Source organism: Jannaschia sp. S6380 (assembly GCF_023015695.1).
Classification (GTDB): domain Bacteria; phylum Pseudomonadota; class Alphaproteobacteria; order Rhodobacterales; family Rhodobacteraceae; genus Jannaschia.
In genome coordinates this window covers 392,501-448,329 of the sequence record NZ_JALKAS010000002.1, presented here as the reverse complement: position 1 = coordinate 448,329, position 55,829 = coordinate 392,501, and the positions used below count along the sequence as shown (strand labels likewise).

Annotated in this window: 54 protein-coding genes, 1 tRNA gene and 2 rRNA genes (2 of these 57 running past the window's edge); 26 read left to right on the top strand and 31 right to left on the bottom strand. The window is 67.8% G+C overall.

Annotated features, from left to right (window positions below; genetic code table 11):
- A protein-coding gene (locus tag MWU52_RS15235; protein ID WP_246953751.1) for an ABC transporter ATP-binding protein crosses the window boundary here: on the top strand, positions 1–830 show its 3' portion. It extends 19 nt beyond the left edge of the window; the window shows 830 of its 849 coding nt (coding positions 20–849); its start codon lies beyond the left edge, outside the window; its stop codon occupies positions 828–830.
- Here MWU52_RS15235 and MWU52_RS15230 read toward each other — a convergent pair.
- The gene (locus MWU52_RS15230; RefSeq protein ID WP_246953749.1) at positions 800–1,324 is read right to left on the bottom strand and encodes a GrpB family protein; all 525 of its coding nucleotides are present in this window, start codon (positions 1,322–1,324) and stop codon (positions 800–802) included. The two genes, MWU52_RS15235 and MWU52_RS15230, sit on opposite strands and share 31 nt — an antisense overlap.
- Positions 1,325–1,371: 47 nt before the next feature.
- On the opposite strand from MWU52_RS15230, the gene thpR reads away from it, so the two are divergent.
- The 3 genes from thpR to MWU52_RS15215 are packed head-to-tail and all read left to right on the top strand — an operon-like array spanning position 1,372 to position 4,159.
- A complete protein-coding gene (thpR, locus tag MWU52_RS15225; RefSeq protein WP_246954620.1) occupies positions 1,372–1,917 on the top strand; it encodes an RNA 2',3'-cyclic phosphodiesterase in 546 nt (181 codons plus the stop codon).
- A gap of 56 nt (positions 1,918–1,973) precedes the next feature.
- Positions 1,974–2,975, top strand: coding sequence for a phosphatase domain-containing protein (locus tag MWU52_RS15220; protein ID WP_246953747.1), 1,002 nt, complete (start codon positions 1,974–1,976; stop codon positions 2,973–2,975).
- On the top strand, positions 2,972–4,159 hold the full coding sequence (locus tag MWU52_RS15215; protein ID WP_246953745.1) for an AMP-binding protein: 1,188 nt from the start codon (positions 2,972–2,974) through the stop codon (positions 4,157–4,159). Before MWU52_RS15220 ends, MWU52_RS15215 begins: the two co-directional genes overlap by 4 nt.
- 16 nt (positions 4,160–4,175) lie before the next feature.
- On the opposite strand, the gene pheT is transcribed toward MWU52_RS15215, so the two are convergent.
- Genes pheT through MWU52_RS15190 form a run of 5 tightly spaced genes read right to left on the bottom strand, consistent with a single transcriptional unit; the run spans position 4,176 to position 9,254 of the window.
- Positions 4,176–6,569 (bottom strand): phenylalanine--tRNA ligase subunit beta, encoded by a 2,394-nt coding sequence (gene pheT / locus MWU52_RS15210; protein ID WP_246953743.1) that lies wholly within the window; start codon positions 6,567–6,569, stop codon positions 4,176–4,178.
- 33 nt (positions 6,570–6,602) lie between these two features.
- Positions 6,603–7,103, bottom strand: coding sequence for a GNAT family N-acetyltransferase (locus MWU52_RS15205; protein WP_246953741.1), 501 nt, complete (start codon positions 7,101–7,103; stop codon positions 6,603–6,605).
- On the bottom strand, positions 7,100–7,570 hold the full coding sequence (locus MWU52_RS15200; RefSeq protein ID WP_246953739.1) for an MOSC domain-containing protein: 471 nt from the start codon (positions 7,568–7,570) through the stop codon (positions 7,100–7,102). Before MWU52_RS15200 ends, MWU52_RS15205 begins: the two co-directional genes overlap by 4 nt.
- Positions 7,567–8,025, bottom strand: a complete 459-nt coding sequence (locus tag MWU52_RS15195; protein WP_246953736.1) for a GAF domain-containing protein — start codon at positions 8,023–8,025, stop codon at positions 7,567–7,569. The genes MWU52_RS15200 and MWU52_RS15195 overlap by 4 nt, the downstream gene beginning before the upstream one ends.
- A 50-nt stretch (positions 8,026–8,075) precedes the next feature.
- The gene (locus tag MWU52_RS15190) at positions 8,076–9,254 is read right to left on the bottom strand and encodes an acetyl-CoA C-acyltransferase (RefSeq protein WP_246954618.1); all 1,179 of its coding nucleotides are present in this window, start codon (positions 9,252–9,254) and stop codon (positions 8,076–8,078) included.
- A gap of 93 nt (positions 9,255–9,347) precedes the next feature.
- Between MWU52_RS15190 and MWU52_RS15185 the strand changes: the two genes are divergently transcribed.
- From MWU52_RS15185 to MWU52_RS15175, 3 genes are all read left to right on the top strand, one after another.
- Positions 9,348–9,686, top strand: coding sequence for an STAS domain-containing protein (locus tag MWU52_RS15185; protein ID WP_246953734.1), 339 nt, complete (start codon positions 9,348–9,350; stop codon positions 9,684–9,686).
- Positions 9,686–10,138, top strand: coding sequence for an ATP-binding protein (locus tag MWU52_RS15180; protein WP_246953732.1), 453 nt, complete (start codon positions 9,686–9,688; stop codon positions 10,136–10,138). Before MWU52_RS15185 ends, MWU52_RS15180 begins: the two co-directional genes overlap by 1 nt.
- A 125-nt stretch (positions 10,139–10,263) precedes the next feature.
- Positions 10,264–11,841 carry a gamma-glutamyltransferase family protein gene (locus tag MWU52_RS15175; RefSeq protein WP_246953730.1) on the top strand — a complete coding sequence of 526 codons (1,578 nt, stop codon included), beginning with the start codon at positions 10,264–10,266 and terminating at the stop codon, positions 11,839–11,841.
- 4 nt (positions 11,842–11,845) lie between these two features.
- On the opposite strand, the gene MWU52_RS15170 is transcribed toward MWU52_RS15175, so the two are convergent.
- From MWU52_RS15170 to MWU52_RS15155, 4 genes are all read right to left on the bottom strand, one after another.
- A complete protein-coding gene (locus tag MWU52_RS15170) occupies positions 11,846–13,021 on the bottom strand; it encodes an acetyl-CoA C-acyltransferase family protein (RefSeq protein ID WP_246953728.1) in 1,176 nt (391 codons plus the stop codon).
- A 58-nt stretch (positions 13,022–13,079) separates the two neighbouring features.
- Positions 13,080–13,850, bottom strand: a complete 771-nt coding sequence (locus MWU52_RS15165) for a metallophosphoesterase family protein (protein ID WP_246953726.1) — start codon at positions 13,848–13,850, stop codon at positions 13,080–13,082.
- Positions 13,847–15,439, bottom strand: a complete 1,593-nt coding sequence (gene serA / locus MWU52_RS15160; RefSeq protein WP_246953724.1) for a phosphoglycerate dehydrogenase — start codon at positions 15,437–15,439, stop codon at positions 13,847–13,849. The genes MWU52_RS15165 and serA overlap by 4 nt, the downstream gene beginning before the upstream one ends.
- Before the next feature lie 68 nt (positions 15,440–15,507).
- Positions 15,508–16,641, bottom strand: a complete 1,134-nt coding sequence (locus MWU52_RS15155; RefSeq protein WP_246953722.1) for a phosphoserine transaminase — start codon at positions 16,639–16,641, stop codon at positions 15,508–15,510.
- A 148-nt stretch (positions 16,642–16,789) separates the two neighbouring features.
- Between MWU52_RS15155 and serB the strand changes: the two genes are divergently transcribed.
- Positions 16,790–17,665, top strand: a complete 876-nt coding sequence (serB, locus tag MWU52_RS15150) for a phosphoserine phosphatase SerB (RefSeq protein WP_246953720.1) — start codon at positions 16,790–16,792, stop codon at positions 17,663–17,665.
- Between the two features lie 43 nt (positions 17,666–17,708).
- Here the strand turns inward: serB and rlmN are convergent, their stop codons facing one another.
- Complete coding sequence (gene rlmN / locus MWU52_RS15145; protein ID WP_246953718.1) at positions 17,709–18,887, bottom strand: 23S rRNA (adenine(2503)-C(2))-methyltransferase RlmN; 1,179 nt, start codon at positions 18,885–18,887, stop codon at positions 17,709–17,711.
- A gap of 66 nt (positions 18,888–18,953) precedes the next feature.
- A complete protein-coding gene (locus tag MWU52_RS15140; RefSeq protein WP_246953716.1) occupies positions 18,954–19,475 on the bottom strand; it encodes an invasion associated locus B family protein in 522 nt (173 codons plus the stop codon).
- Between the two features lie 160 nt (positions 19,476–19,635).
- Between MWU52_RS15140 and MWU52_RS15135 the strand changes: the two genes are divergently transcribed.
- A complete protein-coding gene (locus MWU52_RS15135) occupies positions 19,636–20,631 on the top strand; it encodes an asparaginase (RefSeq protein ID WP_246953714.1) in 996 nt (331 codons plus the stop codon).
- Here MWU52_RS15135 and MWU52_RS15130 read toward each other — a convergent pair.
- Positions 20,600–22,687 (bottom strand): ATP-binding protein, encoded by a 2,088-nt coding sequence (locus MWU52_RS15130; protein WP_246953712.1) that lies wholly within the window; start codon positions 22,685–22,687, stop codon positions 20,600–20,602. The genes MWU52_RS15135 and MWU52_RS15130 overlap by 32 nt on opposite strands.
- 55 nt (positions 22,688–22,742) lie before the next feature.
- Entirely contained in the window at positions 22,743–23,069 is a 327-nt protein-coding gene (gene hspQ / locus MWU52_RS15125) for a heat shock protein HspQ (RefSeq protein ID WP_246953710.1), read from the bottom strand.
- Between the two features lie 85 nt (positions 23,070–23,154).
- On the opposite strand from hspQ, the gene MWU52_RS15120 reads away from it, so the two are divergent.
- The gene (locus MWU52_RS15120; RefSeq protein WP_246953708.1) at positions 23,155–24,036 is read left to right on the top strand and encodes an AEC family transporter; all 882 of its coding nucleotides are present in this window, start codon (positions 23,155–23,157) and stop codon (positions 24,034–24,036) included.
- Between the two features lie 77 nt (positions 24,037–24,113).
- Positions 24,114–24,695: a lytic transglycosylase gene (locus MWU52_RS15115; RefSeq protein ID WP_246953706.1), complete on the top strand. Its 582-nt coding sequence runs from the start codon at positions 24,114–24,116 to the stop codon at positions 24,693–24,695.
- Between the two features lie 7 nt (positions 24,696–24,702).
- Here MWU52_RS15115 and MWU52_RS15110 read toward each other — a convergent pair whose 3' ends face one another.
- A complete protein-coding gene (locus MWU52_RS15110) occupies positions 24,703–24,984 on the bottom strand; it encodes a rod-binding protein (RefSeq protein WP_246953705.1) in 282 nt (93 codons plus the stop codon).
- Positions 24,985–25,227: 243 nt separating this feature from the next.
- Here MWU52_RS15110 and MWU52_RS15105 point away from each other — a divergent pair, with 243 nt between their 5' ends.
- Entirely contained in the window at positions 25,228–26,403 is a 1,176-nt protein-coding gene (locus MWU52_RS15105; RefSeq protein ID WP_246953703.1) for a flagellar hook-length control protein FliK, read from the top strand.
- Positions 26,404–26,411: 8 nt separating this feature from the next.
- Entirely contained in the window at positions 26,412–27,077 is a 666-nt protein-coding gene (locus MWU52_RS15100; RefSeq protein ID WP_246953701.1) for a flagellar hook capping FlgD N-terminal domain-containing protein, read from the top strand.
- A gap of 11 nt (positions 27,078–27,088) precedes the next feature.
- On the opposite strand, the gene ubiB is transcribed toward MWU52_RS15100, so the two are convergent.
- Together ubiB and ubiE are read right to left on the bottom strand one after the other, a co-directional pair.
- Entirely contained in the window at positions 27,089–28,618 is a 1,530-nt protein-coding gene (gene ubiB, locus MWU52_RS15095) for a 2-polyprenylphenol 6-hydroxylase (protein ID WP_246953699.1), read from the bottom strand.
- A gap of 1 nt (position 28,619) precedes the next feature.
- On the bottom strand, positions 28,620–29,372 hold the full coding sequence (gene ubiE, locus MWU52_RS15090; protein WP_246953697.1) for a bifunctional demethylmenaquinone methyltransferase/2-methoxy-6-polyprenyl-1,4-benzoquinol methylase UbiE: 753 nt from the start codon (positions 29,370–29,372) through the stop codon (positions 28,620–28,622).
- Positions 29,373–29,442: 70 nt separating this feature from the next.
- On the opposite strand from ubiE, the gene mutM reads away from it, so the two are divergent.
- From mutM to gyrB, 8 genes are all read left to right on the top strand, one after another.
- Positions 29,443–30,291, top strand: coding sequence for a bifunctional DNA-formamidopyrimidine glycosylase/DNA-(apurinic or apyrimidinic site) lyase (gene mutM / locus MWU52_RS15085; protein WP_246953695.1), 849 nt, complete (start codon positions 29,443–29,445; stop codon positions 30,289–30,291).
- Between the two features lie 60 nt (positions 30,292–30,351).
- Positions 30,352–31,128 (top strand): enoyl-CoA hydratase-related protein, encoded by a 777-nt coding sequence (locus MWU52_RS15080; protein ID WP_246954616.1) that lies wholly within the window; start codon positions 30,352–30,354, stop codon positions 31,126–31,128.
- 180 nt (positions 31,129–31,308) lie between these two features.
- Positions 31,309–31,575: a 30S ribosomal protein S20 gene (rpsT, locus tag MWU52_RS15075; protein WP_246953693.1), complete on the top strand. Its 267-nt coding sequence runs from the start codon at positions 31,309–31,311 to the stop codon at positions 31,573–31,575.
- Between the two features lie 289 nt (positions 31,576–31,864).
- Positions 31,865–32,251 (top strand): rhodanese-like domain-containing protein, encoded by a 387-nt coding sequence (locus tag MWU52_RS15070; protein WP_246953691.1) that lies wholly within the window; start codon positions 31,865–31,867, stop codon positions 32,249–32,251.
- A gap of 34 nt (positions 32,252–32,285) precedes the next feature.
- The gene (gene dnaA, locus MWU52_RS15065) at positions 32,286–33,632 is read left to right on the top strand and encodes a chromosomal replication initiator protein DnaA (protein WP_246953688.1); all 1,347 of its coding nucleotides are present in this window, start codon (positions 32,286–32,288) and stop codon (positions 33,630–33,632) included.
- A gap of 46 nt (positions 33,633–33,678) precedes the next feature.
- Positions 33,679–34,797 (top strand): DNA polymerase III subunit beta, encoded by a 1,119-nt coding sequence (gene dnaN, locus MWU52_RS15060; RefSeq protein WP_246953687.1) that lies wholly within the window; start codon positions 33,679–33,681, stop codon positions 34,795–34,797.
- Positions 34,790–35,890, top strand: coding sequence for a DNA replication/repair protein RecF (recF, locus tag MWU52_RS15055; RefSeq protein ID WP_246953684.1), 1,101 nt, complete (start codon positions 34,790–34,792; stop codon positions 35,888–35,890). Before dnaN ends, recF begins: the two co-directional genes overlap by 8 nt.
- Before the next feature lie 143 nt (positions 35,891–36,033).
- Positions 36,034–38,448, top strand: coding sequence for a DNA topoisomerase (ATP-hydrolyzing) subunit B (gene gyrB, locus MWU52_RS15050; RefSeq protein ID WP_246953682.1), 2,415 nt, complete (start codon positions 36,034–36,036; stop codon positions 38,446–38,448).
- A gap of 33 nt (positions 38,449–38,481) precedes the next feature.
- Here the strand turns inward: gyrB and MWU52_RS18065 are convergent, their stop codons facing one another.
- The 6 genes from MWU52_RS18065 to MWU52_RS15025 all read right to left on the bottom strand — a co-directional run bounded on the left by MWU52_RS18065 (position 38,482) and on the right by MWU52_RS15025 (position 45,790).
- The gene (locus MWU52_RS18065) at positions 38,482–38,610 is read right to left on the bottom strand and encodes a hypothetical protein (protein WP_281494144.1); all 129 of its coding nucleotides are present in this window, start codon (positions 38,608–38,610) and stop codon (positions 38,482–38,484) included.
- Position 38,611: 1 nt separating this feature from the next.
- Positions 38,612–38,851: a hypothetical protein gene (locus MWU52_RS15045; RefSeq protein WP_246953680.1), complete on the bottom strand. Its 240-nt coding sequence runs from the start codon at positions 38,849–38,851 to the stop codon at positions 38,612–38,614.
- Between the two features lie 31 nt (positions 38,852–38,882).
- A complete protein-coding gene (locus MWU52_RS15040) occupies positions 38,883–42,185 on the bottom strand; it encodes an error-prone DNA polymerase (protein ID WP_246953678.1) in 3,303 nt (1,100 codons plus the stop codon).
- A 322-nt stretch (positions 42,186–42,507) separates the two neighbouring features.
- Positions 42,508–44,115, bottom strand: a complete 1,608-nt coding sequence (locus MWU52_RS15035; RefSeq protein WP_246953676.1) for a DNA polymerase Y family protein — start codon at positions 44,113–44,115, stop codon at positions 42,508–42,510.
- Positions 44,009–44,680 (bottom strand): hypothetical protein, encoded by a 672-nt coding sequence (locus MWU52_RS15030; RefSeq protein WP_246953674.1) that lies wholly within the window; start codon positions 44,678–44,680, stop codon positions 44,009–44,011. The genes MWU52_RS15035 and MWU52_RS15030 overlap by 107 nt, the downstream gene beginning before the upstream one ends.
- Before the next feature lie 81 nt (positions 44,681–44,761).
- A complete protein-coding gene (locus MWU52_RS15025) occupies positions 44,762–45,790 on the bottom strand; it encodes a zinc ABC transporter substrate-binding protein (RefSeq protein WP_246953672.1) in 1,029 nt (342 codons plus the stop codon).
- A gap of 64 nt (positions 45,791–45,854) precedes the next feature.
- Here MWU52_RS15025 and MWU52_RS15020 point away from each other — a divergent pair, with 64 nt between their 5' ends.
- From MWU52_RS15020 to MWU52_RS15010, 3 genes are read left to right on the top strand one after another with little or no spacing between them, the layout of a single operon-like run.
- Entirely contained in the window at positions 45,855–46,331 is a 477-nt protein-coding gene (locus tag MWU52_RS15020) for a transcriptional repressor (RefSeq protein WP_246953670.1), read from the top strand.
- Positions 46,328–47,053, top strand: a complete 726-nt coding sequence (locus MWU52_RS15015; RefSeq protein ID WP_246953668.1) for a metal ABC transporter ATP-binding protein — start codon at positions 46,328–46,330, stop codon at positions 47,051–47,053. The genes MWU52_RS15020 and MWU52_RS15015 overlap by 4 nt, the downstream gene beginning before the upstream one ends.
- Entirely contained in the window at positions 47,050–47,847 is a 798-nt protein-coding gene (locus MWU52_RS15010) for a metal ABC transporter permease (RefSeq protein WP_246953666.1), read from the top strand. Before MWU52_RS15015 ends, MWU52_RS15010 begins: the two co-directional genes overlap by 4 nt.
- Positions 47,848–47,905: 58 nt before the next feature.
- Here MWU52_RS15010 and MWU52_RS15005 read toward each other — a convergent pair whose 3' ends face one another.
- Genes MWU52_RS15005 through MWU52_RS14990 form a run of 4 tightly spaced genes read right to left on the bottom strand, consistent with a single transcriptional unit; the run spans position 47,906 to position 52,377 of the window.
- Complete coding sequence (locus tag MWU52_RS15005; RefSeq protein ID WP_246953664.1) at positions 47,906–49,498, bottom strand: amidohydrolase family protein; 1,593 nt, start codon at positions 49,496–49,498, stop codon at positions 47,906–47,908.
- Between the two features lie 22 nt (positions 49,499–49,520).
- Positions 49,521–50,810, bottom strand: a complete 1,290-nt coding sequence (locus tag MWU52_RS15000) for a TRAP transporter large permease (protein ID WP_246953662.1) — start codon at positions 50,808–50,810, stop codon at positions 49,521–49,523.
- Positions 50,807–51,334: a TRAP transporter small permease gene (locus MWU52_RS14995; RefSeq protein ID WP_246953660.1), complete on the bottom strand. Its 528-nt coding sequence runs from the start codon at positions 51,332–51,334 to the stop codon at positions 50,807–50,809. Before MWU52_RS14995 ends, MWU52_RS15000 begins: the two co-directional genes overlap by 4 nt.
- 59 nt (positions 51,335–51,393) lie before the next feature.
- Positions 51,394–52,377 (bottom strand): TRAP transporter substrate-binding protein, encoded by a 984-nt coding sequence (locus tag MWU52_RS14990; RefSeq protein ID WP_246953658.1) that lies wholly within the window; start codon positions 52,375–52,377, stop codon positions 51,394–51,396.
- A gap of 126 nt (positions 52,378–52,503) precedes the next feature.
- On the opposite strand from MWU52_RS14990, the gene MWU52_RS14985 reads away from it, so the two are divergent.
- Positions 52,504–53,433 carry a LysR family transcriptional regulator gene (locus MWU52_RS14985; RefSeq protein WP_246953656.1) on the top strand — a complete coding sequence of 310 codons (930 nt, stop codon included), beginning with the start codon at positions 52,504–52,506 and terminating at the stop codon, positions 53,431–53,433.
- A gap of 117 nt (positions 53,434–53,550) precedes the next feature.
- The gene (locus tag MWU52_RS14980) at positions 53,551–53,919 is read left to right on the top strand and encodes a hypothetical protein (RefSeq protein WP_246953654.1); all 369 of its coding nucleotides are present in this window, start codon (positions 53,551–53,553) and stop codon (positions 53,917–53,919) included.
- A gap of 108 nt (positions 53,920–54,027) precedes the next feature.
- Here MWU52_RS14980 and MWU52_RS14975 read toward each other — a convergent pair.
- From MWU52_RS14975 to MWU52_RS14960, 4 genes are all read right to left on the bottom strand, one after another.
- A tRNA-Met gene (locus tag MWU52_RS14975) sits at positions 54,028–54,104 on the bottom strand.
- Between the two features lie 80 nt (positions 54,105–54,184).
- The gene (locus MWU52_RS14970) at positions 54,185–54,961 is read right to left on the bottom strand and encodes a glycosyl transferase (protein ID WP_246954614.1); all 777 of its coding nucleotides are present in this window, start codon (positions 54,959–54,961) and stop codon (positions 54,185–54,187) included.
- A gap of 163 nt (positions 54,962–55,124) precedes the next feature.
- Positions 55,125–55,239 (bottom strand): 5S ribosomal RNA (gene rrf / locus MWU52_RS14965).
- Positions 55,240–55,324: 85 nt separating this feature from the next.
- Positions 55,325–55,829, bottom strand: a 23S ribosomal RNA gene (locus MWU52_RS14960); it runs 2,325 nt beyond the window's last position.

Genomic DNA, 55,829 nt, shown 5'->3' with positions numbered 1-55,829 from the left:
CAGACCCCACCGTCGAGCCGGAGGCCGAGGATGCCCTCCTCGAGGTCAACAATATCGAGGTGATCTACAACCACGTCATCCTCGTGCTGAAAGGCGTCAGCCTATCGGTCCCGAAGGGCGGGATCACCGCGCTTCTGGGCGGCAATGGCGCCGGCAAGACCACGACGCTCAAGGCGATCTCGAACCTTCTGCGGTCGGAGCGGGGCGACGTCACCAAGGGCTCCATCGTCTATCAGGGCGAGCGCATCCAGAACCTGTCGCCCGCCGACCTGGTGCAACGCGGGGTGGTGCAGGTCATGGAGGGCCGCCATTGCTTCGAGCACCTGACCATCGAGGAAAACCTGCTGACCGGCGCCTATACCCGCCGCGACGGATCGAAGGCCACCGCCGACGACCTCGAGATGGTCTACGACTATTTCCCCCGCCTGCGCGAGCGCCGGAAGTCGCAGGCCGGCTACACCTCCGGCGGGGAGCAGCAGATGTGCGCCATTGGCCGCGCGATGATGGCCCGGCCCGAGATGATCCTGCTGGATGAGCCGTCGATGGGCCTGGCCCCGCAGCTGGTGGAGCAGATCTTCGACATCGTGAAGCGCCTGAACGAGGAACAGGGCGTGACCTTCCTGCTGGCCGAGCAGAACACCAACGTCGCGCTGCGCTTCGCGCATTACGGCTACATCCTCGAATCCGGCCGCGTGGTCATGGACGGCCCCGCGGCCGAGCTGCGCGAGAACCCGGACGTGAAGGAATTCTACCTCGGCATGTCCGACGAGGGCCGGAAGTCGTTCCGCGACGTGCGCTCCTATCGTCGGCGCAAGCGGTGGCTGTCGTGAGTGGCCGCCCAATCCAGCGCCTCGGCCTCGGCTGCGCGCACGAAGGCATCCTTGTCGGCGACGTAATCCGCGCGGGTCCGTCCGGGCCGCGCCGCCAAGGCCAGTTTGTGCGCACCATAGGCCGCTGCACGGTCGGGAAAGGCGCGCAGCCAGTCGCGGAAGGCCAAATGACGGTGAATGGCAGGCGCGCCTTCGGGCCAGAGGTGCAGGTGTACCAGCCGGCGCGGCCCGTCCATCAGGCGCAGGAAGCGGCGACCGGGCAGACCGCTCTCGCCCCGGTCATCGTAGCTCAGCCGCGTCAGTGCCGGGACGGCCTCATCGACGGCCATGGCATCCGGCAGGACTCCCAGAATGTCGATCGTCGGCTTGGCCGACAATCCAGGCACGGCGGTGCTGCCGATATGGTGCAGGGTTGGTATGTGTTGGGCAAGCCGCGCAGCCTCGCGAGCGTAGGAACAGGACCAATCAGGGTCGGGCGGGACGACGAGGGACATGCGCCATCCTTGCACAGGGAGCGCCACCGCGCGACCGGCAGCAGGTGATGAGGGCCTTTGTCGGCCTCCCCTTGCCCGAGGCGTGGATCGGCCCGCTGATCCGCGCGCAAGGGCGCATTGCCGGCGGACGAAAGGTAGATGCCGACGACCTGCACCTGACGCTGGCTTTCCTCGACGAGCAGCCCGAGGCGCGGCTGGAGGCGCTGCATCAGGATCTCGAGGCGCGCGCGCTTCCGGCCGGCGATCTGCATCCCCTGACCTACGCCGCGCTCGGCTCCGGCCGGCCACGCGCCGTCGTCCTCGACCTTGCGACCGATCCGGGGCTCACCGCGCTGCGTGACGCCGTGCGTTCCGCCTGCCGCGCCGCGGGGATCGACCTGCCGCGCGAGCGGTTCCGGCCGCATGTCACCCTCGTGCGGTTCTCCTCCACCGCGCCCGGCGATGCCGACCGCCTGCCCGACACGCTCCGGCGGCTCAACCCGCCGGACCTGGGGGTGGCCCGCGCAACGGGCGCCGTCCTTTGGTCATCGCAGCTCCGCCCCGACGGCCCCATCTATGAGGCCCTGGCCAGCTACCCGGTGCGCGCGGCATGACCGGAAACCCTGTCCCGCCTCGCCCGTTGTCCCCCGGACAGTCTTCGGAGGCCCTCATGTTCAGGACCCTGGCGCTGCGCATCGCACGCGCAGTCGAACCCTTGCTGGAGCGTATCGGCGCCCGGCGCGACGCCGACCCGGTGCTGGAAGCCTATTGCGGGTATGCCACGCCGGGCGGCCTGATCCTGCGCGGGCGCGTCCTGACCCATCTGCGGCAGGCCGAACCCGACCCGCGCCAATCGAAGTGGGTGAACCTGCGGCAGATGCTGTCGCTTTTCGTGACCGACGAGGTCGCGGGCGTCGCGGTGGCGGGCGGCGGCGCGCGCACCGTCAGCGATGCCGAAGGTTACGTCACGCTGGAGGTCCCGGTCGATGCCGCCGATTTCGCTGCCGGCACGCCATGGGCCGGCGTGCCCGTCCGGATCGAGGACGACCCGGCCACCGAACTCGCCTTTCCCGTCCGCCTGGCCACCGACCGCGCGGATTGGATCGTCATCTCCGACGTCGACGACACGATGATCGAGACCGGGGCCCACAGCCTGGCGCGGAACCTGTGGACAACCTTCACAGGTTCCGCGCTGACGCGGCAGGTCCATGCCGATGCCCGCGCCCTGATGCAGCGATTGGTCGACGGCGACCGCAACCCGGTCTTCTACGTCTCGTCCAGCCCATGGAACCTGCACCGCTTCCTCGAAGGGCTGTTCGCCCGCCACGACATCCCGCGCGGCCCGATGTTCCTGCGTGATCTCGGCGTCACCGACGAAGGCGTGGGCCAGGGTCACGGCACCCACAAGGGCGCGGCCATCGACGTCATCCTGGCGGCCAACCCGGGGCTGGATGCCTGGCTTCTCGGCGACAGCGGCCAGAAGGACGCACAGGTCTATCGCGACGCGGTGCGCCGCCATCCGGGGCGCATCCGCGGCGTCGCCCTGCGCGAACCCGCACCCGGCACGGGCGCCGACGACGCCGCCGCCATCGCCGCCATCCAAGCCGAGGGCGTGCCCTGCCATCACGGACCGTCCTTCGACGGCGCCATGCGACATTGGGGACTGGAATGAGCCATTACGACGCCCTGGAGACCCGATCGGCCGACGAACGCGCCGAGGCCCAGCTCAAGGCGCTGAACGCGCAGCTGGCGCAGGTCAGCGCGACGCCCGACGGGCCATTGGCACGCGATCGGCTGGACGACCTGTCGGAGCTCTCGAACCTGCCCGTCCTGCGCAAGTCGCAGCTGGCCGAATGGCAGGCCGCGCAGCGCCCGTTCGGGGGGATCCGCGTCTCGAACGTGGCCCATATCTTCCAGAGCCCCGGCCCCATCTACGAGCCGGGCGGTATCAGCCATGACTGGTGGCGGATGGGGCGGTTCCTGCATGCCTGCGGTATCGGGACCACGGATATCGTGCAGAACTGCTTCGGCTATCACCTGACCCCCGCCGGCATGATCTTCGAGAGCGGGGCGCGCGCCGTGGGGGCGGTCGTGCTGCCGGCAGGCACCGGGCAGACCGACCTGCAGGTCCGCGCCGCCGCCGATATCGGCACGACCGCCTATGCCGGCACGCCGGACTATCTGAAGGTCATCCTCGACCGGGCCGACGAGATGGGCGAACGGCTGGGCATCGTCCGCGCCGCCGTCGGGGGCGGCGCGCTGTTCCCGTCGCTGCGCCAGGAATACGCGGACCGCGGCATCGCCTGCCTGCAATGCTACGCCACCGCCGATCTGGGCAACATCGCCTACGAATCCGACGCGCAGGAGGGGATGATCGTCGACGAAGGCGTCATCGTCGAGATCGTCCGCCCGGGCACCGGCGGCCCGGTCCCCCCGGGCGAGGTGGGGGAGGTCGTCGTCACCGCGCTGAACTCCGACTATCCGCTGATCCGCTTCGCCACGGGCGACCTGTCCGCCGTGATGGAGGGCACATCGCCCTGCGGCCGCACCAACATGCGCATCAAGGGCTGGATGGGCCGCGCCGATCAGACGGCCAAGATAAAGGGCATGTTCGTGCGCCCCGAACAGGTCGCCGACCTGGTCGCCCGCCATGACGAGATCCGCGCCGCCCGCGTGATCGTCACCCGCGAGGGCGAGATGGACGCGATGGAGGTCCAGATCGCGGCAGATGGCGGTGACGAAGCGGCATGGGCCGACAGCGTGGCGCAACTTCTCAAGCTGCGCGGCAGGGTGGCGCGGGTGGACGACCTGCCCAATGACGGCAAGGTGATCGACGACCGGCGCGACTACGGCTGACGGAACGCCGCGCGGCCTAGCCGCGCAGCTCGCCCCCCGTGGCCTTGGTAACCTTCTCGACCACCTTGGCGGCGACCGCCTCGATCTCGGCGTCGGTCAGCGTCGCCTTCGTCGGCTGCAGGCGCACAGACAGGGCCAGCGACTTGCGCCCCTCGCCCAGGGTCCCGCCGACGAACTCGTCGAAGACGCGCACGTCCGCGATCAGCGCCTTGTCAGCACCGCGCGCGGCGTTCACCACGGCCTGCGCCTCGACTTGCGCATCCACCACGAATGCGAAATCGCGCTCCACCATCTGCAGGTCCGAAAGGGCCAGCGCGCCGCGTGTGGCCCCCGCCGACTTGGCGAAGGGAACTTCGGCCGGCCAGATGGTGAAGCCCACCGCCGGCCCCTTGACGCCCATCGCACGCAAGATCCGGGGATGGATTTCGCCGAACACGGCCAGCACCTTCTTCGGCCCGAGGCAGATCTTGCCCGACCGCCCCGGATGCCACCAATCCGCCACGCCGCGCATCACCTGGGCCGAGGCCGGCGCACCGATGGCGGCCAGCACCGCCTCGGCATCCGCGCGGGCGTCGAACACGTCGACCGGTCGACGGTCGCCATGGACGGAGCGGGGCCCCGTGTGCCCCGTCAGAAGGCCGGTCAGCAGCAGATGCTGTTCGCCCGGCTCGCCGCCGTGAAAGGCGGCGCCCAGTTCGAACAGGGCCAAATCGCCCATTCCCCGCGCCTGATTGCGCGCGGCCGCCTGCAAAAGGCCCGGCAGCAACGCCGGCCGCATGTGGCTCAGATCGGAGGAAATCGGGTTCTCCAGCCGTGTCGCGTCCGTCCCGCCGCCGAACAGCGCCGCCGAGGTCGCGTCGATGAACGAATACGTCACGCATTCGTCGTAGCCCAGGGCCGCCGCCGTCCGCCGCGCCATCCGCTCGCGTTGTTGCATCGGCGTCAGGACCGGGCGCAGAACCTGCGCCGGGCGCGCCATCGGCTTGCCCTCCAGCCTGGTCAGCGACGCGATCCGCGCCACCTCCTCGACCAGGTCGGCCTCGCCCTGCACGTCCGGCCGCCAGGACGGCACATGCGCCATGTCGCCGTCCAACCGGAAGCCCAGCGCCGCCAGCGTTGCGCGCTGCTCCTCGGCCGGGATCGACATGCCCACCAGGCTCTCGACCCGGTCGGTGTCCAGGCGGTAGGCCCGCGACGTATCGGGCACCGCGCCCGCCACGACCATCGCCGACGCCTCGCCGCCCGCATGGGCCAGGATCATCGCCGTCGCATGGTCCAGCCCCTCGGGCGTGAACGCCGGGTCCACCCCCCGCTCGAACCGGTAGCGCGCGTCCGAATTGATCTTCAGCGCACGGCCTGTCATCGCGATCTGCACCGGATTCCAATAGGCCGATTCCACCAGCACGTTGACGGTGCCCGCGGTCACGCCCGAATGCGCGCCGCCCATGATGCCCGCGATGCTCTCGACCCCGGACGCATCGCTGATGACCATCGCGCCTTCGGGCAACGTGTAGTCCTTGTCGTCCAGCGCCGTGATCGTCTCGCCGCCCGCCGCGCGATGCACCCGCAGGTCGCCCTGCACCACATCCGCGTCGAACACATGCAGCGGCCGGTTCAGGTCGTAGGTGAACCAGTTCGTCACATCCACCAGGAAGCTGATCGGCCTGAGGCCAATGGCGCGCAACCGATCCTGCAGCCAATCCGGGCTCGGCCCGTTCGTCGCGCCCCGGATCATGCGCAGCGCGAAGACCGGGCAGCCGTCCCGCGTGTCGTCGTCGATGGTCACGTCCACCGGGCAATCGAACCCGCCTTCGATCACCGGACTCTCCAATGGCTTCAGCGTGCCCAACCCCCGCGCGGCCAGGTCCCGCGCAATCCCCCGCACGCCCAGCGCATCGGGCCGGTTCGGCGTGATCGCGATCTCGATAACGGGGTCCACCTTGGCGGGATCATGCTCGGCCAGCCAGTCCGTGAACCGCTGCCCCACCTCGCCCGAGGGCAACTCGATGATGCCGTCATGCTCCTCCGACAGCTCCATCTCGCGCTCGGACGCCATCATCCCGAAGCTCTCGATCCCACGGATCTTGCCCACGCCGATGGTGGTGTCGATGCCGGGCACGTAGACGCCGGGCTTCGCCACCACGACGTTGATCCCCGCCCGCGCATTCGGCGCGCCGCAGATGATCTGCTTCACGCCCTCGTCCGTCTCCACCTGGCAGACGCGCAGCCGGTCGGCATCGGGGTGCTTCTCCGCCGACTTGACGTGACCGATGGTGAAGTCGCGCAGCTTCGCCGCCCGATCCTCGACCCCCTCGACCTCCAGCCCCAGATCGGTCAGCGCCTCGGCGATCTCCGCGACGGTCGCATCGGTGTCGAGATGGCGTTTCAGCCAGGAAAGGGTGAACTTCATGGTCGGGCGTCCCGTGATCGGTTTCCCGCCCGCCTACCCCATCCCGTCCGGGGTTTGAAGATCGAAGCCGATGCGCCGCGCCCGCACCGTGCGACCGACCATGACGTCCTCCACCGACCCCTCGTCCAAGCCACCATTCGCCAAGTAGAAAGCAAGCGCCCGCGGGTTCGACTCCAGCACCGTCAGATAGGCGCGCGCGAACCCCGCCGCGCGCAGCGCGACCCTGATCGCGGCCAGAAGTTTGGCCCCGGTTCCGCCCCCCCGCAGATCGGGGCGCACATGCAGGTTGTCGATCAGCGGCGGATCCCGGTCGCAGAGCGCGCAGACGAACCCCGTCAGTTCGTCATCCGTAAATGCCACGAGCGTAACCTCCGGCGGCGCGAATGTCCGCGCGGCCCATTTCGCGTCCATGTCGGCGGGCAGCCCGTCGCGCAGATAGGCCACGGGCAACTCGGCCGTATAGGCATCCCGCCACGACGCCAGATGCAGGTCGCGGATCGCCTGCCGGTCCGCGACCGTCGCACGGCGGATCACGGCGTCGCCTCCGGCGCCACCGCGCAGCCGAGGGCGATCTCGCCAGGCGACAGCACCTCCGCGCACCAGCCGCCGTGGTGGCGGACGGCGGAATAGCCGCCCCGGCCCAAGGTCTCCTCCATCCTCGAACAGGGCGCGCAAGGTCCAGTCAGGCGCAGCATTGCGCCGCCGATCCGCACCGCCCGGCCCTTCAACGCGGCGAGGTTGATCCCCGACACGACCAGGTTCCGCCGCAGCGCGCCTTCGGTGACGGCGCGACCGCAAAGCGCCGCGATCACCGGCAGATGTTCAGCCTGGATCAGCGTCACGGCCCGCTTGCCTGGCGCCGCGTGGTCGCCCGCAAGCGTCGGCCCGACCGCCACCCGGTCGAGCGCGACCATCTCAGCCCGTCGCGCCGGTCGCACCCCGATCCAGTCGAGCGTCCCCGCCCGTGCATGCGTCCCCATCAGCGCGCGCAGATAGCTCATCGCCCGAAGGTCGCGGCCAGCAATTTCGTCAGTTCACGCGCGTCCTCCGCGGTGAACGCGTCCGGCCGGTCGCTGTCGATATCGAAGACCGCGATCAGATCGCCGCCCGGCCCGAAGACCGGCAGCACGATCTCCGATCGCGTCGACGACGCGCAGGCGATGTGGCCGGGAAACGCGTCGACATCCGCGACCAGCTGCACCTCTCCGGTTCGCGCCGCCGCACCGCAGACGCCCCGCGCGAACGGAATCACCAGGCATCCGTGCCCGCCCTGATACGGCCCGATCTTCATCAACCCCGGCGATACCACGCGATAGAACCCGGTCCAGTCGAACCGGTCGTCGGCGTGATGCACCTCGCAGGCCACGGTCGCCATCAGCGCGATCTCGTCATCCTCCCCTTCGGTCAGGGCGGCGACCGTGCGTTGCAGGGCGGGATAGTCGATGATGGCTCTCATCTTGCCGGAAGTACCTCGAGGAGCGCGGGGGGGGGCTGGCCCGCCCGATGCTACGGGCGCTCGATCGCGATGGCCGTGCCCTCGCCCCCGCCGATGCAGATGGCCGCGATCCCGCGCTTCAGATCCCGCGCCTCCAAGGCGTGAAGCAGTGTCACCATGATCCGCGCGCCCGACGCGCCGATTGGATGGCCCAACGCACAGGCCCCGCCGTTCACATTGACGTTTTCGGGGCTCAGGCCCATCTCGTGCATGAATGCCATCGGCACGACCGCGAAGGCTTCGTTCACCTCCCACAGGTCGACATCCGTGGTCGTCCAGCCCAACGCGTCCATCAGCTTGCGCGCCGCCGGCACCGGCGCGGTCGTGAACAGCCCAGGAGCCTGCGCATGGCTCGCATGGCCAAGGATGCGCGCCCGCACCGGCAACCCTTCGGCCGCGGCCACATCCCCACCGGCCAGCACCAGCGCCGCCGCCCCGTCCGAAATCGAGGAGGAATTCGCGGCGGTCACGGTCCCGTCCTTGCGGAACGCGGGCTTCAGCGTCGGGATCTTGTCGGGCCGCGCCGTGCCCGGCTGCTCGTCCTGCCCGACCGTCACGTCGCCCTTCCGGGTCGCGACGGTATAGGCCGCGACCTCGCCGTCGAACCCGCCCGACGCGATGGCCTCCTGCGCGCGGCTCAGCGACCGCAGCGCGTATTCGTCCTGCGCCTCACGCGTGAACTGATAGGCCTCGGCGCAGTCCTCGGCGAAGGTGCCCATCAGGCGGCCCTTGTCGTAGGCATCCTCCAGCCCGTCCAGGAACATGTGGTCGACCGCCGCCCCATGCCCCAGTCGCGCGCCGCCGCGCATTCCGGGCAGCAGGTACGGCGCGTTCGACATCGATTCCATACCCCCCGCGACCATCACGCCGGTCCGGCCGAGCGCGATCTGGTCATGCGCCATCATCGCGGCCTTCATGCCCGAGCCGCACATCTTGTTGAGCGTCGTGGCGGGCACGTCCTCGGGCAGGCCGGCCTGGAACCCCGCCTGCCGCGCCGGCGCCTGGCCCTGACCGGCCGGCAGGACGCAACCCATCAGGATTTCCTCGACCTGGTCGGCACTGACGCCCGCATCCGACATCGCAGCCGCGATGGCCGCACCGCCCATTTGCGACGCCGTGGCGCCGGACAGTGCCCCTTGGAAGCCGCCCATCGGGGTCCGTTTCGCCCCCGCGATCACCACCTGCTGCATCTCGTCCCCGTTCACGTTTCGGTAAGGCCCAGCCGCTAGCCTGCCACTCTGACGCGCCGCTTTCCAGTGCGCTTGGCCAAGGTGAGGTGACCGATGAAAATCGACAGTGAAATTCGCGGGGACGTCCTGCTGCTGACCTTGGGGGACCCTCGTGTCGACGCAGCGGTGGCGATGGTCTTCAAGGAACGGGTGCGCACGCTGATTCAGGGGTTCGACGGCCGCGTGATGATCGACATGTCCCGCGTGGAATTCCTGGACAGCAGTGGCCTGGGTGCGCTCGTCGCGGTCATGAAGCTGCTCGATAACGACCGCCGGTTGGAGCTCGCGGGCTGCGGTCCGATCGTGCGCAAGGTCCTGACACTGACGCGGATGGACAGTGTCTTCGTGCTGCACGACGCCCCGCCCGCCGGATCGGACCTGGACGCGGCCTGATGGAACGCGAGGTCGGCCCCCCCCCGGCCGAGATGGTGGACACCCGTTTCCCCGCCACGCCGGAGGCGGTCGCCCGCCAGATCGACGCCGTCGCGGCCATCGTGGCCGATCATTCCGATTGCCATGGCCTTCGGTCCGACCTCGCCATCGTATTGGGCGAGGTGCTCAACAACATCGTGGAACATTCCGTCGGTGCGGGTGGCGACGGGTGCATCGGCCTGACCGTCCGCACCCGACACGCATCGCTTCTGGTCGAAACCATCGATCGCGGGCGGCCGTTGCCGCCCCGGCTGCTGACCCACGCGGCCCTGCCGGAAATGGGCGGGGGTATTCCCGATCTGCCCGAAGGCGGGTTCGGCTGGTTCATCATTCATTCGCTTGCGCGCGACATGATGTACGAACGCGACGCCGGGGCCAATCGACTCAGCTTCCGGCTCGACGCGTCGGTCTGACGCCGGGGCTGGGCCACGGGTCGTGTCATACCTCCCGACACCGTCCGATATCGTCTGGCAATCCGGCCTGCCGGCCCTAGGCTTACGGCCGGACCAAGTGGCCCGATGGGCCCGAGCGAGGCATGATGCGCGACTTTCACCGACCTGGCCGATCCCCCGTACTCGCCACGGAAGGAATGTGCGCCACGTCCCACCCGCTGGCGGCGAAGGTGGCGATCGACACATTGTCGCGCGGCGGAAACGCCGTGGATGCCGCGATCGCGGGCGCGATCCTCCTGGGTCTGTGCGAACCGCAGATGACAGGGCTGGGCGGCGATTGCTTCGTGCTGCTCAAACCCGCGGGCGCGGAGGATGTCGTCGCGCTCAACGGGTCGGGCCGTGCGCCGAAGGAGGCCTCGGCCGCACGGCTCCGCGAGATGGGCGAGACGGCGGTTCCCATCGGCTCGGCCGATGCGGTCACCGTGCCCGGTGCCGTCGATGCGTTCTGCGCGCTCTCGGAAAGGCATGGCAGCCTGGGTCTTGCCGACACGCTCGGACCGGTCATTCCCTACTTCGAGACGGGCGTGCCGGTGGCGCCGCGCGTGGCACTCGACTGGCGTGCGGCGGCCGATCGTCTGCAGGGCCACGCGCGCGAGATCTATCTGCCGGGCGGGCGCCCCGTCGAGATCGGCACCCGGTTCGCCCTGCCCGGGCAGGCCGAGGTGCTGCGCCGCATCGCCCGCGACGGGCGCGATGCCTTCTACGAGGGCGAGGTGGCCGAGGACATGGTTCGTTCGCTGACCGCGGCGGGCGGCTGCCAGACCATGGCCGATTTCGCCGCCACCGCGCATGATTGGACGACACCAATTTCCGGGACCTACGGAAATACGGAGCTGCTGGAACACCCGCCCAACGGTCACGGCGCGACGGCGATCCTGATGGCCAATATCCTCGCGCGGTTCGACGTGGCCGCAATGGACCCGTTCGGCGCCGCCCGCACCCATATCGAGGCCGAGGCCGCCAAGCTGGCCTATGACGCGCGCGACAGGTTCCTGGCCGATCCGGACCACGTGACCGACCTAGACCGCATGCTCGACCCCGATGTCGCGGAGCGGCTGGCCGCGCTGATCGATCCGCGTCGCGCCATGGCCGCCGCGGCCCCGCTGACCGAGGCGGTGCACCGTGACACGGTCTATATCACCGTCGTCGACCGCGACCGGATGGCGGTGTCGCTGATCTATTCGATCTTCCACAGCTTCGGCGCCGGTCTCGCATCGGACCGGTTCGGCATCCTGTTCCAGAACCGCGGCGCCGGATTCAACCTTACGCAGGGGCATCCGAACGAGATGGCACCCGGCAAGCGGCCGATGCACACGATCATTCCGGGCATGCTGCGCGAAGAGGGCCGCGTCACCATGCCGTTCGGCGTGATGGGCGGGGCCTATCAGCCCAATGGTCACGTGCGGTTCCTGTCGAACATGACCGATTTCGGAATGGACCCGCAGACGGCGATCGACGCACCGCGCAGCTTCGCCGATGCCGGCGCGCTGAAGCTGGAGGCGGGCTACGGCCCCGATACCCGCGCCGCGCTGGCCGAAATGGGCCATACGATCGAGGTGCCCGACCTGCCCATCGGCGGAGCCCAGGCGATCCGCATCGACGAGAGCGGCTATCTGGAAGGGGCGAGCGATCCGCGCAAGGATGGCTGTGCACTGGGTTACTGACGGATCAGATCCGCTCGATGGCGAGGGCGATGCCTTGGCCGCCGCCGATGCACATCGTGATCAATGCCCGGCGCCCGCCGATCCGCTCCAACTCGTAGAGCGCCTTGACCGTGATGATCGCGCCCGTGGCCCCGACAGGATGCCCCAGCGCGATCGCGCCGCCATTGGGGTTCACGCGCGCCGGGTCGAGACCGAGTTCGCGCGTCACCGCGAGGGCCTGCGACGCGAAGGCTTCGTTCGATTCGATCACGTCGAAATCCTCCGCGTCGAGCCCCGTGCGCGCGAAGAGCTGCCGAACGGCGGGAACCGGCCCGATGCCCATGACCTCAGGCCGCACGCCGGCATGGGCATGGCCCAGGATCCGGGCGCGCGGCGTCAGGCCCGCCCGTTCGGCCGCATCGGCGCGGGCCAGTACCAGAGCGGCCGCGCCGTCGTTGATGCCCGACGCGTTCCCCGCCGTGACGGTCCCGTCCTTCTGAAACACCGCGCGCAGGCCGGCGAGCGCTTCCGCGGTGGTGGCCTTCGGATGCTCGTCGGTGTCGAACGCGACCTCCGTCCGCTTCGCACGGACTGTGACCGGCGCGATTTGGTCGGCGAAACGGCCCGCCGCGATGGCCGCGGCGGCGCGCTCCTGACTGCTCAGGGCGAAGGCGTCCTGATCCTCGCGGGTGATCCCGTGCTCGGCGGCCACGTTCTCGGCGGTGACGCCCATATGGCCGGTGCCGAAGGGGCAGTTCAGCGCCCCCAGCATCATGTCGAGGCCCCGCGCGTCGCCCATCTTCGCGCCCCAGCGGGCATCGGGCAGGATGTAGGGCGCACGCGACATGCACTCCGCCCCGCCGACCAGCGCGAAGTCCGCATCGCCCAGCATCAGGGCCTGCGCACCGGACACGATGGCCTGCACGCCCGAGCCGCAAAGGCGGTTCACGTTCATCGCCGGCGTCGTTTCCGGCACGCCGGCCCGCATCGCGGCGACGCGGCTGAGATACATGTCCCGCGGTTCGGTGTTGATGACGTGGCCGAAGACCGTCGTGCCCACCTGTGCCGGGTCAAGCCCCGCACGGTCGAGAGCGGTGGTCGCGGCCACGGTCGCCAGGTCGATGGGCGGCGTCCCGGCAAGGCTACCCCCGAAGGTGCCGATCGCGGTACGCGCACCGGACAGGATGACGATATCGCTCATGTTGGGCCCTCCAGGTTCCGCATCTCACCGCAGCGGCGCCCGTGGCGCAAGCCGGCCGTCACGGCAGGATCGGTGCCCGTCCCGCATCGGTCAGGCACCACGCCGCGCGCCCGTCGATCAGGGCCGCGGTGACCGGGCGGCCGAACCCGGCCCCGCTGTCGAGGTTCAGCCGATTGTCGCGATGCTCGGGCGCATCCACGGCGGTGTGGCCATGCACCACGAGCGGCCCGTGGTCGCGCGGGTCGAACAGGAACGGCTCACGGATCCAGAGAAGGTCGTCCTCGACCTGTTCGTCCAGCGGCACGCCGGGGCGGAGGCCCGCATGAACGAAGACCTGATCGCCTGCCTCGTGGAACATCCGCGTGCCTTCGAGGAACGCCCGATGCGCGGCCGGGACACGGTCGCGCGCCGCGTCCAGCAACCGCGCGAGATCGGCGTCGTGACCGGGCTCCTGCCCCAGCCTTGACAGCACCTCGTCCCCGGGCACGCGCACGCCGTAGGCCGCGAGCGTCCGACCGCCGCCGAGCGCCGGGTGCAGCCAGGTCTTGCCCGACCTGATCGCCGGATCGGCGACCGTGCCGTCGCGCAGGAACCGCAGGAACCGCAGGAACATGCGGTCGTGGTTGCCGCGCAGGAAAATCCAGTCCCGCCCGGCTTCCGGCCCCGCGATCAGTCGTTCGATCACGGCCCGGCTGTCGGGGCCGCGATCGGTATAGTCGCCCAGGAAAACGACCGGCGCACCCGCTTCGCCCATGGCGTCGATCAGGGCGAGGGCGCGCTCGAGTTCCCCGATCTGGCCGTGCAGGTCGCCGACCGCGTGGATCATCACACGTTGAAACGCAGGGGCGAGACGTTCTGGAACAGCCCCGTCGCGCAAAGCTTGTCGATGACCGACTGCGGCGGCTGTTCGTCGAGATAGAGAAGCGCGATCGCATCCTTGCCCCGATCGGAGCGCCCCAAGGTGAAGTTCGCGATGTTCACGCCGTCCCCGCCCAGCGTCTGGCCCAGCGTGCCGATGATGCCGGGTTCGTCGTGGTTGGTGGTATAGAGCATGTGCGGCCCCACCTCGGCGTCGATGTTGATGCCCTTGATCTGGATGAACCGCGGCTTGCCGTCGCTGAACGCGGTGCCCGCGACGGAGCGTTCGCGCTGCTCGGTCCGGACGACCAGCTTGATGTAGCCGTCGAAGGCACCGGTCTTGTCCTGCCGCGTGGTGGAGATCTCGACGCCCCGCTCGCGCGCGACGACGGGGGCGGACACCATGTTCACGTCGGGGTTCGTGGCCTTCATGACGCCGGCGATGGCCGAGCAGTTCAGCGCCTCGAGGTTCATGTCGGCGACCACGCCGTTATAGACGATCTCGATCGACTTCAGCGGCTCGTCGGTCATTTGGCCCACGAACGCGCCCAGATGCTCGGCGACCTTGACCCAGGGGCCCATCACCTTCGCCTCCTCGGCGGTGACCGACGGCATGTTGAGCGCGTTCGTCACCGCACCGGTGAGCAGGTAATCCGACATCTGCTCGGCCACCTGCAATGCGACGTTCTCCTGCGCCTCGGTCGTGGCGGCGCCCAGATGCGGGGTGACGACGACATTGGGCAGGTTGAACAGCGGACTGTCGGTGGCGGGCTCATGCGCGAACACGTCGAAGGCCGCGCCGGCGACATGGCCGGAGTTCAGCGCATCGGCCAGGGCCGCCTCATCGACCAGGCCGCCGCGGGCACAATTGACGATGCGGACACCGGGCTTCGTCTTGGCGAGGTTGTCGGCCGAAAGGATGTTGCGCGTCTGATCGGTCAGGGGCACATGCAGGGTGATGAAGTCGGCACGTTTCAGCAGGTCGTCCAGCTCCACCTTCTCGACGCCCAGCTTTGTCGCGCGCTCCTCGGAGAGGAACGGGTCGTAGGCCACGACCTTCATCTTCAGCCCGCGCGCCCGCTCGCAGACGATGCCGCCGATGTTGCCGGCGCCCACGACGCCGAGGGTCTTGCCCGAAAGCTCGACTCCCATGAAGCGCGACTTTTCCCACTTGCCGGCATGGGTGGAGGCGTTGGCCTCGGGGATCTGGCGCGCGACCGCGAACATCATCGCGATGGCATGTTCGGCCGTCGTGATCATGTTGCCATAGGGCGTGTTCATCACGATCACGCCACGGCGCGACGCGGCATCCTTGTCGATGTTGTCGGTGCCGATCCCGGCACGGCCGATGACCTTGAGGTTCGGGGCACGCTCCAACAGCTTCTCGGTGACCTTGGTGGCCGACCGGATGGCGAGGCCATCGTAATCGCCGATGACCTGGGCCAGGCGATCCTTATCCTTGCCAAGCCCCGGCTCGAAGGTGACGTCGATGCCGCGGTCGCGGAAGATCTGAACCGCGGCGTCCGACAGGCTGTCGGAGATGAGGACTTTGGGGGCCATGTCAGGCTCCTGTCTTATAAGGGAAAAAGGGGGCGGGGTCCGGCGGCCGGACCCCATGGGTGCTCGGGTCAGGCCGCGCGTTCGGCGTGATAGGCCCATTCAATCCAAGGCAGCAGGGCGGCGACGTCCGACGGCTCCACCGTCGAGCCGCACCAGATGCGCAGGCCGTCGGGCGCGTCGCGATAGGCAGCGATGTCGTATGCCACGCCTTCCGCTTCCAGCCGCTTGGCGACCCGCCTGGCCACGCCGTCGGGCGCGTCGGTGAAGCGCAGGCAGACCGAGGTGGTGGACCGGGTGGCCGGATCGACGGCGAGGTTCGAGATCCAGTCGCGCCCCTCGCAGAAGTCCCAGACGTGGCGCGCGGAGGTCTCGGCCCGGTCGATCATTCCAGACAGGCCAAGCCGCCCGGCCCAACCCAGCGCGTTCAAATAGTCCTCGACGCAGAGCATCGATGGCGTGTTGATCGTCTCGCCCCGGAAAATGCCCTCGATCAGCTTGCCGCCCTTCGTCAGGCGGAAGATCTTCGGCAACGGCCAGGGCGGGGTATAGCTTTCGAGCCGCTCGACGGCGCGGGGCGACAGGATCAGCATGCCATGTGCCCCTTCGCCCCCCAGCACCTTCTGCCAGGAGAAGGTCGTCACATCGAGTTTCGACCAAGGCAGGTCCATCGCGAACGCGGCGGAGGTCGCATCGCACAGCGTCAGCCCCTCGCGGTCGTCGGCGATCCAGTCGGCGTCCGGCACCCGCACGCCAGACGTCGTGCCGTTCCAGGTGAAGCAGATGTCGCGGGCCGGATCGATGTCCAGGTCGGGCAGGTGCCCGTATTCGGCGGTCCGCACGTCGGCATCGAGCCGAAGCTGCTTGACCGCATCCGTGACCCAGCCGGCGCCGAAGCTCTCCCAGGCCAGCATCGTGACGGGTCGCGCGCCCAGCATCGTCCACATCGCGATCTCATAGGCGCCGGTGTCGGAGGCGGGGACGATGCCGATGCGGTAATCGTCGGGCACGCCCAGGATGCCGCGCGTCCGATCGATCGCGGCGGCCAGCCTTGCCTTGCCGACGGCGGCGCGGTGGCTGCGGCCCAGGGGCGCATCGGACAGGTCGGTGAGGGTATAGCCCGGCGGTTTGGCGCAGGGGCCGGAGGAGAAGCGCGGGTTCACGGGTTTCGTGGCGGGGCGCGCGCCCGCTTGGTTCGTCGTCACTGTGCTATCCTTCCAGATAAGCGCCCTTCGTTGGGGAAGGGTGTCCCGCCTGTGTCGGTATTCGCAGCCGAGGGGTCGCGCAAGGGCCATAATGACGCTAGTCCGCAGACAAGGCCGGGACCGTCCGGCGCCGACCGACGGATGCGCCATGTTCACCACGATCCTTACCTGCGACCCCGAAGCCCCAGGGCTGGAGCCGCCGCTGATCGAGGCGCTGCGCAACGGCTGGGGCGGGGGCACGGCGCGGTGGCTGTCGCGCGGGGTCGCGGCGGAGTTCGACCACGAGATGCTGCCCGATACGCTGGATCACGCGCGCGCCGAACTGGACCTGCTGGGCATCGACCTGAACGTCGTGCCCCGGGATGGGCGGCGCAAGCGGCTGCTGCTGGCGGACATGGACAGCACGATGATCCGGCAGGAATGCATCGACGAGCTGGCCGCCGAAGCAGGCGTCGGCGACCGGGTCGCCGCGATCACCGCCAAGGCCATGAACGGCGAGATCGACTTCGAGGGCGCGCTGCGCGAACGCGTGGGCCTTCTGGCCGGGCTGGACGCATCGGTGATCGACCGGGTCCTACGCGACCGGATCACGATGATGCCGGGCGGCGCCACGTTGGTCGCGACGATGAAGGCGAACGGGGCGAAGGCCGCGCTCGTGTCGGGCGGATTCACCGCCTTTACGGAGGTCGTGGCCGCGCGCCTGGGGTTCGACTGGAACCGGGCGAACACGCTGCTGATCGCGGATGGCCGGCTGACCGGCGCGCCGGGCGCGCCGATCCTGGGGCGCGCGGCCAAGGTCGCCGCGCTGGAGGCGTTCGCCGCCGAGATGGGGATCGCGCCCTCAGACGTGATCGCCGTGGGCGACGGGGCGAACGACCTCGGCATGCTGGAGCGCGCGGGCCTGGGCGTGGCGCTACACGCGAAACCCGCCGTGCAGGCCGAGGCGCAATGCCGCGTGAACCACGGCGACCTCACCGCGCTTCTCTACCTGCAGGGCTATCGCATCGACGATTTCGTCGACTGATGCCGCGTCCGGACAAAACGCCGCCCGGCCGGTTTGCCGCCCGCTAAAGCCCCGCCTCCGCGGCGATCTGGGCGCGCGATTTCCGCGACCGTTCCGTCGCCGACTTGAGCTGTCCGCAGGCGGCCATGATATCCTCGCCCCGCGGCGTGCGAATCGGGCTGGCATAGCCCGCCTGCATCAGGATCGTCGCGAAAGCGCGGATACGGTTGTTCGACGACCGCCTGTAGGGCGCACCGGGCCATTCGTTGAACGGAATCAGATTCACCTTGGCCGGAATGCCATCGAGCAGTTCGACAAGCCGGTGCGCGTCCGCGTCGCTGTCGTTCACGCCGTCCAGCATGACGTATTCGAAGGTGATCCGCTCGCTGTTGGTGGCCTTGGGGTACTCGCGCAGCGCGTCCAGCAGCGTTTCGACGTTCCACCGCTTGTTGATCGGCACCAACTTGTCACGAACGGCATCCGTCGTCGCATGAAAGCTGACGGCCAGAAGGCAGCCGATCTCCTCGGCGGTGCGCGCGATCTCGGGGACGACGCCCGAGGTCGACAGCGTGATGCGGCGACGGCCGAGCGCGATCCCCTCGCCGTCCATCACGATCTTCATCGCGTCGCGGACGTTTTCGAAGTTGTAGAGCGGCTCGCCCATCCCCATCAGCACGATGTTCGACAGAAGCCGCGGCCCGTTCTCGCCCGTGCCCTGACCCGGCTCGGGCCATTCGCCCAGGTCGTCGCGCGCCAGCATGACCTGGCCCACGATCTCGCCCGCCGTCAGGTTGCGGACCAGCTTCTGCGTCCCGGTGTGGCAGAACGAACAGGTCAGCGTGCAGCCCACCTGGCTGGAGACGCAAAGCGTGCCGCGTCCCTCCTCCGGGATGTAGACCACCTCGACCTCATGTCCGCCGGCGATGCGGACCAGATATTTGCGCGTGCCGTCGTCGGAGATCTGGCGCGTGACCACCTCGGGCAGTTCGATCACGAAATGCTCCGCCAGCAGGGCGCGGAAATCCTTGGCGAGGTTCGTCATCGCCCCGAAATCGCGCACCCCCCAGTGATACAGCCATTGCCAAAGCTGCCCCGTCCGCATCTTCGCCTGGCGTTCCGGCGTGCCCATCGCGATCAACGCGTCGCGCAACTGCACCCGCGTCAGGCCGATCAGGTTCGGCTTCCCCCCCTCGGGCGCCTTGCGGGGGATCGTGTGGACGTCCTGCGTGATGGGCGCTTGCATCGGGGCCTCCGGAACGGGAACGGGCGCCCCATATAGGGACGCCCGCCGCGAATCACAAATGGCGGATCAGCCGCCGCAGCGCTGTTCGGCATCGGCCACGGCCGCGGTAAAGCCCAGCAGGCTGAACGTGTCCTCGGTCCGGGTGCCGCGGCCCGACTGACCGGAGACCACGGCGCTGGCACCGCGCTTCATCGCGGCGATGATCCGCGCGTCCTCCTCGGGCGAGGCCGCCCAGGCCAACTCGTTATCGGTGAACAGTTCGAACCGGTCGGACCCGATCTCAAGCGTCACGGTCGATCCGTCGGCATAGGGATAGCCGCCGGTCGCGGAGACCTCGCCCTTCTTGTCCGATCCGGGCCAATAGCTGACGAACAGGCGGATATCGCCGCGACGTGCGGCGACCTCGCGTCCGTCGCGCGTGTTGCGGATGGACTTGGGGGCCGAGACGATCCAGCACTGGGTCGGGTTGTCCTCGACGAAGACGGACCAGTCGGTTTCGGTGTTCACGCGGTTGGAGCTGTCCTGCGCGTAAGCGGGCACCGTCAGTGCCAGCGCCAGGATTGCCGTACCGATCGCCTTAGAAATCATCACTGTCTCAGCCTCTGTCGCCTGTTGCGGCCCCGATCGCCCGGTTGGTCCGGGCTTGGCGAACCCGGGTCGCGCGGTTCCCAATATTGCGCCGCAGTGATAGCCCGACGCGAACCCGCTCGGAAAGCCCGTGCGGCAAGTTTTCGCGCATGGAGGACACATGGCCGAGGTGAACGACGGGGCGGTCGATCTGATGCAGGTGGTCCGCGGGGACCGGATCGAATCGGTGCATCGCGGTCATGCGGTCATATGCGACGGATCGGGCGGGATCGTGGAAGCCTGGGGCGACCCGTCGACGGTGATCTATCCGCGTTCGTCCTGCAAGATGATCCAGGCGCTGCCACTTCTGGAGTCGGGCGCCGGGCGCGATCTGGACGACCGGCGCCTGGCCCTGGCCTGCGCATCCCACCAGGGCGCCGAGATCCACACCGGAGAGGTGGCGGCCTGGCTGTCCGACCTGGGCCTGACCGAGAGCGATCTGCGCTGCGGATCGCACATGCCCTATTCGGACGCGGCCAAGGCGGATCTGATCCGCGCAGACGCGGGTCCGTGTCAGCTTCATAACAACTGTTCGGGCAAGCACGCAGGGTTCCTGACCCTGGCGCGCCATCTGGGTGCCGGGCCGGAATATGCCGACCCCGATCACCCCGTCCAACAGGCTGTGCGCCGCGCCTTCGAGGAGGTGACCGGCATGGAAAGCCCCGGCTTCGGGATCGACGGCTGTTCGGCCCCCAACTTCGCCACGCGCCTGGATGCGCTGGGTACCGCGATGGGTCGTTTCGCCGCCGCCCGCGAAGGCGCGGATGCGCGGGCCGACGCGATGGCGCGGCTGACCCGCGCGATGGGCGCGCAGCCGGAACTGGTCGCGGGCGAAGGTCGGGCCTGCACCGATCTGATGCGCGCGATGGATGGGCGCGTCGCGGTCAAGACGGGGGCGGAGGCCGTCTTCGTCGCGATCGTGCCGGAACTGGACCGGGGCATCGCGCTCAAGATCGTCGATGGCGGAACGCGTGCGGCCGAAGGGGTGATCGCCGCGCTGCTTGTCCGTCTGGGCGTCCTTGACGCAGGGGCACCGGTCGCGAAGCGCCTGACCGTGGGGCCGATCCGCAACTGCCGGGATACGGTCACGGGACACTATCGGGTGACGCTGGGCTGAGAGCCGCCGCGACCGCCTCGAGCAGCGCATCCTTGCAAAGTGGCTTGGTCAGATGTGCGGCGAAGCCGGCGTTCCGCAACCGCGTCGTCATCTCGGCGCCGACATGGGCCGTCAGCGCGAGGATCGGAACGGCCGGGCCCGGCAACTCCTGAAGCGCGGCGGCCACCTCAAAGCCGTCGACATCCGGCATTGAGATGTCGAGCACGGCGACATCCGGCCGGGCCCGCCGCGCCGCCGCGATCGCCTCGGCGCCGCCGGCGGCCAGTTCCACCTGGTAAGGGGTGTCCTTCAACATCCGGTCCAGAAGCAGACGGTTCGTCGCATTGTCGTCGGCCAGAAGGATCCGCGGCCGGTCGTCCGGCTCCGCGCCGGCCTGGCGTTCGGCCCCGAAGGCCGAAACGAGATCGGCCCAGGCGAAGGGCGGCGGAAGGATCGCGCCGGCCCGCTCCATCACCTCCGCCGCCGCGTCACCGCCTGGGCCGAGGGCGACCAGCCTCGCCCCGGGTGTCATCTTGGCCAGAACTTGCCGCTGCGCCGTCTCGGGAAGTGCCATTGGCAGCAGGACATGCGCGGCGCCGGCGACGTCGGACGTCACGGCGATGCCCGCTGCCGCGAGCTGCCGACCGATCAGGTCAGCCTGCACCCCCCCGCCGGGCGACAGCGCCAGACGCCGGGGGAAATCGTCCGGGCCTAGGCCGGCCGTCTGAGACGGCAATGGCAGAACCAGCGTGAAGATCGCACCTGAACCCGTGTCCGGCTGCAGGGTCAGCGTTCCGCCCATCCGTTCGGCCAGCCCCCGCGAGATCGTCAGCCCGAGGCCCGTTCCCTCGCGCATCGTATCCTCGGACAGGTCGCCCTGTCCGAATGCCTCGAACACGGCATCGCGATCGCTGTCGGCAATCCCGGGGCCGGTATCCTCGACGGTGATTGCGAATTGGGTCGGATCGGCATCCACCCGGGCCACGCGCAGGACGATCGAGCCGACCTGCGTGAACTTCGCCGCGTTGCCCAGAAGGTTCATCACGATTTGGCGGACACGCCCCGCATCGCCCCGGACCGTGCCCGGCAAGCCGATCGGACAGTCCAGCGCGACGGCGACACCGGGCCGCGCCCCGGCGCCGGCCAACCGCAGGCAGTCGCCCAGCAGCCGCTCCAGATCGAAGGGTGCCTCGCGCAGGGTCAGCCTGTCCGCGTTCAACCGAGACACGTCGAGCGTGTCGTTGACGATGGTCAGCAACGCATCGGCCGAGTCGTGGATCGTCCGCGCAAGCAAGCCGGCCTCCCCTCCGGGCCCCTCGTCGATCAGCATGCGCGTCATGCCGAGGATCCCGTTCATCGGCGTCCGTATCTCGTGGCTCATCCGGGCCAGGAAATCGGCCTTGATCCGCGCCGTCCGTTCGGCCGCGTCGCGCGCATCGATCAACGCGGCCTCGCGCGTGCGATCCTCGGTGACGTCCAGCACCAGCGAGACCACATCGCCGTCCGGCGCCCGCCGGTCCTGAAACCGCAGGATCCGCCCGTCATAATGGTGCAGAATCTGGGGCGGGACGATTTCCGCATGCCAACGGGCGACCTGCGCATGCGCCCAGGCCTCGGGCGAGGCATCGCCGATATCGAAGGCCCCCTCCTCGGCCGCACCGGCGAATATCTCCTGCGCATGGACGCCCGGACCCAGGCCGGACGCCCCGTCGAACAGGCCCAGATAGACATGGTTCGCGGCGACGAGTCGGCCTGACGCGTCGAAGACGGCGAACCCGTCGCGCATCGCCTCCAGCGCATGCCACAGGCGGCGGCGCGCGCGATCGGCGCGCTTGGCGGCCTCCCGTCGCTGCGCCAGCACGCCCTGCTGGCGTTCGGACAGGCGCAGATTCTCTTCCCGTTCCGACAGGTAGCGTCGCGAAAGGCGGTCGGAATTGGCCACGAGCGCCGAATGCGCCTGCGCGAGTTCCCGGCGAACGTGGTCCAGCGTGCGTTCCGCGGCGAGCCTGCGCCGCCGCTCCTCCTGATAGGCGGTCTCGATACCCGATCCGTCCATGCCGTCCTGCGCCCGTTCCACCCCGTCGTGGAGCAGGTTTCGCCGTCGAACGTGAAGATCGGCTTAAGCCCGAACCTCAGTTCAGGTCGAAATGCAGCGGATACTGTCGACCGTCGAACGCCCCGAAGAGGTCGCCCAGGTCGGGATGCGTGACCGGCTCGCCCGAGCGGTCAAGCGTCAGGTTCTGTTCCGAGACGTAAGCCACGTAGTAGCTTTCGTCATTCTCGGCCAGAAGGTGATAGAACGGCTGATCCTTGCGCGGGCGGCTGTCCTGCGGGATCGCGTCATACCATTCTTCCGTATTCGAGAAGACGGCGTCCACGTCGAAGATCACCCCCCGGAAGGGGTGTTTCTTGTGACGAACGACCTCTCCGAGGCCGTACTTGGCTTCGTTCTTCAGCATGGCATTGCCCTTTTCCCGCCTCATTTCTATCCCGCAGAGCGGCGGGTTGTAAATTGGCGCGCGGTCAAAACCATGGAAACATACTGTGACTCTGGCCTTTACAGTCCTTCAGATCGTCGCGCCCGTCTTCCTGCTGGCGGCCATCGGCTTTGCCTGGGTCCGGCTGGGCTACGACTACGATACGGTCTTCGTCACGCGGCTGGCGATGACGCTGGCGATCCCTTGCCTGATCTTCGTGGCGCTTGCCGGCGGCGAGGTGGAGGCCGACGCGGCCGGACGTTTGGCGATGGCCGCGCTTGCCGCCTATGCCGGCATACTGGCGGCCTTTGGGGCAATCTGCCTCGCCCTGGGTCTCGACCGGCGAACGTATTGGGCCCCGCTGGTCTTCGGCAATACCGGAAACCTGGGCCTGCCCCTGGCCCTGCTGGCCTTCGGGCAGGCGGGTTTGGGATATGCGGTGGTGGTGTTCTCGGTCTCGGCGATCCTGCAGTTCACGGTCGGCCTGATGATCGTCGCCGGCAGTGCCAGCCCGGCCCGTGCCCTTCGCGAGCCGATGGTGGCCGCGACCCTGCTGGGCGCGCTGTTCCTCTGGCGCGACTGGTCCGTGCCCGCGGTCGCATTCGAGGCGCTGACGCTGGTGGGGCAAATGGGCATTCCGCTGATGCTCATCACGTTGGGCGTCGCCGTCGCGCGGATCCGGCCGGCGGCGTTCCTGCCGGTGGCGGGCCTGTCGCTGGTCAAGGTGGCGGTCTGTACCGGTTTGGCGCTGGTCACCGCATCCGCGTTCGCGCTGGACGAGGTGACGACCGCGGTTCTGACCGTGCAACTGGCCACGCCGGTAGCCGTCACGTCTTATCTTCTGGCGCTCAAGTACGGGGCGAAGGCGGAGCCCGTCGCGGGCATGGTCGTCGTGTCGACGATCCTGTCGATCGGCACGCTGCCCCTTATCCTGGCCTTCTTCGTCTGAGACGATTGGCAGACCGCCCCCGGATGCGCTAGACTTCCAGAAAATCGGTAAGATCAATAAGACCGGGCAGTGAAATCATGAAACGACTTGTGCAGATCGGCTGTCTGCTTCTTCTGGCCGCGTGCGGCGGGGGTGGCAGTGAGGGGCGTGCCCCGCGGAACCTGGACGACGCCTGTTCCATCCTGGCGCAACGGCCCGGATATCTGCGGGCCTTCAGGGCGGCCGAACGAAAATGGGGCGTGCCCGTCCACGTCCAGATGGCGACCATCTATCAGGAATCGAAGTTCATATCGGATGCGCGAACACCGCTGCGCTATTCCCTGGGCGTGATTCCGGTCGGCCGTCAGAGCAGCGCGTTCGGCTATTCGCAGGCGCTCGATGCGACCTGGAAGGAATATCAACTTCAGGAGGGTGGCCGACGGTCGCGTCGCGACGACATCCGCGACGCCACGGACTTCATGGGCTGGTATATGGTGCAGACGCAGCGCGAACTGGGCATTTCGCTGGCCGACGCGCGCAACCAGTACCTGGCCTATCACGACGGCCGGACCGGGTATCGACGCGGCACTTATAACGGCAAGCCATGGCTCGTCCGTATCGCGGGCGAGATCGAGGGGCGCGCCGAAATGTACCGCCAGCAGCTGCCGCGCTGCAGCTGAGCCTGCCTCAAACGGCGCGTACCAGCGACCGGTAGATCGCCTCCGCAAGGCCCGTCCGGCCGCTGGCGGCGACCGCTTCGGCCTGCGACTGCCGCAGGAAGCTGTCGAACTGCGTCTCGCCGCCCCCTGAGGGCGACGGCGACCCGGTCCCCGAGACGCGCAACATCTCCGCGAAGAGAAATGCCTCGAGTTCGGTGGCCTGCGCGCGCAGGGCGTCCTGTCGGGAGGGCGACAGGGTGGCCGTGGCATTCGGCGCCGCCACATTGATGGAAGCCGACGTCGGAATCATCCGTCTCTCCTTTTCCGCGATGCGTCGGCGTCAATGGATCACCTGCGAGTAAAGGAATTCGTAACGCGGGCGCCTTAGCCCTGTGTCGGTGAACCGATTCCCCTCGTCGGAGGACCCATGCCCGAGATTGCCGCCATGCTCGTTCCCACGGGCCCGAAACCCGCCCCATCCCGCGGCGACGCGCGGACGCGGGAGACCCCTGATACGTCTGCAGGCGAAACCGCCGCTTCGGAGTTTCGCGCCATGTTCGCGATTGGCGAGGCCATGGCTGGCGGGCCAAGGGCGGATACCGCCCCGACCGAAGATGCCGAACCGGGCGAAGCCGAACCGGAAGGGACCGATGCCGATCCCGACCAACCCGAGATGGACGATTCCGCAATCCTGGATCGGCTCGTGCCCGATGGCGGACATCGGGACGCCGCGGATGCCGTGCCACCGGTTCCGGCCCTCCCGTTCGGCATCCATGCCGCCAAGGATGGCATCGACGGACTGCTTGCGGGTCGGTCGGGGGCGGCCGGGGCGGACCGGCCGGGAACGATCGATCGGAACATCGGGCCGGACGCCAGACAAACGCTGCCGTCCGGGTCGGGCACGGCGGCGATACATGCAGCCGATCCTGCTCATGTTTCCGCATCACGTGTCGGTCCGGCGGTCGGACATGCCGGCACGGTCGCCAAACCCGTCATGGCGCGCGCCGAAGACCCCCGCACCTCGCCTTCAGCCGCCGACGGCCCGGATCCGTCCAACGCGACGCAGGCCGGCTCGGCCCGGGCCGCAACCGATTTCGCCCTTCCGCAAGACGCAGCCGTCTTGGCAAAATCCGCCCGCCCGACCCTGTCGCCCGACTTGACCGCGCTCTTGACGGAACTGGCGGCGAACCGACCCGCCGACCCGGATGCCATCCCGCGCGATTGGTCCGTCGGGGCAGTCTCCGGCGCGACCCGCATGGATAGCCAGGACGGCGCCCGACCCGTTCTGCTGGCGGAGCTTCGGCAGGACGTTCCCCAGCGGATCGGCCAGCTTCTCCGCGGCGTCAACGGTGACGGCGTGGAGCTGCGCGCAGGCGACGGCGACCTGAGCACGGAGTTGGAACTGGCGCCGGCCGAGCTCGGGCGCCTGCGGCTGACACTGAACACGACCGAGCGCGGACTGCACCTCGCCGTCCTGATCGAGCGACCCGAGTCAGTCGAAGCGGTCCGGCGTCACCTCGAAGGATTGCACCGATCGCTCCTGGCCGACGGCGTCACCCTTGGCTCCATCGACATTGGAACCGGACAGCGTCGCGGGGGCGAGGACCGTCCGGCCCGGGCCGAGCACCACCAGGCGGACGCGGCCGACATCGTCGAGCCGGAACACCCCGACATCGCGGCCCGCCGGCCGACCCCTGTTCCCGGCGGCCGCCTCGACCTGCGTTTCTAGGAGGATCCATGGATATCACATCAACCGCGACGGCCCCCACGGCATCGGCCCGCCCACCCGCGTCGTCCGGGGCCGCGTCGGCCACGTCCGATTTCGACATGTTCCTGACCCTGCTGACGGCGCAGATCCGCAACCAGGATCCGCTGCAACCGGCCGATTCGACGGAGTACACCGCCCAGTTGGCGACATTCTCGAATGTGGAGCAGTCCGTGCAGACCAACGACCTACTCGGCCAGATGATCGCGCGCCTCGATGCGCAACAGGTGACCGGGGCGGCGCAGTATATCGGCATGGAGTTCCGGCATTCCGGTCCGGTCGGCCATACCGGGGGCACCACCGTTCTCCACACATCGGTCCCCCCACTTGCAGACCGTGCGGAGCTGGTCGTCTTGGACGACACCGGGCGCGAGGTCGGGCGGCATGACATCGATCCGAACGCCACGACGCTCGGCTGGCCCGCATCGGGGCAAGGGGCGACGGTCCCGGACGGGCACTACACGCTGCGTGTCGACTCCTGGTCTGGCGAACAACCGCTCGATCCGATCGCGGTGTCGCACTACGCCGCCGTGACCGAGGTCGTCCTGGGCGATGGCGGTGCGGAGGTCATCCTGGATGGCGGCGTCCGGCTGGCCCTAGCATCGCTCGAATCGATCCGCGCCGCCGAGACGGGCTGACGCCGACTGGCCTAGAAAAGTCCCGCCAGCGCAAGAACGACGCTGGTCGCGGCGATGCCGGCCAGAAACCACAGCGGCGCGGCCGCCGGTGACGGCCGTTCCGTCCGGACGGTCACGCGTTCGGGACGGCGCAGCGCGTCCTCCACCGCCTGCGGCAGGTGGGGGCCGAAACGGGCGAGGACGCGCGCGGTCCGCGCCAGGTCGCGCGCGAAGGCGCGGGGGCCGAGGTTCTCGCGGATGTAGCGCTCCACCTCGGGACCGGCGGCCGTCCAGAGGTTCATGTGCGGATTGAGCGTCCGCGCCACCCCTTCGACCACGACCATCGTCCGCTGCAGCAGGATCAGCTCGGTCCGCGTCTCCATCCCGAATCGCTCCGTCACCTCGAAGAGATAGGCCAGGAGCCGCCCCATCGAGATCCGCGACGCGTCCATACCGAAGATCGGTTCCCCGACCGAGCGGAGCGCCTGGGCGAACTGGTCGATGTCGCGGTCGGGCGGGACGTAGCCCGCCTCGAAATGCACCTCGGCCACGCGGCGGTAATCCTTGCGGATGAACCCCATCAGGATCTCGGCATAGACACGCCGCGTATACTCGTCGAGCCGCCCCATTATCCCGAAATCGAGCGCGACCACGTCGCCGTTGGGCGCCACCTTCAGGTTGCCCTGATGCATATCGGCATGGAAGTAGCCATCGCGCAGGGCATGGCGCAGGAACATCGCGATCACCCGCTCCGAGAGCTGCGCGCGGTCGTGCCCGGCCGCGTCGATGGCCTGGAGATCCGCCATCTGCACGCCCTCCTCCCAGTCGAGGGTCATGACCGCGCGCCCCGACAGGCCCCACTCGACCTTGGGCACGCGAAACCCTTCGTCGCGTGCGGTGTTGGCCGCGAACTCGGCGGCGGCGGCGCATTCGGTCCGCATGTCCAGCTCCTGCTGCACGGTGGCATCGAAATGGGCGATGACCTCCATCGGCCGCAGACGCCGGGTGGAGGGGGACAGCACCTCGATCATCCGGGCGGCGAAATAGAACGCGTCGATGTCGCGCCGGAAGGCCCGCGCGATGCCGGGGCGCAGCACCTTGACGGCGACCTTCCGGCCACTTCCCGCAAGGCGCGCCTGGTGCACCTGCGCGATGGACGCCGCGGCCACAGGCTCGCTGAACTCCTCGAAGAGCGCCTCGACGGACAGGCCCAGGTCGGCCTCGATCATGGCGCGGGCCCGCGCGGTGGGGAAAGGCGGCAACTTGTCCTGAAGGACGCGCAGCTGCAGGGCCAGGTCGTCTCCCACGAAGTCGGGCCGCGTCGACAGGATCTGGCCCAGCTTGATGTAGCTGGGTCCCAGCGCGGTCAGCGCCCGGGTGACAGGCGGCAGGTCCGGATCGCCTCGAAAGCCCAGCCAGCGGAACGGCCAGCCCATCACGCGCGCCGCGATCCGCAATTCGCGGGGCGCGCGCAGTTGTTCCAGGACGACATCCATCGCGCCGGTCCGCTCGAACGTGCCGGCGGTGCGGATCAGGCGGACGATGTTGTGGGGGCCCCTCACCTCAGATTTTCCAACCCGAATGAAGCGCGGCAATCCCGAAGCTCAGGTTTCGGTACTTCACGTTGCCGAAGCCCGCGTCGACGATCATGCCGGCGAACCGGTCCTGGTCGGGGAACTTGCGGATGCTCTCGACGAGGTACTGATAGGAGTCGCGATCCCCGGCGATCGCCTGCCCCATGCGCGGGATCACGTTGAAGGAGTAGAGATCATAGGCCCGCTGCATCAGCGGGTTGGGCAGGTGGCTGAACTCCAGCACCATCAGTCGGCCGCCCGGGCGCAGGACGCGATACGCCTCGCGCAGGGCCTCGTCGATGCGGGTGACGTTCCGGATGCCGAAGCTGATGGTGTAGACGTCGAAGGAGGCATCGGCGAAGGGCAGCGCCATCGCGTCGCCCACCACCCAGTCGAGGCGGTCGGCGCAGCCCCCGGCCTCGGCGCGGCCCCGACCGGCGACCAGCATGCTTTCGGTCATGTCGCAGACGGTGGCCGTGGCGGCAGGCGCGCGCGACAGGAAGCGAAAGGCGATGTCGCCCGTCCCGCCCGCCACATCGAGCAGGCGCTGCCCCGCCCGCGGCGCCAGCCAATCGAGCATCGCATCCTTCCAGACCCGGTGGATGCCCATCGACATCGCATCGTTCATCACGTCGTATTTCGACGCGACGTTGGTGAAGACCCCGTGGACGCGGCCGGCCTTCTCCTCCTCCGGGACGGTCTGGTTTCCGAAATGCGTGGTCTTCCGGTCGTCTTGCGTCATGCCCGTCGCGCCCCCATCCTGTCGGACCTGACTTATAGGGCGCGCGCGCCCGCCTGCAATGAAGGCGCCGATGCCCGAGCTTCCCGAAGTCGAAACCGTCCGCCGCGGGCTGGCCCCCGCGCTGGAGGGCGCACGCCTTGTGCGGGTGGAGGTCAATCGTCCCGACCTTCGCTGGCCTTTCCCCGCGCGCATGGCCGCGCGGCTGGAGGGTGCGACGATCCGCGCACTCGGGCGGCGATCGAAATATCTGCTGGCCCATCTGGACACGGGCGAGACGCTGATCGTGCATCTGGGCATGTCGGGCCGCATGGTGGTCGACGCCCTCCGGCCGGGGCGGTTTCACCGGGAGGCCGGCTGGCTGGCCCGGCACGACCACGTGGTCCTGCACACCGCCGCACACCGGGTGACGTTCAACGATGCCCGGCGTTTCGGCGCGATGGATCTGTGCCCGACCGACGCGCTGGACGATCACTGGCTGATCGCCAAGCTGGGGCCGGAGCCGTTGGGCAACGGGTTCCATGCGGCGCATCTGACGACCGCGTTCCGGGGCCGGCGCACACCGGTGAAGGCCGCGCTCCTCGATCAGCGGATCGTGGCGGGCCTCGGCAACATCTATGTCAACGAGGCGCTGCACCGTGCCGGCATCGCGCCGACCCGTGCGGCGGGCCGCATCGCGGCGGTCCGAGTCGCCGGCTTGGTACCCATAATCCGCGACGTCCTGCTGGAGGCGATCAAGGCCGGCGGGAGCAGCCTGCGCGACCATCGCCGCGCGGACGGGGAACTCGGGTATTTCCAGCACACGTTCCGCGTTTACGATCGCGAGGGGGCGCCCTGCCCCACGCCGGGATGCGCGGGCACGATCCGGCGGATCATGCAATCGGGGCGGTCGACCTTCCATTGTCCGGCCTGTCAGAGGTGACTTGAAACGCGTCCGCGTTACATGCAGGCCTTGAGATCCGACCAACTTGCGGAGCGAGAGATGGGTTACGAGACACTGAACGTCGACGTCGCCAACCACGTGGCCCTGATCAAGCTGGATCGGCCCGACGCGATGAACGCCCTGAACACCAAGCTTCTGGGCGAGCTGGCCAAGGCGCTGACATCGGCGCAGGGCAACGACAAGGTGCGGTGCATCGTCATCACCGGGTCCGACAAGGCGTTCGCCGCCGGCGCCGACATTCGCGAGATGTCGGAGAAGAGCTTTGTCGAAGTCTTCATGGGCGACCTTTTCGGCCCCGAGGTCGACGTGATGCTGCGGATCCGCAAACCCATCATCGCGGCGGTCGCGGGCTATGCGCTGGGCGGTGGCTGCGAGCTGGCGATGATGTCCGACTTCATCATCGCCGCCGACACCGCCAAGTTCGGCCAGCCGGAGGTCAATATCGGCGTCATCGCGGGCATCGGCGGAACCCAGCGCCTGACGCGGGCCGTGGGCAAGGCCAAGTCGATGGACATGCATCTGACCGGCCGCTTCATGGATGCCGAGGAGGCGGAGCGGTCCGGCCTGGTCAGCCGCGTCGTGCCCGCCAAGAAGTTGATGGAGGAGACGATGGCCGCGGCCGGCAAGATCGCCGAGAAGTCGATGGTCACCGTCACCGCGATCAAGGAGGCCGTGAACCAGAGTCAGGAGATGTCGCTCTCCCAGGGGCTGCTGTTCGAGAAGCGGATGTTCCACGCCCTCTTCAACACCGAGGACCGGGCCGAGGGGATGAAGGCCTTCGTCGAGAAGCGCGAGCCGCAGTTCCGCGACCGCTGAGCCGACCTGCCCCATGGGGCACCAAGCCGGTTGACCCCGCCATTCGGGCGGTCTAATGGCGCCCATCATGCGTGTGAGGCCCGCTCTGGCCGGATTGGACCCGTGGCGATTTCCTTGCCGCAGGAGGGGTCGGCCTTGCACCGCCGAAACAGACCAGACCCTTCGCAGAGGACCGATCACATGGCAAATTCGCCCCAGGCCAAGAAACGCGCCCGCCAGAACGAGCGGCGCTTCGCCGTAAACAAGGCGCGCCGTTCGCGCATCCGCACCTATCTTCGCCGCGTCGAGGAGGCGATCGCATCCGGCGATCAGGATGCCGCAACGTCAGCCTTGAAGGAGGCCCAGCCCGAACTGATGCGTGGCGTCACCAAGGGGGTCTTCCACCGCAACACGGCGGCGCGGAAAATGTCCCGTCTTTCCAGCCGAGTCAAAGCCCTGGGCAACTGAGCCCGGGCGATTCTCGCCCCGGCTGCGAAATCATCCGGCCACAGGTCAAGAGATTCGAAAGCCCGCCGCCCGGCGGGCTTTTTCTTGCCGATGGATCAGTCACTTGATGCCGGTGTGACAGATTCTTTGCGGTCCCCGTATATGTCAACAAAGAAGAGTCGTTGTGGCCCCAAGGGGCCGCCCGCTATCCATCTTTCCAGCGAGTCAGATCGCTGAGATGGGGATGTCGATGAACACGGACGCGGGCCCGCGTGTTTCCGAGGTGGGGCCTCGGGAAGCGTGGAATATATTGTCGAATGACGCCGCCGCCGTGCTGGTCGATGTCCGGACCCGACCCGAATGGGGATTCGTGGGCGGGCCCGACCTGTCGGCCATCGGAAAGGATGTCGTTCGTCTCGAATGGCAGTCCTGGCCCGACATGTCCCGAAATCCCGGCTTCGCGCGAGCGCTGCTGGAACAGGTCGAGGGGCTGCCATCCCGTTTCCTGTTCCTGTGCCGCTCGGGCGGACGGTCGATGCAGGCGGCGCGTGCCGCAGCCGACGCCATGGCGTCGGAGGGACGTGCCGTTCCCTGCATCAACGTGGCCGAGGGATTCGAGGGTGATCTGGACGCGAGCGGACATCGGGGGGGCCTGAACGGATGGAAGGCCCGCGGACTGGAGTGGCACCAGTCTTGATAGAAACGAGCAGAGCAGTTTGGGGCCGAGCGACATGACGAACGACGCGTGGGACAGCGCAAAAGGTGCAATCCGGAAGGATATCGGTGCACATAACTACACGACCTGGATCGAGCCGCTGGCCTTTCGGTCGCTGGAGGATGGGACGCTGAACCTGGCCTCGCCCACCGACTTCATCGGCAAGTGGGTGATGCAGAACTTCCAGGACGTCATCCTGCGTCACGTCGGGAGCAACGGAACGAGCGTGGCGCGCCTGGTTTGCGCCGCCGGCGGCCGACCGCCCGCATCCCGCCCCGTCACCCCCGACGAGGCCGCACCGCGCACCCGCGCCGACCGCGAAACCAAGCTGGACCGCCGCTTTACCTTCGAGAGTTTCATCGTCGGCAAGTCGAACGAGATGGCCCATGCCGCCGCGCGCCGGGTCGCGACCGGTGGCCCGGTCAGTTTCAACCCGCTGTTCCTGCATGGCCGCGTCGGCTTGGGAAAGACCCATCTGATGCAGGCCATCGCCTGGGAGATGCAGGAGGCCCATCCCGAGAAGCGGGTGATGTACCTGTCGGCCGAGAAATTCATGTACCGTTTCGTGCAGGCGCTGCGTGAAAAGGCCACGATGGATTTCAAGCAACTGTTCCGCACCGTCGACGTCCTGCTGGTGGACGACGTGCAGTTCATCGCCGGGAAGGAATCGACCCAGGAGGAGTTCTTCCACACGTTCAATGCTCTGGTGGATCAGGGCAAGCAGGTCGTCATCTCGGCCGATCGCAGCCCTGCCGAGATCTCGGATCTGGAGGAGCGGATCACCTCGCGGCTGCAATCGGGCCTGGTGGTGGATCTGCACCCCGCCGATTACGAACTGCGCCTGGGCGTGCTGCAGCACCGCGTCGACGGCTATGCCGCCCAGCATCCCGAGTTCCGCCTAGCGGATGGCGTGGTGGAGTTCCTGGCCAGTCGCATCAACACCTCCATCCGCGTGCTGGAGGGGGCGGTCATGCGGCTCTTCGCCTATGCCGACCTCGTCAAGCAGGAGGTCACGATGGAGCAGGCGCAGGACGTGCTGTCGGACCTGCTCCGCGCGTCCGAGCGCAAGCTGACGATCGACGACATCATGAAGGCGACCTGCGAACATTACGCGTTGCGGATGTCGGACATGACCTCGGCCCGCCGGTCGCGCACGGTCGCGCGCCCGCGTCAGATGGCGATGTGGCTGGCCAAGAAACTAACCCCCCGCAGCTATCCTGAGATCGGCCGCAAGTTCGGCAACCGCGACCACACGACCGTCCTCTACGCAGTCCGCAAGATCGAGGAACTGATCGCCGCCGAGCCGCAGATTGCCGAGGACGCGCAACTGCTGCTTCGGCGTCTCGAAGGCCAGTTGCGCTGACGCGACGCGTCGCTATTCTGCGCGTCCGACAGCCGGGGATCAGATCATGAAGTTTTCCATCGAGCGCGCCGCGCTTCTCGACGCCGTAAGCCAGGCCCAGGCCGTGGTGGAGCGCCGGAACACCATTCCGATCCTCGCCAACGTCCTGATGGAGGCCGACGGCGAAGGCGTCAGCTTCAAGGCCACTGACCTCGATATCGAGGTGATCGACAAGACCGTGGCCCAGGTGGAGCGGCCGGGCGGCACGACCGTCTCGGCGGTGCTGTTCCACGAGATCGTGCGCAAGCTGCCCGACGGCGCGCTGGTCCAGATCGCCGAGGATCAGACCCAGGGACGGCTGGAAGTCACGGCCGGCCGGTCGCATTTCTCGCTGGCCACGCTGGCCAAGGAGGATTTCCCGGTGATGGCCTCGTCGGACTATGCGGCCAACTTCTCCTGCGACGCCAAGGTGCTGCGGCGGCTGTTCGACAAGACCCGCTTCGCCATCTCGACCGAGGAGACGCGGTACTATCTCAACGGTGTCTACATGCATGTGGCCGAGGGCGAAGACGGTCGGACCCTACGCGCCGTGGCGACCGACGGCCACAGGCTCGCGCGCGTGGACGCCGTCCTGCCCGAAGGCGCCGAGGAGATGCCGGGCGTGATCGTCCCCCGCAAGACCGTGGACCAGGTGCGCAAGCTGCTGTCTGACGACGATGCCAAGATCGCCGTTTCCGTGTCCGAGACCAAAATCCGCTTCGCCACGCCCCAGATCACCCTGACGTCGAAGGTGATCGACGGGACCTTCCCCGACTACGCCCGTGTGATCCCGACCGGAAACACCCGCGAATTGAAAGTCGATGCCAAGGATTTCGCCAAGGCCGTGGACCGGGTCGCCACGGTGTCGTCGGAGCGGTCGCGCGCGGTGAAGCTCGCGCTCGACGAGGATCGGCTGACGCTTTCGGTCAATGCGCCCGACGCGGGCGCGGCCAACGAGGAACTGGCGGTGGCCTATGGCGACGAGAAGCTGGAGATCGGCTTCAACGCCAAATACCTGCAGGAGATCGCCGCGCAGGTGGATCTGGAGATGGCGACCTTCCTGTTCAACAATGCCGGCGACCCGACATTGATGCGCGAGGGCGACGACCAGTCCGCGATCTATGTCGTCATGCCGATGCGTGTCTGACGACGCCGGCGCCGACCGCGTCAGTTCGCTGTCGCTGTCGCATTTCCGTTCCCACCGCCGGACCCGGCTGCAGTTCGATGCGCGTCCCGTCGCCGTGCACGGCGCAAACGGTGCCGGCAAGACCAACCTGATCGAGGCGATCTCGCTGCTGTCGCCCGGACGCGGCATGCGCCGGGCCGAGGCGGCCGAGATCGTTCGCCGCCCCGAAGCCATCGGGTGGCGCGTCGCGGCGATGCTCGGCGGACGGGAGGTCGAGTTGCGCGCCGAGCCCGGGCAGCCCCGCACCACCCGTGTCGATGAAAAACCGGCCCCGCAGGTCGCCCTGGCCCGCCTGGCACGGGTCCTCTGGCTGGTACCGTCCATGGACCGCTTGTGGCTGGAGGGGGCCGAGGGACGGCGCCGGTTCCTGGACCGCATGACGCTCAGCTTCCTGCCCGATCACGCCGAAGGGGTCCTGGCCTATGAGAAGGCGATGCGGGACCGGAACCGCCTGCTGCGCGACGGCATACGCGACGCGCATTGGTACGAGGCGCTGGAGGCGCAGATGGCGCGGCACGGGACCGGCATCCATGCACGTCGCGCCGATGCGTTGACGCGGCTGCAGGCCGCCCAGCAGCCGGACGGCCCGTTCCCCGCCGCGACGCTTTCCCTGTCCGGTCCGGATGAGGAGACGTCGGAGGATGCGTTGACCGCGGCCTTGGCTGCCTCGCGTCCGCGGGACATGGCCGCGGGACGAACTCTCGTCGGCCCGCATCGCGTGGATCTTTCGGCGCTCTATGCCGCGAAGGGGATGGAGGCGCGCCTATGTTCCACCGGCGAGCAGAAGGCGCTGCTCATCTCGCTGATCCTCGCCAACGCGCGGGCTCTTGCGGCCGAGACGGGCCGCGCGCCGATCCTGCTCCTGGACGAGGTGGCGGCGCATCTGGACGCGGACCGGCGCGCCGCGCTCTATGCCGAATTGCTGGATCTCGGGGCGCAGGCATTCCTGACCGGCACCGGGCCGGAGCTGTTCGCCGAGTTGGGCGGAGCCGCGCGACAGCTTCGCGTCGTCGATGTCGAAGGCACCAGCCGGGTCGAAGAAATCGCGACCTGACACGTCCCCGCGCGGGGGGCGGGCGAAGTCCCTGGCACACCGTGATCCGCCCCCTTTGGCATGCCACAAAATCTGGTGTGCCGAACGTGACAATCCCGGGTCGCCTACGTATATGTTGCGCAGATTTACGGAAAGACGAAACCATGTCCGAGCAAGCCCAGGCGCCGCAGGAATACGGCGCAGATTCCATCAAGGTTCTCAAGGGATTGGAGGCCGTGCGCAAGCGGCCCGGGATGTATATCGGCGACACCGATGACGGGTCCGGGCTGCATCACATGGTCTACGAGGTCGTGGACAACGGCATCGACGAGGCACTGGCCGGCCATGCCACCCAGGTCAGCGTCAAGATACACGCGGATTCCTCGGTCAGCGTGCGTGACAACGGTCGCGGCATCCCGGTCGGCATCCACGAGGAGGAGGGCGTGTCGGCGGCCGAGGTCATCATGACCCAGCTGCATGCCGGCGGAAAGTTCGACCAGAACAGCTACAAGGTCTCGGGCGGTCTCCACGGGGTCGGCGTCTCGGTCGTCAACGCGCTGTCGGACTGGCTGGAGCTGCGCGTCTGGCGCGACGGCAAGGAACACGTCGCCCGGTTCGAGCATGGCGACACGGTCAAGCATCTGGAGGTGGTCGGCGAAACGACCGAGACGGGGACCGAGGTTCGGTTCATGGCGTCGACGCGGACCTTCTCGAACCTGGACTACGTGTTCTCGACTTTGGAGAAGCGGCTGCGCGAGCTGGCTTTCCTGAACTCCGGCGTCAAGATCCTGCTGGAGGACGAGCGTCCGGCCGAGGCCGTTCGGACGGAGCTGTTCTACGAGGGCGGCGTGCGGGAATTCGTGCGCTATATCGACCGCTCCAAGACCGCGGTGATGGACGATCCGATCCACATGGAGGGCGAGCGCGACGGCATCGGCGTCGAGGTCGCGATGTGGTGGAACGACAGCTATCACGAGACGGTCCTGCCGTTCACGAACAACATTCCCCAGCGCGACGGCGGGACGCATATGGCGGGCCTGCGCGGGGCGCTGACGCGGACCATAAACCTCTATGCGCAATCCTCGGGGATCGCGAAGAAGGAGAAGGTCAACTTCACCGGCGACGACGCGCGCGAAGGGCTGACCTGCGTGTTGTCGGTCAAGGTGCCGGACCCGAAATTCTCCAGCCAGACGAAGGACAAGCTTGTCAGCAGCGAGGTGCGGCCGGCGGTCGAGAACCTGGTGAACGAGAAGCTGGCCGAGTGGTTCGAGGAAAACCCGAACGAGGCACGCCAGATCGTCGGCAAGATCATCGAGGCCGCGCTGGCCCGTGAAGCCGCCCGCAAGGCGCGCGAGCTGACCCGCCGCAAGACGGCGATGGACGTCGCATCGCTGCCCGGCAAGCTGGCCGATTGCCAGGAAAAGGACCCGTCCAAGGCGGAGCTGTTCCTCGTCGAGGGCGACAGCGCCGGAGGTTCGGCCAAGCAAGGTCGTGCACGTCAGAACCAAGCCGTGCTGCCACTGCGCGGCAAGATCCTGAACGTGGAGCGGGCGCGCTTCGACCGCATGCTTTCGAGCCAGGAGATCGGCACGCTGATCACCGCGATGGGCACGGGCATCGGGCGGGACGAATTCAACCTGTCGAAGCTGCGCTACCACAAGATCGTCATCATGACCGATGCCGACGTGGACGGGGCGCATATCCGCACGCTGCTTCTGACGTTCTTCTATCGGCAAATGCCCGAGATCATCGAGAGCGGGCATCTCTACATCGCGCAGCCGCCGCTCTTCAAAGTCGGGCGCGGCCGGTCCGAGGTCTATCTGAAGGACCAGACGGCGCTGGAAGACTACCTGATCGCGCAGGGCACCGAAGGGGCCGTCCTGCGCCTGCCCGGCGGCGAGGAGATCGCCGGCCGCGACCTGGATCGCGTCGTTCAGGCCGCGCGGAACTTCAAGCGCATCCTCGACGCCTTCCCGACGCATTACCCCCGGCACATCGTCGAACAGGCGGCATTGGCGGGCGCGTTCGAGGCCGGGCAGGCCGACGCGGACCTGCAGGGCGTCGCCGATGCCGTGGCCCGGCGGCTGGACCAGGTGGCGGTCGAGTACGAGCGGGGCTGGCAGGGACGGATCACGCAGGATCACGGCATCCGACTGGCCCGTGTCCTGCGCGGGGTCGAGGAGGTTCGGACACTGGACGGTGCGGTCCTTCGGTCGGGCGAGGCCCGCAAGCTGGCCGACGTCTCGCGCGAGACGTCGGAGGTCTATCGCGACCCGGCGCGTCTTGTCCGAAAGGACCGGGAGAACATCGTGCACGGGCCGACCGATCTTCTGAATGCTGTGCTGGCCGAGGGCGAGAAGGGCCTGACACTCCAGCGCTACAAGGGTCTGGGCGAGATGAACCCGGATCAGCTATGGGAAACGACGCTGGATCCGGAGGCGCGGACGCTTCTGCAGGTGCAGGTCGAGGACATGACCGAGGCGGACGACGTCTTCACCAAGCTGATGGGCGATGTCGTCGAGCCGCGCCGGGAGTTCATCCAGGACAACGCCCTCTCGGTCGAAAACCTGGATTTCTAGGCTGGTCGGTGGGGCGCCCGGTCGGCGCGCCCCTCAGCGCATGCGGCGCAGGAACGGCCGGACGAGGGGGTGATCCTCGAAAAAGGCATAGGCCGAAAACCGAATGATCCCGAGAAGGATCCAGAGACAGACGGCAAAGAAGAACGCTTCGATGGGGGGCATGTCACAACTCCTTCCTGAAGTTGCCATATTTGCCTTCGATTTGCGTCGACAATGTGGCGCGGCTGTCGCCATCCCAGCCATGATGACCGAGCAGCAGGCGGGATTGACCACCGATCCGGAAACCATTGCCCGTCCAATTCGGGCAGATGCCGTGCGGGGGTGCCTGATGGCCGCGACGATTCGACGCGATCGCGGCCTTCGTCGGTGCCCGGAACGTTCGATACGATCGGGCCCGTGCCATCGTTTGACCGGGGCCCATTCCGGACCGGCCTTCAGTGAAAATCGCGCGATTTCGGGATGACGCGGACGTCGCGCGGGTGACGCCCGGTATGGCTGGGCAGCGGGTGCTTTACATGGTCCGCGCGGGCCAGGTCGGCCTGCAACTCGTCCTCGGACAGGCGCATGAGGGCGTCGTTGCGGTCGACGATCTCATGCGCGACGACGTGGATGACGGCATCGTCGAACTGCACGTGGCCATGCACCGCCATCAGGCGCGACGCCATGATCTCGCGCCGGAACCTGGCGAAGAGGTCGGGCCAGATGACGATGTTGATGACCCCGCTCTCGTCCTCCAGCGTGACGAAGCAGACGCCCTTGGCGCTGCCGGGCTTCTGGCGGATCAGGACGAGGCCCGCGACCGACACCTTCTGGTTGAACCGCAGGCGGCGCAGGTCGGCGGCGCGGGTATAGCCGCCCTTCCGCATGGCGCCGCGCATGAAGCTGAGCGGATGCGCCTTCAGCGACAGGCGCGCGGTCTGGTAATCGGCCACGACATGTTCGCGCATCGGCATCTCGGGCAGGCTGTGCACGGGCTCCGCCCCGATGTCGGACGCATCGCCATGCACGAAGAGCGGCAGGTTCGGCCCCCGCCGGATCGCCTTCGCATCCCACAGCGCGGCGCGTCGATCCTGCCCGCAGGAGCGGAACGCATCGGCCGAGGCCAGCGTCTCGATCGCCCGCTTGCCGAGGCCGGTGCGTCGGCGCAGGTCGTTCACGTTCGCGAACGGCGTATCGCGCGCGGCGGTCAGGCGGGCCAGTTCGTCCTTCTTCAATCCCGACAATTGCCGAAAGCCCAGGCGCAGCGCGTGGGTGTCCGGTCCCACCGGCTCCAACGTGCAGTCCCAATCCGAGAAGTTCACATCCACCGGCAGAACGGTCACGCCCGACCGCCGCGCCATCTCGACGATCTGGGCGGGGGCGTAGAACCCCATCGGCTGGGAGTTGAGCAGCGCGCAGGCGAAGACGTCGGGGTGATGGCATTTCAGCCAACTCGACACGTAGACCAGATGCGCGAAGCTGGCGGCGTGGCTTTCGGGGAAGCCGTATTCGCCGAACCCCTCAATCTGGCTGAAACAGCGGGTGGCAAAATCCGGGTCGTAGCCGCGCGCGACCATGCGGTCGATCATCCGCGCCTTATGGTTCGTGATGTCCTCCTTCGACCGGAAGGTGGCCATGGCGCGGCGCAATCCATTTGCCTCGGCGCCCGAGAACTCGGCGGCCACGATGGCGATCTTCATCGCCTGTTCCTGGAAGATCGGAACGCCGAGGGTCCGCTCGAGAATATCCCGGAGCTCATTGGGGTCATAGCCCGGCCCGGGTGTGGGGTATTCCGCCTCCTCATCCCCGCGCCGCCGCTTGAGATAGGGATGCACCATGTCGCCCTGGATCGGACCGGGGCGGACGATGGCGACCTGGATCACCAGGTCGTAGAACCGTCGCGGCTTCAGCTTGGGCAGCATCGCCATCTGCGCCCGGCTCTCGACCTGGAAGACGCCCAGGCTGTCGCCACGGCAGAGCATGTCATAGGTCGCCGCGTCCCCCTCCTCGATCGTGGCGAGGCTCAGATCCCGGCCGTAATGATCCCGCAGAAGGCCGAAGCACTTGGCGATGCAGGTCAGCATGCCGAGCGCCAGAACGTCCATCTTGAAGATGCCCAGCGCGTCGATGTCGTCCTTGTCCCATTCGATGAAACTGCGGTCGGGCATGGCGCCGTTGCCGATGGGCACGGTCCGGGTCAGCGGGTGCTGCGTCAGGATGAAGCCGCCGACATGCTGCCCCAGATGCCGCGGCATCCCGATCAGTTGATCGGTCAGGCGGATGGCCTGGCGGATCTTCGGGTCGGCCAGGTTCACGCCCGAATTCTCCAGGTGCATGTCGTCGGTCGAACTGCCCCACGAGCCCCAGACCGTCTTGGCCATGGCTGCGGTCACGTCCTCGGTCAGGCCCAGCACCTTGCCCACTTCGCGGATCGCCATGCGCGGGCGATAGTGGATCACGGTCGCGCAAAGGCCCGCATGCTGCCGGCCGTAGCGGTCGTAGATGTGCTGGATCACCTCCTCACGCCGCTCGTGCTCGAAATCGACATCGATATCCGGGGGCTCGTTGCGGTCGGCAGACAGGAACCGCTCGAACAGAACCTCGTTCAGCGCCGGATCGACCGACGTGATCTCGAGGCAGAAGCAGACGGCGGAATTGGCCGCCGAACCGCGCCCCTGGCACAGGATGCCCTGGCTGCGGCCATAGGCCACGATCTCCTGGATGGTGATGAAATAGCGCGCGAGATCGCGGGTGGCGATGAAGGCCAGCTCCTTCTCGACCGCTTCGCGCACCTTCTGCGGCACGCCGTCCGGATAGCGCCGCGCGGCCCCCGCCTCGGTCAGGATGCGCAGGTGCTCGTCGGGCGTGCGACCGGCGGGGATGTGATCTTCGGGATATTCGTATTTCAACTCGTCCAGCGTGAAATCCAGCCGGTCGGCGATCGCCACGCTCTCGCGGATCGCATGCGGCCACCGCGCGAACAGGTGCACCATTTCCTGCGGCGACTTCAGGTGGCGTTCGGCATTGGCATGCAGGTGGAACCCGGCCTGGTGAAGCTTCACCTTCTCGCGGATGCAGGTCATCACGTCCTGCAGCGGCCGCCGTTCGGGCACGTGGTAATGCACGTCCCCCGTCGCCACGATCCGCAATCCGTGAAACCGGGCCAGACGGTCCAACCGCTCGATCCGGGCATGGTCGTCACCGCAGTAGAGGTGGCTCACCGCGATATGGGTCAGCGATGGCAAACGACGGACCAGATGGCCCAGCCGTGCCTCGAACCCGTCCAGATCCTCGGGCGGGACCGCGATCAGGACGACACCCTTCTGATGATCCGCCAGATCGTTCAGCGACAGGTCGCAGCGTCCCTTCTCCTGCCATTCGCCGTCCAGCCCCGTCATCCGGCCCTTGGAGATCAACGCGCAGAGGTTGCCATAGGCCGCGCGGTCGCGGGGATAGGCCAGGAACGCCGCCCCGTCGAACAGCACGATCCGCGTGCCGATCAGGGGGGTTATCTTCGCCTTCGTGGCCTCGACATGCATCCGCACCGCCCCGGCGACCGAGTTCCGGTCGGCGATGCCGATCCGGTCATAGCCCAACCCGGACGCCGTGGTGACGAGGTCGATCGGCTCCGACGCGCCGTGCAGGAACGAAAAGCACGACGTCACGCCTAGTTCCACGAAGGGGGCGGGCGGGTTGCGAACGAAATCCTGTTCGGGATCCAGCGTGCGCCGGTCGGGGGTCAGCGGGGCGTCGGGCATGGGATACGGATGTCGGATCGGCGGGGCGACGATGCCGAAGGGGGCCACCCCCCCGAGGTATTTCCGGCCAGAGGAAGATGCGCCGCGCGCGGGTAACCGGGCGTTAAGACCGCCCTGCCATCCAAGACGCGCGGAACAGGCTGAGGAGCCGATGGCCGTGCCAGGGGAAGGCGCCCCGTTGCCCGTGCCGCCAAGCTGATGCCGGGCGCGGGGTGCCGGACTCCGCCTTGCGCGCCGGGCCTGCCTTCCTCTGGCCCGAAATACCTCCGCCGGAGGCTCCGACGGTGCTCTCCGCGCAGGCGGGCGATGTGGCCAGGGTGGGTCATGCGAACATCCCGTGCAGGAACCAGCCCGGCTCGCCGCCCCGGCCGTCGCCCACGATCCCCTCGCGGTAGAGCCAGTAGCGCGCGCCCTCGTCCACCTCGACCTTGTAGTAGTCGCGCAGCCGCGTGCCGGGACGCGCGCGCCACCATTCGGGGGCGATGCGTTCGGGGCCCTGGTGGCGTCGGATCAGATACGGCTTCCGGCGCCAGCTGAACCGTACGGGCGGGCCTTCGGGTACGGCGTAAAGAACTTCGATCCGCTCGGGGTTCCGCAGCAGGCGGACGGGCCGTTCGCGGGACGGGCCGATCATGCCGCCCCCGCCCAGACCTGCCGGGGCCAGCCGATCCGCCCGCCCCCCCTGCAAGGCAGGCTTCCAGCCCTCGGCCCGTTCGGGCAGGTGGCTTTCGCGCGGGTCCGGCACCTGCACGGCATCCGGCCCCAGGCGGGCGCTCAGCCGGTCGATCAACGTAGCGACGGCCAGATCGCTGTCGATCCCGCCATCCAGGCGGACTTGTGCGGTGGAAAGCCCCTCGGGGCGCAGTGCCTCCAGGCTCAGCGTGTCGAAGCCAAAGCCGGCATCCAGGTTCTCGAAATGCCGCGCCATCAGGCGGGTCAGATGCGCAGGGTCGCGATTGGCCTGGGCGCAGCCCATCTCCACCCGCGTGGCGACGCCGTCGGTGCGGTAGAGTTCCAGCCGCAGCCCGCGCAGCCCCTGCCCCGCCTCGGCCAGTTCGTCGCAGAGCATCCGAAGCGGCTCGGTCAGCAGGGGCTGCGGGTCCATCACCGGCTCGACCAGGCGGCGGACGATGCGGAACCGGCGAGCCGGCGCGGGGCTGACGATGGGTTCGGGCAGGTCGCCCAGCATCTGGTCCAGCCGGCGCAGCGGCGTCATCAGCGCCCGCCCGTCGCGGCCGAAGCGTCGTTCCAGCATGGCGCGCGGAATCGCCATCAGGTCGCCGATCCGCTTCAGGCCCAGCCGGCGCAGCACCAGAAGCGTCGCCTCGTCCAGCCGCAGCGCCGCGGCGGGCAGCATCGCCAGCCGCACCTTCAACGCGCGATCGCCGCAGATCTCGCGCGGGTCGCCATAGCGGGCGAGCGCCCAGGCCGCGCCATGGGTGGGCGCCACGGCGATCCGTGCGGGTTGGCCCAGATCGGCCAGCCGCGCCTCCATATCCGCCAGCATCGCCGCCTCGCCGCCCCACAGATGGTCCGATCCGGTCGTGTCAAGGACCAGCCCGTCGGCGCCGTCGCCCGCCGACCAGGGACACCAGCGGCGCGACCACAGCATCAGCCGGCGCAATGCCTCGGCATCGCCGGCCAGATCGGCGCCGATCACCTGCAGGTCGGGGCAAAGCGCGCGGGCATCGACCACGCGCGCACCCCGGATCGCGCCCGCCGCATGGGCGGCCGCGTTGGCGGCGTGGATCACCGGGCCATGCGTGCCGTCATGCCCGAGGACGAGGGGGGCGGCGGGGTCGGGGCCGTCCGCGACCGCCACCTCATCCCACGGCGCGGGGGCGGGGGCGGGGCGCGTCGCCTGCGCCCGTTCCCACCGTGCCATCGGAAACCGCGGCAGCCAGATCGAGACGATGCGTCGCCCGGTCATGTGTGGCCACCCAGCGGCCCGGCGCACGCCGCCGCGTGCGGAACAACTCGGCCATCCAGCGGGGTGCGCCCGGCGCCTGCGCGTCCAGCGAATTGACCGGCGAGGGCGACGGCACCACGCGCCAGCGGTCGGGCGCCACCGACAGGTCGGCGACCGCGTCCTGCCGCAGCAGCCAGACCGGCACGCCCGTTCGCGCCGCCCGCAGCGACAGCCGCTTGGTGGCGGTGAAGTCGAGTGCCTTGGGGTTGCCCCAGACCTCGCCCACGACGGCGGACAGCGCGACGCATTCCAGTCCCTCCTCCATCGCCCAGAGCGCCTCGGCCGCACCACGCACGCCGACCCGCAGGATGGGCATCGTCAAACCCGTCTCGGCGATCCCCCGGAGGCATGGCAGCCCGGCTTCCTGCATGGCGCGCCTGTCCTGCACCCAGAGGATCGGACCGTCGCCCTGACCCTTTCGCGCCGACAAGACGGCGTCGATCTGGGCCAGGACCAGACCGGTCCCTGCCCCGTCCCGCGCGTTCGAGAAGGCTTCGGCGTAAGGTGGCAGTGCAGGGTCCGACATGGAGCGGGAACACCGGGGAATCGGTTTATGTTCCTCTAATGTTCTTCTTTCAGGTGCCGTTTGTCGAGTCCCCTCGCGGGGTCAATCTTCGGACAGGCATTTCGCCATGGTGGCGGCGATGTCCTCGATCAGCATCGGATAGAGCGACGGACCCGGTTCGAGCAGCGCCCCGAGCGGATCCAGTATGCCGGTCCGGGCCTGGGTTCCATCGGTCAGGGTGGAGACGAGACCGGCATTGAACTGCGGCTCGGAAAAGACGCAGACCGCTTCGGATTCCACGACGGCATCGCGGAGACGCGCGACACGCGCCGCCGATGGCGGCGCCGCGTCACTGACCGAGATCGACCCGATGGCGGGAAAGTCGAAGCGTTCCTCGAACGGGCCATAGGCGTCGTGGAACACGACATAGCCCTTGCCCCTCACCGGATCGAGCACGGTATCGACACGGTCCATCAACCCTTCGAGTTCCGCCACGCCCGACTCGGCGTTGGCCTCGTAGATGACGGCATTGTCCGGATCGAGTTCCGACAGGACATCGGCAATCTCGTGAAGCCAAAGCTTGGCCCGCTCCGGGTCGAGCCAACCGTGCATGTTGTTCGAATGTTCATGATGGTCGTGACCGGCGTGCGCGTCCGCTTCTTCCGCGGCATGATCGTGGCCATCCGCATCCCCGTGCGCATCCGCCTCGTCACGTTCCTCACCATGATCGTGCGCATCGTCATGGCCATGCTCGTCCCCATGGTCATGCGCATCGGCATCACCATGATTGTCCGCGCCATCGTGCTCGGCCTCGACCGCGCCGATCTCGGCGAGGGAAACCGCCCGCGCATCCGACGCCAGCGCCGAGATCGCCTCGCCCATCCAGGGTGCCAGCTCGGCCCCGGCCCAGAAGATCACCTCCGCCTCCTCGAGCGTACGGGCCTCGGACGGACGCAATGCGTGCCCGTGCGGCGACGTGCCCGGCGGCAGGACGAGAACCGGACGCCCGGCCCCTTCCATCACCCGGGCGACCAGGGAATGGATCGGACCGATATCCGCCGCGACCGCGATCTCCCGCGCGGAGGCCGATGATGCAAGACAGGCGAAAACGGCACATAGGCGGAAAAACATCGAAACCTCCGGTGGCAGTCCTGCGTGCTTGTTAGAAGCGATGTTATATCATATCAACCCCCGCATGACTCCGATCGGCTTCGAAACCCATAATCACAGCGATTGCATCGACCACGCGGTCGCGATCGTCGCCGCGCGTTGCGAGGCCGAGGGCCTGAGGCTGACGCCAATGCGTCGCCGCGTGCTGGAGATCCTGCTGCAGAAACACCGGGCCGTCGGCGCCTACGATATATTGGAGGTGCTGCGGGCCGAGGGACAGAAGGCGCAGCCGCCTGTCGCCTATCGGGCGCTGGATTTCCTGGTTACGCACGGCTTCGCGCATCGGGTCGAGCGGCTGAACGCCTTCGTCGCCTGCACCGTGCCGACGCGGCGGCATGATCCCGTCCTGCTCATCTGTCGCGGCTGCGATGCCGTGGCCGAGGCGGAGGCCGATAGCCGCGATGCCCTGGGCCATGCGACGGCGTTGACCGGGTTCGTCGTCGAGACGGCCGTTCGCGAGGCCGAGGGCCTTTGCCCCGCATGTCGCGGCACGGCCGCATGACGCTGCTTCAGGTGGAAGGGCTGTCGCTTCGCCGTGGCGGACGGCTGGTGCTGGAAGACGTCCACATGGGCATCAGCGCCGGCGAAGTCGTCACGATCGTCGGTCCGAACGGGTCGGGCAAGTCGAGCCTGCTGCGCAGCATGATCGGCGCCATTCCCCCCGCCGCGGGCCGCGTGTCCCGCCGGGCCGGGCTGCGGATCGGATACGTGCCGCAGAAGCTGGCGATCGACGCGACCCTGCCCATGACCGTCCGCCGGTTCCTGAGCCTGCCGGATCGCGTGTCCGATGCCGAGGCGCAGGAGGCCCTCGATCAGGCGGACGTGCCGCGGGTCGGGCCGGCCCAGCTGGGCAAGCTGTCGGGCGGGCAGTTGCAGCGCGTGCTGCTGGCACGGGCCCTTCTGGCACGCCCCGAACTACTGATTCTCGACGAGCCGACGCAGGGGCTGGATCAACCCGGCTCCGCCGCCTTCTATCGCCGCATCGACGCGATCCGGGTGGAGACCGGATGCGCCGTCCTGATGGTGAGCCACGACCTGCATGTCGTTATGGCCGCGTCCGACCGGGTGATCTGCCTGAACGGTCACGTGTGTTGCGAGGGTCACCCGGAGCATGTCGCCTCCGCCCCCGCCTACCGCGCGCTGTTCGGGACGGGGACGCAAGGCGCCTTGGCGCTCTATCGCCACGAACACGCCCATAGCCATGACGACCACGCCGCCGAATGACGATCTTCGACAGCTTTCTGATCCGGGCCGCATTGGCCGGTCTCGGCGTGGCGGTGGCGGCGGGACCACTCGGTTGCTTCGTCGTCTGGCGCCGCATGGCCTATTTCGGTGACGCCACGGCGCACGCATCGCTTCTGGGCGTGGCGCTGGCCCTCATGACCGAAGTTCCCGTCACCGCGGGAATATTGCTTGTCGCGCTCGCGATGGCATCGGCCATCGCGGGCCTCGCCGAGCGGGGCTTGACCAGCGATACCCTCCTGGGGGTCATGGCCCATTCCGGGCTGGCAATCAGCCTCGTCGCGATCTCTTTCCTGCCAGGCGTCCGCATCGACCTGACCAGCTACCTCTTCGGCGACATCCTGGCCGTCAGCCGCGGTGACCTGGTCACGATCTGGGTCGGCGCGCTCCTCGTGACGGCGCTGCTCGCCTGGCGCTGGACACCGTTGCTGACGGCGACGCTCGGGGCCGAGCTGGCCCATGCGGCCGGCATCCGGCCCGACCGCGAACGTCTGGTTCTGACGCTGGCCCTCGCCATCGTGGTCGCGGTCGCGATCAAGGTCGTCGGCGTCCTGCTGATCGCGGCGCTCCTTCTCATCCCCGCCGCCACGGCGCGAAGGTTCGCCGCGACGCCGGAGGGCATGGCCGTCGTCGCGACGGGGCTCGCGGGGGCCTCGGCGATGATCGGGGTCTGGATGTCCTGGCAGTTCGATACGCCGACGGGGCCGAGCATCGTCTGCACGGCCACCGCGGCCTTCGTTCTGGGAATACCGCTGTCATTCGTCCTTCGCCGATAGCGCGGAAGGGCACTTCCGGCCAAGCCCAAACCTATCGATCCGCCCGGCCCCCGGCGGGTCAGTGCGAGCGCAGAACCCTGCCGCCATCCTGTGCCGTCCGCTCTCCGTCCCGCATCGAAAAGATCCCGTTGACGAGGACATGCGCGATCCCCGTGGCGAAGCGGCGCGGGGCCTCGACGTCGCAATGGCTTTCGATCTGTTCGGCGTCGAACACGGTGATGTCGGCCCAGGCACCTTCGCGGATCGTGCCGCGATCCCGGAGCCCGAGCCGTTCGGCGGGCAGCGAGGTCAACCGCCGAACGCCTTCGGTCAGCGTCAGCACGCCGTGGTCGCGGACGTAGTGCTGCAGGAAACGCGCGGCCCATCCATAGCCCGAGAGAGAGCCGATATGGTGCTTGAGGCAGCCTTCGGGCGCGAGCGCCAGGGTGTCCGAGATGATCGCGCAATCGGGCTGCGCGATGGCGAGGCGGATCTGATCTTCCGAGAAGCTCTGCGACGTCCACATCAGGTGCGCCATCTCGTCCCCTTCCTCGATCAGCAGGTCGAGGGCCGCATCGTAGGGGTCGACGCCACGCCGCGCCCCGATCTCGGCGAAGGTCAGGCCGACGAGGTCCGGGTTGCGGGCCGATTGCATCAGCACGATCCGGTGCCAGCCATCGTCGAGAACGAGCCGCCACATCGGCCGCCGGTTGGCCTTGATCTTCTCGCGCGTGGCCTTGTCCTTCAGGCGGGCCATCACGGCCGCGACGCCCCCCTCCTGCGCCCATTGCGGCATGATCGCCATGACGCGGGTATGCGACCAGTCGTGCGGGATCACGTCGTAGGCGATGTCGACGCCGTGCGACTTGGCGCCCTCCACCATCTCGATCGAATGCTCCATGGCCCAGTCCGGCGCGCCGTGTTTGGGCTGGATGTGACTGATCTGGAGTCGGGCGCCCGCGGCCCGTGCGCAGGAGATCGCCTCGCCGAAGCCGATGTCGTAATGCACGTCGCGATTGCGCACATGCGTCGCGTAGAGCACCTCACGCCGCGCGGCGACCGAGACAAGCTCGGTGATCTGCTCGGGGCTGGCAAGGCTGCCGGGCCAGTATTCCAGCCCGGTCGAGAACCCGTAGGCGCCGCCGTCGATGCTCTCGTCGACGAGCGCCTTCATCCGGTCCAGCTCCTCGTCGTCGGCGGGCCGCAGCGCGTCGCCGAGGACGGCGCGGTGGACCGATCCGTGGCCGACGAAGGCCGCGACGTTCACGCCCAGCGGCATGGCATCCAAGTGGTCAAGATACTCGCCGAAGCTGGACCAGTCGATGTCGACCATGCCTTCGGTAAAGCCGGGCGACATTATCTTGGCGTCCTCGGGACGGCGCGCAGGGGCCGCGGAGAAGCCGCATTGGCCGATTACCTCGGTCGTGACGCCCTGATGGACCTGGCTCTGCGCGCGGCCGTCGGCCATCAGCGTGAAGTCCGAATGGGTGTGCAGGTCGATGAACCCCGGCGCGACGGCAAGGCCGCCCAGATCGACCCGCGTCTCGGCGTCGGCCTCGGACAGATCCCCGATGGCGGCGATACGACCGCCTTCGATGCCGATATCGGTTCGGACGGGATCGCCCCCCGTGCCGTCATGGAGGAGGCCGCCTGCGAGGATCGTGTCGAGCATGGGGGGTCCTTTCGTACGGGGCTCAGCGCGCGGGGCCGTAGAACAGGTTCGGCAACCACAGCGATAGCTCGGGGATGAAGATCAGGATCAGCAGACCAAGACAGTAGGCGAGGATGAACGGCAGGACGGCCACCGACACCGCCTCGATCGAGATTCCAGAGATGCGTGCCGCCACGTTGAGGTTGCCGCCCAGCGGCGGCGTCAGGAAGCCGATCTCGCAGGTGATGACGGTCAGGATGCCGAAGGCCACGGGATCGACGCCCAGCGACGTCACCAGCGGCAGGAACACCGCGGTGAACAGGATGATCTGCGCCAGGCTCTCCATGAAGGTGCCGATGATGATGTAGAAGATCGCGATCAGGATCAGCACGACATAGACGTTGGTGGTGAAGGACGTGATCAGCGCCTCGACCGCCGCCGGCACGTCGTAGAACGCCGAGAGCTGACCGAAGGCCAGCGTCGGCGTCAGCAGGATCAGAAGCCCCGTCATCAGGGCGGTGAAGCGCAGCGCCTCGATCACCTTGCGGACGGTCAGTTCCCTGTGGACCACGACGCCGACGAAAAGGGCGTAGAAGACCGCGACCGATGCGGCCTCGGTCGGCGTGAACGCACCCGAATAGATGCCGCCCAGGATCAGGAGCGGCGCGCCGATGGCCCATTTGCCGTCCCAGGCCGCCCGCCGCGCCGGCCCCCAGGAGAACGCCTCGCCACCGCCGCCGTAGTCGTGCCGCCGTGCGATCAGATAGACCGTCACCATCAGCAGCGCGGTGACGATGACGCCGGGGATGAACCCCGCGAGGAACAGGCGCGGGATCGACGTCTCGGAGACAAGGCCGTAGATGATCATCAGGTTCGAAGGCGGAATGAGACTGCCGAGCGCGCCGGCCGCGGCGGCGATGGCGGCGGCGAAGGGGGTCGGATAATCGTCCTTCTGCATTGCCGGCACAGTGATCGAGCCGATGGCCGCCGTGGTCGCGGGCCCCGAGCCCGAAAGCGCGGCGAAGAGCATGCAGGCGAACACTGTCACCAGCCCAAGGCTGCCCCGGTAGGAGCCCACGAGCGACGTCGCCACCCCGATGAGCCGCGTGCCCATGCCCCCGGTCTCCATCAGCCGGCCGGCCAGCACGAAGAGCGGGATCGTCAGCAGCGGGAAAGGTGTGAGGCTCGTGTAGCCCGTCTGCGCCATCAGAGTGTAGGGGATGTCGATCAGGAAGAGCGCCAGGAACGTCGTCAGGCCCACGGCGGCGAAGAGCGGCGCGCCGATCAGCGTCAGCGCGACAAAGACGATGGCGAGGAGGACGAGTTCGTTCATCGCATCTCGCCCGTGTCCTCGTGCTCGGCGCGCATCCCCGGCACGCCCCGCCCCCCGCCGCGCGCCCATATCACGTAGATCTGGACGAGACGCAGAAGGATCAGCGTGTAGCCGATCACCAGGATACTCTGGGGGTAGAACTCGTCGATGCCGAGGCTGGGCGTGCGCGACGTGAACCGCGCCAGCACCGCCAGATACTGCCATGAGACGATCAGCATCATGACGCAGTAGGCCGCCGCCATCAGGTCGGCGAGCAGCACGAACGCCTTGGTGATCGGTTGAGGCAGCAGCATGATCCCGGCCATGATGCGGATGTGAAATCGCTCGCGCACGCAGAGCGAAGCGCCCATGTAGACCGCCCAGACCATCGCGATGGCGGCGATTTCCTCGCTCCATTGCAGCGCCGATCCGAAGACGTAGCGCATGATGACCTGTAGGAAGACGCAGATCGCCATCACCGACAGGGCGATGCAGCAGACGGCCTCTTCGAAATGCCGTTCGAGCGGACCGAGATATCGCTTCATCCGGGGATCTCCGCAAAAGCGGGCGATGGGGACCGGGAAGGCCCCCATCTGCGCCGTCGTCAGTCGGCGGCGGCGCGGATTTCGTCGAGCAGCGCCTTGAAATCCTCGCCGCGCTCGGCGGCGAACGATTCCTGAACGGTCTGCGCGGCCTCGATGAAGGCCGCGCGATCGGGACGCGTGATCGACATGCCGCCCTCGGTCGAGAGCCACTCGCGCACCTCCTCGATGCGGCCGATCATGTATTCTGTGTGGAACTCGCCCGCCTCGCGTGCGGCGCGCATCACCGCCTCGCGCTGCGCGTCGTCGAGGCCCGACATGAACCGGTCCGAAGCCAGGAGAGGTGCGAAACCCGCGAAGTGGTCGAGCACCGTCAGGTAGGGCGCGAATTCGTAGAACTTCATCTCCTGGATGACGTTGGTGCCGTTGTCGCCGCCGTCGATCGTGCCGGTCTGGAGCGCGGTCGGGGTCTCGGACCAGGCCAGCGGGACCGGCTCGGCGCCGAAGGCCTCGAAGGTGGCGAGCATGACCTCGTTCTTAGGCACGCGGATCTTCAGCCCCTCCATGTCCGCCATGGTCTCGACGGGGCGCTCGGAATTGAAGAAGTCGCGGTAGCTCGGGCCGCCGAAGGTCAGCAGGTGGACGCTGGTGGCTTCCCGGAGCTGTTCGCGGATGGTGTCGCCGACAGGTCCGCCGGCGACCGCGACCAGGTGGTCGGTGTCCTCGAACGTGTAGGGCAGCACGAAAACGTCCATCAGCGGCCAGTGCGGCGAGACGTTGTTCTGGGAGACGAAATAGGCGTCGACGGTGCCGAGCTGCATTGCCTTGAACGCGTCGTCCTCGGACGCGATCTGGCCGCAGCAGCGCAGCTTCACGTCGATGGCGCCGTCGGTATACTCTTCCACCAACTCCTCAAAACGAGAGGCGAGCACGCCGTAGTCGGAGTCGAGCGGCGTCGAGAATCCGACATTCATCGTCTTCTCCTGCGCGGCGACCGGTGCCGCGAGAAGGATGGCGGCGCAGGCGAGGCGCGAGGCGGATGTCATGGCATTCATCATCGTGTGTTCCCTGTTCCTCTTCTGTGTTGCCGAAAGGTTACGCGGCGTCAGACAAGTTGCATAATTCAAACTTCGACGTCTAATGATGCCTAGAGGGCATCGTACGGGGGCTCCATGGAAACGGGGCTACGACGGCTACGCTATTTCCGGATCCTCGCGGCGACGCTGAATTTTCGGCGCGCGGCGGTGGCCCTCGGGATTACGCAGCCCGCGCTGAGCCGCGCGATCTCGCAGCTTGAGGAGGAGGTCGGCGCCGCGCTTTTCACGCGTTCGAACCGGCAGGTCGCGCTGACCGCGGCGGGCCAATCCTTCCTGAAGGGATGCGCGCGCACGCTGGACGCGCTCGAAACGGCCATCGATGAAACGCGCCGGGTCTCCCGCGGGCTCTCCGGGACGCTGACCATAGGCTATACCGACACCGTCATCGCCGGTCGCCTGCCCGACGTCATCGAGGGGTTTTGCCGCATCGCCCCCGATGTCACGATCCGCCTCGTACAGGGCTACACAGATCAGCAGATGGAAATGATGGAGGCGGGCCAGCTCGACGTGGCGATCGTCACCTCTCCCGGACGGCAGCTCGATCTCGAGACCCTGCCACTACAATCCGATGGTTTCATGGCGCTCCTCCCGGCGTCGCACGAGTTGGCGAAAAGCCCGCGGATCATGCTGCGCGATCTCGCGTTGCAGGCTTTCGTCATGGGCGACCCGGACCGCTGGGCCGTCTACAACCGGCATCTCTGGCGGTATTGCGAACGGGCGGGCTTCGACCCGTCCGTCGTGCAGACGGCACCGGAATCCCGGGCGATCATCGGTCTGGTCAGCTGCGGTCTGGGCGTCAGCATCATGCCGGAATCCCTGGTCTCCACCGTCGACGCCCGGGTCGTGGCCCGTCCGATCGCCGATCTGGAAACCCGGCTGGAGAGCTTCGCCTGCTGGCGGCTGGCCGAACCCTCCGCCGTTCTCGTAAACTTCTGCGACTTCCTCGCATCGACGTATGGAACGGACGACCCCTCGAACCACGGAGCCGGGCAAATTCATCGCTGACGCAAGCTATCCCAGTGGCGGAGACCATCCGCCGGACGGGTCATCATATGATATCAAGGCCCCTTCTCCTATCGTGATGCGCGACAGCAGAGATGCCCGAACCAGGAACCGACCCCGATGCGCATTCTTCTCGCGGCCATCATCGCCCTTGGATTTGGTGCCCCGGCCATGGCATCGGAACTCGACCGCCAGGTCGCCGACGCACGCGGGCTTTCGCTGGCGGCGAAGGACGGCTGCAGTATCGAAATCGACACCGAAGCCTGGATCGCGAACCTGCCGCGGGCCACGAAGCGTTCTCTCCATTCCGCTTGTCGGCAGGTCGTCGACTACATGCGCCCCCGGCTCGGCAACAACGTCAGCGCCAATGCTGCCGGCGAGGCCGCCAGAGCCGCTTATGCGCAGCGGCGCGAAGAGTTGCTGACGCCATCCCAGATGCTTCGCATCGCGTCGATCGTCGAGGACGGACTTGGGTTATTGTGTCGATGATCGGCGGAGCGGCGAAGCGCTACGAGGAAACCCGGAGCACGAGAATGCGGAGAGCTTCAGCACTGACAACAACGCCCGCCGGTTGGGCGGGCGTTTTATAGGAGGCGTTGGTTGCGGGAGTAGGATTTGAACCTACGACCTTCAGGTTATGAGCCTGACGAGCTACCGGACTGCTCCATCCCGCGCCAATGAAAGGCTATCTATTCAAGCATGCGACGGACTTCAAGCCCCACACGTCGCGAAAGGATGACTTGCCGTCGCGGAATCATTCGCGCCATGCCTCCGCGACCCATGGCGTCGGTTTCACATAGCTTCGCAAGCCTTTGTAGCCCTTTCGCGCGGTCAAGGCATGGCGAATGTGCTGGCCGATCGTTCGTGCCTCCTCCTTGCGGTTCCAGCGACCGGCGATCGCGTCCGGCGGGTTCAGGTGACCGGCGAAAATGACCACCCGGGCATTCCGCGGCCTCGGCGGCGCCAGGAAGAAGTTCAGCGGGAAGGTCGGCACACATTGAATCCGAAAGTGCCGAACCCACTGCCGCGGCCAGAACGTCACGCCACCAGGCGCATTTTGGGTGACGTAATTCTGCTCGTACCGGTACCGCTCCCCCATGCCCTGCGGGTCGTCGCGGAACTTTTGTTGCATAGGGGCCAGCTTGCCCACCGGAAACCGGAACAGGGATGTCTGTCCCAGGCGGTGAAACGGTTTTGCCGCATTGCGGGACAGGATGACCTCGTCGGGATCGCCATGGGAGAAGAAATCGTCGAGGGATCCGGTCACCACGACATCGAGATCCATGAAGAGGACCGGCCCCGACAGTCCGGCGAGTTCCTTACCCCACAGCGCCGATTTCGGCCACTTGCCCGGCACCCCCTTCGGCATGTCGACCCCGACATCCGGGATGGTCGCTGATCGGAGCTCCGGGCGGAGACCGCGCGGATCATCGGTCAGGACGGTCACGCTGAACGGGGGCGTGATGTTGCGCGCGATCATGCCATAGAGCCGGTTGACGTATTCCGGCCCGTATTTCGTTCCCCATTTCATGCAAACGATCTGCTTGGTGTCCGGCACGGATGGCTCCTGTCGTCAGGACGATCCCCGTCAGTTACCGGCGCTGCCCCGCGACCGCAAACGACAAAACGCCCCGCAGCCGAAGCTGCAGGGCGTTTAAAAACATCGTTCGAGAGATACGCGATGGGCTTTCTAGGTTTGGCGATGACCTACTCTCCCACGCCTTAAGACGCAGTACCATCGGCGCTACAGCACTTAACTGCCGGGTTCGGGATGGGACCGGGTGTTTTGCTTGCGCTATGATCACCAAACCGAAAAAGCCCATCGAAATTCCAAGTCAGGCACGACCTTGCGGTGTGTACGCTCTCGACCCATGAAGCATGGCTTCTACTGGATCAAATCAAGCCTATCGGACAATTAGTACCGGTCAACTGAACGCATTGCTGCGCTTACATCTCCGGCCTATCGACGTGGTGGTCTACCACGGTCCTCAGGGATACCTTGTTTTGAGGGGGGCTTCCCGCTTAGATGCCTTCAGCGGTTATCCTGTCCGATCATAGCTACCCAGCACTGCCATTGGCATGACAACTGGTCCACCAGTGGATCGTTCACCCCGGTCCTCTCGTACTAGGGGCAACTCCTCTCAAGTATCCTACACCCACGGAAGATAGGGACCGAACTGTCTCACGACGTTCTAAACCCAGCTCACGTACCTCTTTAAACGGCGAACAGCCGTACCCTTGGGACCTGCTCCAGCCCCAGGATGAGATGAGCCGACATCGAGGTGCCAAACGATGCCGTCGATATGGACTCTTGGGCATCATCAGCCTGTTATCCCCGGCGTACCTTTTATCCGTTGAGCGATGGCCCTCCCACTTGGGACCACCGGATCACTATGGCC

Coding starts and splice junctions, on each gene's coding strand:
- MWU52_RS15230 (WP_246953749.1), bottom strand. CDS start 1,324: ATGTCCCTCGTCGTCCCGCCCGACCCTGATTGGTCCTGTTCCTACGCT.
- thpR (WP_246954620.1), top strand. CDS start 1,372: ATGAGGGCCTTTGTCGGCCTCCCCTTGCCCGAGGCGTGGATCGGCCCG.
- MWU52_RS15220 (WP_246953747.1), top strand. CDS start 1,974: ATGTTCAGGACCCTGGCGCTGCGCATCGCACGCGCAGTCGAACCCTTG.
- MWU52_RS15215 (WP_246953745.1), top strand. CDS start 2,972: ATGAGCCATTACGACGCCCTGGAGACCCGATCGGCCGACGAACGCGCC.
- pheT (WP_246953743.1), bottom strand. CDS start 6,569: ATGAAGTTCACCCTTTCCTGGCTGAAACGCCATCTCGACACCGATGCG.
- MWU52_RS15200 (WP_246953739.1), bottom strand. CDS start 7,570: ATGAGCTATCTGCGCGCGCTGATGGGGACGCATGCACGGGCGGGGACG.
- MWU52_RS15195 (WP_246953736.1), bottom strand. CDS start 8,025: ATGAGAGCCATCATCGACTATCCCGCCCTGCAACGCACGGTCGCCGCC.
- MWU52_RS15190 (WP_246954618.1), bottom strand. CDS start 9,254: ATGCAGCAGGTGGTGATCGCGGGGGCGAAACGGACCCCGATGGGCGGC.
- MWU52_RS15185 (WP_246953734.1), top strand. CDS start 9,348: ATGAAAATCGACAGTGAAATTCGCGGGGACGTCCTGCTGCTGACCTTG.
- MWU52_RS15180 (WP_246953732.1), top strand. CDS start 9,686: ATGGAACGCGAGGTCGGCCCCCCCCCGGCCGAGATGGTGGACACCCGT.
- MWU52_RS15175 (WP_246953730.1), top strand. CDS start 10,264: ATGCGCGACTTTCACCGACCTGGCCGATCCCCCGTACTCGCCACGGAA.
- MWU52_RS15170 (WP_246953728.1), bottom strand. CDS start 13,021: ATGAGCGATATCGTCATCCTGTCCGGTGCGCGTACCGCGATCGGCACC.
- serA (WP_246953724.1), bottom strand. CDS start 15,439: ATGGCCCCCAAAGTCCTCATCTCCGACAGCCTGTCGGACGCCGCGGTT.
- serB (WP_246953720.1), top strand. CDS start 16,790: ATGTTCACCACGATCCTTACCTGCGACCCCGAAGCCCCAGGGCTGGAG.
- rlmN (WP_246953718.1), bottom strand. CDS start 18,887: ATGCAAGCGCCCATCACGCAGGACGTCCACACGATCCCCCGCAAGGCG.
- MWU52_RS15140 (WP_246953716.1), bottom strand. CDS start 19,475: ATGATTTCTAAGGCGATCGGTACGGCAATCCTGGCGCTGGCACTGACG.
- MWU52_RS15135 (WP_246953714.1), top strand. CDS start 19,636: ATGGCCGAGGTGAACGACGGGGCGGTCGATCTGATGCAGGTGGTCCGC.
- hspQ (WP_246953710.1), bottom strand. CDS start 23,069: ATGCTGAAGAACGAAGCCAAGTACGGCCTCGGAGAGGTCGTTCGTCAC.
- MWU52_RS15115 (WP_246953706.1), top strand. CDS start 24,114: ATGAAACGACTTGTGCAGATCGGCTGTCTGCTTCTTCTGGCCGCGTGC.
- MWU52_RS15110 (WP_246953705.1), bottom strand. CDS start 24,984: ATGATTCCGACGTCGGCTTCCATCAATGTGGCGGCGCCGAATGCCACG.
- MWU52_RS15105 (WP_246953703.1), top strand. CDS start 25,228: ATGTTCGCGATTGGCGAGGCCATGGCTGGCGGGCCAAGGGCGGATACC.
- MWU52_RS15100 (WP_246953701.1), top strand. CDS start 26,412: ATGGATATCACATCAACCGCGACGGCCCCCACGGCATCGGCCCGCCCA.
- ubiE (WP_246953697.1), bottom strand. CDS start 29,372: ATGACGCAAGACGACCGGAAGACCACGCATTTCGGAAACCAGACCGTC.
- mutM (WP_246953695.1), top strand. CDS start 29,443: ATGCCCGAGCTTCCCGAAGTCGAAACCGTCCGCCGCGGGCTGGCCCCC.
- MWU52_RS15080 (WP_246954616.1), top strand. CDS start 30,352: ATGGGTTACGAGACACTGAACGTCGACGTCGCCAACCACGTGGCCCTG.
- rpsT (WP_246953693.1), top strand. CDS start 31,309: ATGGCAAATTCGCCCCAGGCCAAGAAACGCGCCCGCCAGAACGAGCGG.
- dnaA (WP_246953688.1), top strand. CDS start 32,286: ATGACGAACGACGCGTGGGACAGCGCAAAAGGTGCAATCCGGAAGGAT.
- dnaN (WP_246953687.1), top strand. CDS start 33,679: ATGAAGTTTTCCATCGAGCGCGCCGCGCTTCTCGACGCCGTAAGCCAG.
- gyrB (WP_246953682.1), top strand. CDS start 36,034: ATGTCCGAGCAAGCCCAGGCGCCGCAGGAATACGGCGCAGATTCCATC.
- MWU52_RS18065 (WP_281494144.1), bottom strand. CDS start 38,610: ATGCCCCCCATCGAAGCGTTCTTCTTTGCCGTCTGTCTCTGGATCCTT.
- MWU52_RS15045 (WP_246953680.1), bottom strand. CDS start 38,851: ATGGCACGGGCCCGATCGTATCGAACGTTCCGGGCACCGACGAAGGCC.
- MWU52_RS15040 (WP_246953678.1), bottom strand. CDS start 42,185: ATGCCCGACGCCCCGCTGACCCCCGACCGGCGCACGCTGGATCCCGAA.
- MWU52_RS15035 (WP_246953676.1), bottom strand. CDS start 44,115: ATGACCGGGCGACGCATCGTCTCGATCTGGCTGCCGCGGTTTCCGATG.
- MWU52_RS15030 (WP_246953674.1), bottom strand. CDS start 44,680: ATGTCGGACCCTGCACTGCCACCTTACGCCGAAGCCTTCTCGAACGCG.
- MWU52_RS15025 (WP_246953672.1), bottom strand. CDS start 45,790: ATGTTTTTCCGCCTATGTGCCGTTTTCGCCTGTCTTGCATCATCGGCC.
- MWU52_RS15020 (WP_246953670.1), top strand. CDS start 45,855: ATGACTCCGATCGGCTTCGAAACCCATAATCACAGCGATTGCATCGAC.
- MWU52_RS15015 (WP_246953668.1), top strand. CDS start 46,328: ATGACGCTGCTTCAGGTGGAAGGGCTGTCGCTTCGCCGTGGCGGACGG.
- MWU52_RS15010 (WP_246953666.1), top strand. CDS start 47,050: ATGACGATCTTCGACAGCTTTCTGATCCGGGCCGCATTGGCCGGTCTC.
- MWU52_RS15005 (WP_246953664.1), bottom strand. CDS start 49,498: ATGCTCGACACGATCCTCGCAGGCGGCCTCCTCCATGACGGCACGGGG.
- MWU52_RS15000 (WP_246953662.1), bottom strand. CDS start 50,810: ATGAACGAACTCGTCCTCCTCGCCATCGTCTTTGTCGCGCTGACGCTG.
- MWU52_RS14995 (WP_246953660.1), bottom strand. CDS start 51,334: ATGAAGCGATATCTCGGTCCGCTCGAACGGCATTTCGAAGAGGCCGTC.
- MWU52_RS14990 (WP_246953658.1), bottom strand. CDS start 52,377: ATGACATCCGCCTCGCGCCTCGCCTGCGCCGCCATCCTTCTCGCGGCA.
- MWU52_RS14985 (WP_246953656.1), top strand. CDS start 52,504: ATGGAAACGGGGCTACGACGGCTACGCTATTTCCGGATCCTCGCGGCG.
- MWU52_RS14980 (WP_246953654.1), top strand. CDS start 53,551: ATGCGCATTCTTCTCGCGGCCATCATCGCCCTTGGATTTGGTGCCCCG.
- MWU52_RS14970 (WP_246954614.1), bottom strand. CDS start 54,961: ATGAAATGGGGAACGAAATACGGGCCGGAATACGTCAACCGGCTCTAT.